The organism is Aureibaculum koreense (assembly GCF_034296135.1).
Classification (GTDB): domain Bacteria; phylum Bacteroidota; class Bacteroidia; order Flavobacteriales; family Flavobacteriaceae; genus Aureibaculum.
In genome coordinates this window covers 1-53,686 of record NZ_JAXKVV010000025.1, presented here as the reverse complement: position 1 = coordinate 53,686, position 53,686 = coordinate 1, and the positions used below count along the sequence as shown (strand labels likewise).

The window sequence follows — 53,686 nt, the reverse complement described above, 5'->3', positions numbered from 1 at the left end:
TGCTTTGAGCATTCATAAGAGCCTTTAGTTCTGATTCACTCTCTTTAATGTGTAAGTCTATTTGTTTTGCCATAAGGCAATTTACAAATAATTGAGTAAATTAACAAGAGAAATGGTATAAATCATCTACCATAAATGGTTTATTTACATTTGACTTTATAATTTCTACACGTTCGGAATCCATCGCTTTAAAAGAAGGAGACATCCATAATAAAAATGGAATCTCAACATTAGACTTGGGTATTGATTTTATGTAACTATGACCATATAAATCCAATTCGTCATATACATTTTCACCATGGTCAGAGGTATATATGGAAGAAGCAATCAAATCTGGATTCTCTATACTATGTTTACTAATCATATCAAAAATACTGTCCAATATAAAATCATTGTACAAAATAGAATTATCGTATTGGGCAATTATTCTTTCTTTAACACCGTCACCTTTATAAACATTAAATTTTTTTGGATATCTACTATAATATTTAATATGGTTACCCAGTAAATGCAAAATAATAAGTTTTTTTGAAGCTTTATCTTTTAAAGCTTTGGCAAATGGTTTTAATAATTTTTCGTCATAAGAACTTTTTATATCACTTTCGTAAGTAGAATTGCTTGTTAAATTTACAAATGTAGAATTTGTGGCCTTATTGTAACCTATTGCACTGATCAAACTTTCAGATACTCCAATGGGAGGTTGATTGGAAATCCAATACGTATCAAATCCAACAGCATGGAAAATATCTATTAAATCCACTCTCATATCATAATCCAACTCATTCTCCACATTTGAATTGGTTATCATTGAAAGTACTGCTGCTAAAGTATATGAGTATGCTGATACCGCATCATTAAAAATAATAATATCTTCTCTAGATTTTAGTTTGGGGTTGGTATCTCTGTGGTAATTATATAATGACATATGGTTTTTAGAGGCCGACTCACCAATTATTAAGACAAAGAGCTGCTTATCATTATTCATGGTCCGAACGGCATCAACTTCTTTCAAACTGTTGTTTTTTAAGGCTTTACGATAATCTTTCATTTCGGTTGAAAAAGCATGTGAAACTCTAACAAAGTTTGGTGTCAGTCTTACTAAAAACCTATCAATAGGGTAATAAAAATACATTCCAATTATAAAGCCTACCAATAACATCAATAAATATTTGTAATTTGAATTATAAACTCGTGAGGGCGATTTTAAAGCAAGTAAAAACAATATGAAATAAGGAAGTACCAGTATAATTGATCTTAAACGAATTACACTTAAAAATTCAGTAGCTTCATCATAATTAGTATTTGAAAATGCCACTAAACTGGCAATGGTAACGGGACCTTTTAACACTAGCCAGTGTGCAATCTCCAAAAGACCGATAACAAAAAATAAAACAACCGCTATTTTATAAAAAATCTTTTTTCCTGTTAATTGATAGGGAATTGTAAATAACGGAAGCCAAATTATACTTACAAATAATTCGTACCATTTATTAGATACCGAGAAATCAACAAAATATCCAACAAAAATCGGTATCAAAACCAATAATGTAAGATACCTTGGATAAACACTCTTAAATAACTTTATATGCTCTTTGAATTTAATCATAAATTATCCCTTCATAAACCACAAGCATTATTTTTAATATTCAATATATTATGCTTTACCGTTCCACCACGGTACTATAACATAAATATGCGTGCTTTATTTTGATTTAATGTTAACAAAAATTGGGATTTGATCGATTTTAAATGATTATGATTAAGTATATTATAATTTGCTCAAATAATTATTTATATTATTCTCAATTCTATTTATAATATTGACAGTATCAGATTTTACAAATGTTTCTCCGGTAATATTTTCATACAATTCTATGTATCTCTCGGAAATTTCTAAGACCTTAGCATCTGTCATTTCTGGAACATTTTGCCCCTCCAGACCTTGAAATCCGTTGGCTATTAACCATTGTCTTACAAATTCTTTTGATAATTGTTTTTGAGCTTCACCCCTAGCCTGTCTTTCTTCATAGCCATCTTTATAAAAATAACGCGAAGAATCGGGGGTATGTATTTCATCAATTAAAACAATTTTTCCATCACTGGTTTTGCCAAACTCGTATTTGGTATCCACTAGAATCAAACCACGTTTAGCAGCAATTTCAGTTCCCCTTTTAAAAAGGGCTTTTGTATAACTTTCCAGCACTACATAATCCGATTCGCTTACAATTCCTTTTGAAATGATGTCTTTTCTAGAAATATCTTCATCATGGTCGCCTTCTTCGGCTTTGGTTGCCGGGGTTATAATAGGTTCTGGAAACTTGTCATTTTCTTTCATGCCCTCAGGCATCGCAACCCCACAGAGCATTCTTTTACCTAATTTATATTCTCTCGCTGCATGTCCTGATAAATAGCCCCTGATTACCATTTCTACCTTAAATGGCGTACAAAGGTGACCAATAGCCACATTTGGGTCAGGTGTTGCTAAAAGCCAATTTGGGACAATATCGGCTGTAGCATCCATCATTTTCGTTGCTATCTGATTTAATATTTGACCTTTAAACGGAATTTGTTTTGGCAATACCACATCAAAAGCCGAAAGCCTATCTGTGGCTATCATTACCAAAAGTTTATCATCAATATTATAAACCTCACGTACTTTTCCGCGGTAAACGGATTTCTGTTTAGGAAAATTAAAATTTGTATGGTTAATAGTGTTCATAGACATGATATTTAAGATTTTACCGAATAATGTAAACTGCCGACTGAAGATTTATTTATTCCGTTTCTATACTTTTATAGGCGGTTATTATCTCTTTAACCAATCTGTGGCGTATCACATCTTTATCATCAAGATAGACAATACTTATACCATCTATATCTTTTAATGCTAAAATAGATTCCTTTAAGCCAGATACTTGTCGTTTAGGCAAATCAATCTGACCAGGATCTCCGGTTATAATAAATTTGGCGTTTTTTCCCATTCTGGTCAAAAACATTTTCATTTGGGCGTGTGTAGTGTTTTGAGCCTCATCTAATATTACAAAAGCATTATCTAAAGTTCTACCTCGCATAAAAGCCAAAGGAGCAATTTGGATAATACCGCTCAGTATATAAGTTTCTAATTTTTCATAAGGAATCATGTCGCGTAAAGCATCATAAAGTGGTTGCATGTACGGGTCCAATTTCTCCTTTAAATCGCCTGGTAAAAAACCTAAATTCTCACCTGACTCTACCGCAGGCCTAGTTAAAATAATACGCTTTACCTCTCTGTTTTTCAAAGCACTAACAGCAAGTGCAACTGCAGTATAGGTCTTTCCTGTCCCAGCTGGCCCAACAGCAAAAAGCATATCGTTTTTTTGCATATCGGCAACCATTTTTCGTTGGTTTTCCGTTTGGGCTTTAATCAATTTTCCCCCAACTCCATGTACTAAAACATCTCCATTTTTTTTACCACTTTTTTGAGGGGTACCGTTAGAAGTCAACAACTGTTCGATACTGTTTTCGTCTAGCTTATTGTATTTATTAAAATAGTTGATAAGCATTTCAAGACGTTTTTCAAATTCGTCAAGTAATTCTTTTTCACCATAAATTTTAATTTTATTACCTCTGGCAACTATCTTAATTTTTGGAAAGTATTTTTTTAGCTGTTCTATATTACTGTTATGGGTTCCAAAAAAATCTTTTGGACTTATTTCCGTTAATTCTATAATTCTTTCGTTCAAATTACAACTATTTTTATGATTATCTAAAACTGCTCAAAAATAATATGGTTATCCATAAGATATTGATTAGTTTTGCAATACAAATTTAACAATTAAAAAGGTTATTAATCACGCTATTTTTCAATAAGTAATCAACAAATGTCTTTAATAACGTTAACTACGGATTTTGGTACAAAAGACCACTTTGTTGGTGCTATAAAAGGTGCTATTTATAGTGAGCTTAACGACGCCAAAGTGGTTGATGTTTCACATCAAATTACCCCATTCAATATAACCGAAACGGCATATATTTTAAAAAATGCTTATAGGAACTTTCCGAAGGGAAGTATTCATATAATTGATGTTGATTCAGAACTAAGTGTTGAAAACAAACATATTGCCATTGCCTTAGATGGCCATTATTTTATTTGTGCTGACAATGGTGTTATTTCTATGATAGCCTCAGAAATTAAACCTGATAAAATGGTTGAAATAACCATTCACAACACCTTAACAAGCTCTTCCGCTTTTGTAAAAGTGGCTTGTCATATTGCTAGGGGCAGCACCCTAGAAGTAATAGGGAAACCTATTAATGAATTTAAGCAATTAAACGAAGTCTATCCTTATATAAATAAGGAGCAAAACCAAATTGTAGGTACAATAATTTACATCGACAATTATGGAAATGTAATTTGTAATATCACCCAAAAGTTATTTAATGATGTGGGTAAAGGCCGCCCATTTGAAGTAAGTGCAAGGCATTATAACTTTAAAAAAGTATTTAAAAAGTACAATGAAATTATAAATTTTGAAGTCCCTCAAGAAAAAAGACAATATGATGGTGAAAAATTGGCATTATTTAATGCTTCGGATTATTTGGAAATTGCCATATATAAAAGTAATTTAAAATCAGTTGGTGGTGCTTCTACACTATTGGGATTGGATTATAGGGATTCGATAACTGTAAGATTTTTATAAAATGTTGATAAGAATAGTAAAAATGAGTTTTAAAGCGGATAAAATTGAAGAATTCTTAAGTACTTTTAAGGTCCATAAAACAAAAATAAGAAATTCTGAAGGTTGTTGTCATTTGGAACTTTTGAGAGATAAAAATAATGTAAACATCTTTTTTACCTATAGTCATTGGAAGGACGAACAAGATTTAGAAAATTATAGAAATTCTGATCTATTTAATGAAGTTTGGGCCAAAACCAAGGTCTTATTTAACGATAGACCCGAAGCATGGAGTTTGGAGAGATATTAGACTTTAGAGGTGAGATATTAGATGAAAAAGTTTGAAGACCGCAGAAGGATGTGAAATAAATGAAAAAACAAGTAAATTTTATTATAAGTATTGTCCCCTTGAGGGGACTTTAGGGGTGTTTTAAAGGAATTTAAACTTAAAATAACCAAAACAAGGGAATAATCTATGTTATCAATTTTAAAAAAAGAACTCAACTCATTTTTTGCCTCGCCCATTGGGTACTTGGTAATTGCTGTGTTTTTAGTGATTAACGGTTTGTTCTTATGGGTATTTAATGGTGATTTCAATATTCTTAATGCAGGTTTTGCCGACTTAAATAGTTTCTTTTTTATAGCTCCATGGTTTTTTCTGTTTTTAATTCCCGCCATTACCATGCGGACTTTTTCTGATGAATTCAGATTAGGAACTATTGAAATTTTAAAAACCAAACCGATAAGTAAATGGCAAATTGTATTAGGCAAATTTTTTGGGGCTTTGACATTAATTATATTGGCCCTTATCCCAACACTTATTTATGCTTTCAGTGTTTTAAAACTAGGCAATCCATCAAATAATTTAGACATTGGCACTACTGTTGGGTCTTATATTGGGCTTTTGTTTATTGCGGGTGCTTATTCGGCTATTGGCATTTTTACTTCTACTTTTTCAAATAATCAAATTGTGGCATTTATAATTGCCGTGCTTATTTCCTTTTTTATCTTTTATGGATTTGAAGCCTTGGCAGATATGAACATTTCAGAATCTCTAAGAAGTTTTGGTATGTACGACCATTTTAAAAGCATTAGCCGAGGAGTTATAGATACTAAGGATATTGTTTATTTTCTATCCGTTACCATTTTCTTTTTGTTTCTAACTCGATTAAAATTAGATGCAGAATGAAAAATGATGTTCCTAAAATAATCATTTTAGTTGTTACTTTATTAGCTGCAAATTTTCTGGCAAATAAATTTTATAAACGCTTAGACCTTACACAAGATAAACGCTATACCTTATCAGAAACCACTGTAAATATTGTAGACAGTTTAGAAGAAAACGCCATTATTAAAGTTTATTTAGAAGGCGATTTCCCTTCTGAATTTAAACGATTACAAAACGAAACCAGACAACATTTAGAAGAACTTTATGCCATTAATAATAATATAAAATATAGATTTATAGATCCTTTGGATACGGCAGAAGAACTAATAAAACAAGGTTTACAACCTAGCCGATTATCCGTTCAAGAAGATGGTAAATTGTCTGAAGCTGTTATTTTTCCTTGGGCAACCATAACTTATAAAGGTAAAACCGAAAATATTAATTTATTGGTAGATGTTTCGGTGGACAATCAGGAGGAGCAACTTCAAAATTCCATTGAAAATCTGGAATTTGCCTTTACTGAAGCTATCCACAAGGTTGTTAAAGAAAAAAATCAGTCCATTGCTATATTAAAAGGCAATGGCGAATTGGACGACATTTATCTGGCTAGTTTTTTAAGTCAACTAAATCAATATTATAAATTGGGGCCATTTACTTTAGATTCGGTAGCAAAACAACCACAAAATACATTAGAACAGCTTACCGAATACGACTTGACAATAATTGCAAAACCAGAAGAAAAATTTACTGAAGAAGAAAAATTTGTGTTGGATCAATATATTACCAACGGAGGTAAAACATTGTGGTTGATAGACAATGTAACAGCGGAATTGGATAGCCTAACCAATACTGGCGAAAGTTTAGCTTATAATAAAGACTTGGGTCTGACCGATTTACTTTTCAATTACGGCGTTAGAATAAACTATGATTTAATTAGGGATGCATACAGCTCTACAATTAGATTGGCAGATGGTAATGTGGGTAACAACACCCAGTTTAAAGATTATATTTGGCATTACCATCCTTTTATAACTTCAAAAAACGATCATCCTATTACAAAAGGTGTAGACCCTGTTAATTTAAGGTTTGCCAATACCATCGATACCTTAAAGAACAACATTAAAAAAACCGTTCTTTTGCAGAGTTCCGAGGTTTCAAAGCCTGTTGGTACACCCGTAATTGTTTCGTTAGCGGATATTGAGAAAAAACCTGAGAAAAAAGATTACAATAACGGCTTTCAAATTCTAGGCGTTTTGTTGGAAGGTGAGTTTACTTCCGCGTATGCAAATCGGGTAAAACCATTTGATACCTCTATTTTTAAAGAAAAAAGCGAAACCAACAAAATGGTTATTATCGCCGATGGCGATATTATCGCCAATGAACTGGTAAAGGGGCAGCCTATTGAATTGGGTGTTGATAAATATACAGGTGTCCGTTACGGAAACGCTGAATTTTTAATGAATACCATTAATTACCTATTGGATGATTCAGGATTGTTAGAATTGCGAAACAAAAAAATTCAATTACAATTTTTAGATAAAGAAAAAGCCTATACCGAAAGAACGTTTTGGCAACTAATAAATGTTGTTTTACCGTTGGTAGTTTTAGCTATTTTCGGACTTATTTTTACTTTTCTTAGAAAAAGAAAGTATAGTTAAAATTTTGTTAAAGAAATTTACTAACGTTAGGATTTAGTATCTTTAACAACTATTAACTTAAATAAATCTAAATAACAATTATGAACTACAAAAAACTTTTAATCGTATTCTTATGTTTAGGTACGATGAGCATTACTGCTCAAATCAAAACACCAGCCCCTAGCCCATATTCTAAAGTGATGCAAACTGTTGGGTTGACAGATGTTGAAGTAGAATATTCAAGACCTTCTATGAAAGGAAGAAAAATTTTCGGAGGATTAGAATCTTGGGATGTAGTTTGGCGTACTGGTGCCAATGCCAGAACAAAAATTACCTTTGGCAATGATGTTACCATAGATGGTGATACCTTAAAAAAAGGCACTTATGCAATTTTTACTAAACCCAACCCTGAATCTTGGGAAGTATATTTCTACACAGAGCATGCAGGTAACGGGGCTCCAAGAAATTGGGACGACAGTAAAGTAGCTTTGAAAACTTCTGTTAAACCGTTTCCTATTCCAATGCCAATTGAAACTTTTACAATCTCTTTTGATGATCTAACCGATGATTCCGCAGTATTGGGAATGATGTGGGAAAAAACCTATATTGGTGTTAAATTCAACGTTCCAACTGATGCCATTGCAGCCAAGAGTATTGAAAACGTGATGAGCGGGCCAAGTGCAAATGATTATCATAGTGCGGCAAGCTATTACCGAAATTCGGGTAAAGATTTAAAACAAGCGTTGGTTTGGTCAACAAAAGCGACTGAAATGAACAAAAATGCATTTTGGATGATGCGGGAAAAATCATTGATCCATGCCGCATTAGGCGATAAAAAAGGTGCTATTGAAGCTGCTAAAAAATCATTGGAAGTTGCGGAAAGAGAAGGTAATGATAATTATATAAAAATGAACAAGGAGTCCATTGCGGAGTGGTCTAAATAAAATAATAAAATGTTAAAAACATTTTATTATTTTATTTTTTCCTCACCCAAAAACTACCAAAAAGTAGTTTTTGACCTCTCCAAAGGAGAGGTAATTCAAGATGAAAATTATATCTTATTACGGTAAGAATTAACAAAATTAATATCTAATTAAACAATTCAAAAAATGAAAAAATTAAAACTCTTATTCCTGTTTACTTTAGTGGCATCCATAAGTTTTGCCCAAAAAAGTCCTAGACAACAGGCCAGCGGCACTATTGATGGTGTAAAGATAGAAATTGATTATAGTGCACCAAGCGTAAAAGGCAGAACCATTTGGGGCGGTCTTGAAAAATACGATAAAGTATGGAGAGCTGGAGCTGATAAAAACACAACTATGTCATTCGATACCGATGTAATGATAGCTGGAGAAGAATTACCTGCTGGTAAATATGGCTTCTTTATCATTCCCAAAAAAGATGGGGATTGGACTATCATTTTTAATACTAAAAATGATGCATGGGGTGCTTATGACTACAAAGAAAGTGACGATGCTTTACGTGTAGATATTACTCCAGAATTTGGTAATGAAAATCAAGAACAATTATTTTATGGTATAATGGATGATGAAATAATTTTTGCTTGGGAAAAAGCAAAATTGTCAATTCCCGTTGAAGCTATGTAATTAAAACAAGTGGAAATTATAAACCCAAAACTTTATTAAGTTTTGGGTTTTTTTATTTAGTTTGCTTTTTTAAAATAATTTTCAGGCTGTAGAATATGTTTTACTTCATTTCCAAAAGCCCATCTTATAAATTCAGGAAAAATTTTGCCCCAAGTGGGCAAATCGTGTTTACCATTAATTACTTCAACATATGTAATATCTCCTGATTCGGTATATCCTTTTAAAACCAATTCCTTTATAACATCCTTTGTGTCGTCGATAGCATCAATAATACCATTATTGTTTCTATCGGCACTTTCATCTAAAGTTCCTACTTGCAACCAAAATTTCAAATGTGGACTGTAAATTCCATTTTTTATAACATCTAAAATAATTCTGCTTCTATCGGCTAAATCCTTTTTTACGTACGCTTTTTTACGCCACCAAAAAGAACCGCTAAAAACACCTACTTTACTAAAATGCTGTGGATGGTTGAAAACAATATCAAAAGCTGAAAGTCCGCCTAAAGACATGCCTGCATAGACCCAATCTTCACTATTGTATGATACCTTATACTCTGCCTTTAAAAATGGGATAAATTCCTCAATAATAAATCTGGAATAATTTACAGCTTTTTTGCCTCTACCTTTAAAATCACCTGATGATGCCGTTCCGTATTCATGTATTCTATTTTCATTGGTTTCTACACCTACATAAACAAACGATCTTACTTTTCTATTAAAATAGGAATCAGAAATAGTTTTCTCCAAATCCAAGGTCTTAAAATCTTGACCATCGTTCATCAACAAAACCGGAAAACGTTCTTGCGTATTTCTATAATTTCCAGGTGCCATTAAACGGAACTTAACCTTTCTACCTAGGTTTTTAGAAAAAATATCTCCCTTTAAACTTATAAAATCTATGTTAAAGCTCATTATTCTATTTAAAGTGTGCAATATTAACGATTAAATAAAAATTAAATGATACAGAACCATAAAATAAATTAATTTTGCCGCCGAATGTTGTTGTTATTTAACATTTTTATTTATATTTAACAGAGAAAGACTAAACAACCTATGGCTCAAGTACAGCATACACAATACTATTCAAATACATTAAATAGAAATATTAATCTTGAAGTTACAGGGCATTGGGGACATCCAATATTAATGTTTCCATCTTCGGGAGGAAAATTTACCCAAAATAGTGATTTTGGATTAAATGGGTCGGTTATGAAATATGTTGAAGAGGGTAGAATAAAGCTTTATAATGTAGAAACCATTGATATGTTAAGTTTTTATGCAGATGATCTGCCTTCTGAGGTGAAAATTCACAACTATGAACTATATATGCAGTTTCTCAAAAACGAATTGATTCCATATATACAAGACGAGTGCAATACCCATAGACTGGCCGTTGCGGGATGTAGTTTCGGCGGATACCATGCGGCCAATACCGCTTTTAGGTTTCCCGATGTAATTTCACATTTATTCTCTTTATCTGGTGTATTTAATATTAGAAACTTTACACCAAATTCTGACGATATGCGTATTTACTTTAACTGCCCCAATGAATTTATGGTAGATGAAGAATCATGGAAATACAACCACATGCACATAGTGCTAAGTACTTCCGATTGGGATAGCTGCAAACCTAAAAACGAGAATATGGCAGGTATATTAGAATCAAAAGGGATACCCTATTGGTATGACGAAAAAAAATGGATAGAACATGATTGGCCATTGTGGAAAATGGTTTTTCCCGAATATGTTGAAAAATATTTTTAAAATAACCAATTTTAATTAAAAACATATTTAAAAAATAAACTGAATTAACATTAAAAAGATTTCCGCATTAGCGGGAATGACTTAAAAATTAAAATAAATAAAATATTATGGTAAAAAAAGTTGGAATATTGTTCGGAATGGAAGATACTTTCCCATGGGCATTTATAGATAGAGTTAACGAATTGGGCAATGGTAAAGTTGTTGCCGAAGCGGTACAAATTGATAAAGTACAACAAGGTATAGACTATGGATATGACGTAATTGTCGATAGAATCTCTCAAGAAGTACCTTTTTATCGTGCATATTTAAAGAATGCCTCATTAATGGGCACATCGGTTATCAACAATCCTTTTTGGTGGAGTGCGGACGAAAAATTCTTTAATAACTGTTTAGCATTGCAAATTGGTGTTCCGGTGCCTAAAACTATTTTATTGCCTTCTAATGCAAGGCCAGATGATACTACCGAACAATCATTCAGAAATTTAAAAGCTCCGTTAGATTGGGATTATATTTTTAACTATATCGGTTTTCCTGCTTATATGAAACCTCATGCTGGTGGCGGTTGGAAAAGTGTATATCGTGTTGACAATCCAGATGATCTGTTTCAAAAACATGGAGAAACTGAACAATTGGTAATGATGCTTCAAGAAGAAATTATTTTTGACGATTATTACCGTGTGTATTGCTTAGGACAAAAATATGTGCATATTATGCCGTATGAGCCTAGAAACGAGCCTCATTTACGATATGTTACCGAACCAAAAACTACAGGTGAAGAACATAAAAAATTAATGAAAACCATTCATGATTATACCATTAAGCTAAATAAGGCTTTAGGGTATGATTTTAATACAGTTGAATTTGCCATTAGAAACGGTGTACCTTACGCAATCGATTTTTGTAATCCAGCACCAGATGCTGACATTAATTCTGTTGGTCAGACCAATTTTGATTGGATCGTTGAGCATTCGGCCAAATTAGCTGTTGAAAAAGCACTTGCTCATAAAGCAAAGCAAAACAACACATCTTGGGGTAGCTTTTTAAAAAATGCCGTAGCTCCAGAAAAGCCAAAAAGAAAAACCTCTAAATTAAAAACGGTAACTCAGGCTAAAAAAGATAAAAAAATGGCCGTTAAAAAAGATGCTAAAGCTGGCTCAACAAAAAAGACGGTGACTAAAAAGGCTGCACCTAAAAAAGCGACAAAAGCAAGTCCTAAAAAAGAAGGTAAGGATACATCAACTAAAGTAAAAAGGGTAGTTACGAAAAAAGCAGCACCAAAAATAAAAGTTGCGACAGACAAAAAAACCTCATCAAAAAAAGCAGTGATAAAACCAAAAGCGAAAGCTAATACAAAAACGGCTGTAAAAAAAACAGTTACGAAACCGAAAACAGTGGCAAAACCTCAAACAACACCCAAGAAAAAATAGTGAAAAGTTATAAATCGACTATTAATCTACAACATTAAACATGCATAAATTCACACTGGGCATAGAAGAGGAATTTCAAATTTTGGAAGGTGATACCTTAAAACTCCGTTCTCAAATGTCAAAAATTTTAGAAGGTGGAAAAGTTTTATTAAAGGAACGCATCAAAGAAGAAATGCACCAGTCCGTTGTAGAAATGGGAACCAATGTTTGTGAAAACATTCAAGAAGCCAGAGATGAAGTTTCTTATTTACGCAAACAAATTATTGATTTAGCGGCACAGGAGGGTTTAAAGGTCGCAGCTGCTGGTACACATCCTTTTTCACATTGGAGCGAACAGTTAATTACTGACAATCCACGTTATGATGAGTTGATTGCCGAAATGAAAGATGTAGCCCGTTCCAATCTTATTTTCGGTATGCACGTGCATGTTGCCATACCCAATAGAGATGATGGTTTGCACATTATGAATGTAGCCCGTTATTTTTTACCACATTTATATGCACTTTCTACCAATTCCCCTTTTTGGGAAAGTAGGGAAACAGGGTTTAAATCGTTCCGTTCTAAAATATTCGATAAATTTCCAAGAACGGGAATTCCACCTTATTTTGCGAGTGTTGCGGAATATGATAAGTTCGTTGATATTTTGGTTAAAACCAAATGTATAGACAATGGCAAGAAAATTTGGTGGGATATTCGTTTGCATCCCTTCTACCCTACCGTAGAATTTAGGGTTTGTGATATGGTAATGACCGTTGACGAAGTAGTATGTATTGCCGCAATTATGCAATGTATAATAGCTAAATTAAGCAAATTACATTCAAAAAATCAAAGTTTTAGGTCTTACAGGCGTATTTTAATCAATGAGAACAAATGGCGTGCCGCACGTTGGGGGATAGAAGCCAAACTTATTGATTTTGGTAAAGAAGAGGAAGTTCCTTTTAATAGTTTGATTGAAGAATTATTGGAGTTTATTGATGATGTTGTTGATGAATTGGGATGTAGAACTGAAGTGAATTTTGTTTATCAAATGTTAGAGCAAGGTTCAGGTGCCGATAGACAACTTAAAGTATTTGAAGAAACAGGAGATTTAAAAGAAGTAGTTAAATACATTGTAGAGGAAACGGCAAAAGGTTTATAAAAAAGTTCCCCTCTTTAGAGGGGTTAGGGGTGTGTATTTTTCAATTGCACCTCAAAATTTTGAGAAGTCAAAATCATTATACGTAGCTGTTGAAAATTATTTAGATAAAGAAAAAGAATGTACAATACATATAAAATTGCTGTCTTAGATATGAATGCGGGTCAACCTAACGAGGGTATGCGTTGTATCAACATGTTGGTTGGTCAGTTTTTGGCCAAAGACGGTATTAAAGGAAATTACGATATTTTTGAGGTAAGGGTTAAAGGAGAAATTCCCAAGCTTGAAGATTATGATATTTTTGTTTCCTCAGGTGGTCCTGGTTCACCAAAATTATCAGGAGAAAAATGGGAAAAAGATTATTTACTTTTAATTGATACCATTTTAAGCCATAATTTATTCAATCATCATAAAAAACATCTTTTTTTAATCTGTCATTCATTTCAACTGGCATGTTTGCATTGGGATATTGCCAGGGTAACAAAAAGAAGGTCAACCTCTTTTGGTATTTTACCGATTCACAAAACCGAAAATGGTTTTTCCGAACCGCTATTTGAAGGTTTAGATGATCCTTTTTATGCCGTAGACTCAAGGGATTATCAAGTAGTTATGCCCAAGGAATGGAAATTGAGCAGTTTAGAAGGTAAAATTTTGTGTAGGGAGAAAATTAGACCGCACGTACCATTGGAAAGGGCCGTAATGGCAATACGGTTTACAAAAGAAATTTTCGGCACCCAATTTCATCCAGAAGCTGATGCCGAAGGAATGACACGTTATTTTCAACAGGAGGAAAAACGTAAAATTGTAATCAAAAAATATGGTAAAAAGAAATATTTAAGAATGATAGACCGACTGAATGATGAAGATAAAATTTTAAGAACCAACAGTATAATTATTCCACGTTTTTTAGAAATGGCGGCCGAAAATATTAAACAATCAAAATTAACATCTGTATGATACCCAACTTTCGTAACGCTTTTAATAGTAATTATAAGGAAGAATATTACGAAAAACTACAGCTAGATGTTGCAGATACTTTTGGAGAGGAATGTGCATTTCGCATTTCTGAAACTCCAGTATTTATTGATCGGGAGCTTAAAAGTAAAATCTTTGATGCCTGTAATGCTATTATAGACCAATTATGGGATATAGATTTTGACAAAGTAAGACAAAAATTTATTCCAAAAAGTATACAGTCGCCAACACCAATGGGGAAACCCCATTTTTTAGCAATTGATTTTGGACTCTGTGATGACGGAAACGGTGGTATTATACCTCAATTAATTGAATTACAGGCTTTCCCTACCCTATTCTTTTATCAACCTTTTTTGGGAAAAGCATTTTTAAGACATTATCCTAACATCCCCAAAGAGGGATTTCATTATTTTTTTAGTAACCTCAATGATAAAAGTTATTTAGAGGAAGTAAGAAAAGTCATTCTAGGAGATAAAAAAACTGAAAATGTTATTTTAATGGAACTTTATCCCGAAAAACAAAAAACTAGAATTGATTTTTGGGCAACCAAAAAAGCATTGGGTATTGAAGTAGTTTGTATGACTCAAGTTATTAAAGAAGGCAAAAAATTATTTTATATAAACAATGGTGAAAAAACACCAATTCATCGGATTTATAATCGCGTAATATTGGACGAACTGTTGCAAACAAAAAATTTAAAAACCGATTTAAATCTTAATGATGATGTAGATGTAGAATGGGTCACGCATCCTGATTGGTTCTTCATGATCTCTAAATGTATTATGCCATTGCTAAAGCATAAATATATTCCTAAATCGTATTATTTGAACGATTATCCTTCTGATTTAGAGTTGAGCAATTATGTACTAAAACCGCTGTTCTCTTTTGCGGGAAAAGGAATTAATTTGCATCCCACCCAAGAAACCTTAAATGAGATTAGAGATAAAGAGAATTATATACTTCAGCAAAAGGTTAATTATTCCCCTTTAGTTAAGACCAGTACCGAAAAAAATTCGAAGGTGGAATTGAGAATGTTATACATTTGGGATGAAGATACAGAAAAACTAAAACCCGTTATCAACCTCACCCGAATGAGTAAAGGCGAGCTTATTAACGTTTCGCATCTTACAAAAGATAGTTGGATAGGATCTTCCATTAGTTTTTTTGAAAAATAAAAAAAGCCAAAACAGGATAGCTGTAATGGCTCTTAATTCACTATAATAGTAATCTTTACAATTAGGCACTCTTATTTTTACCTAACATCAATAATTCGTTGACTACAATTTCTGTAATGTATTTTTTATTTCCGTCTTTATCTTCATAACTCCTTGAAGTCAATTTACCTTCAATAGCCACTTCGCTGCCTTTAACTAAATATTTTTCAATAATCTCGGCAGTTTTGTTCCATGCTACTAGATTGTGCCATTGTGTATCCGTAACTTTTTCTCCTTTAACATTCTTATAATGCTCGTTTGTGGCAATAGTAAAACTGGCTTTTTTCTTGCCCGAATCAAATGTCATGATTTCAGGATTGTTTCCTAAGTTTCCAATCAACTGTACTTTGTTCTTTAGTGCGTTCATAATAATAATTTTTAATGTGTTAAACAGTTAAGATTTATCCTCGGACTCGTTCCAAGGCTTTTTAAATTTTGTCAAAATATTGTTTTTTTGATTTTGACACTGCAAACATATAACCACTTGCAAATAGAAGTCGGTTGATAAACAGTTACTTTCGTTTGTAGTCGAATGTAGTCGTTTGTAATTGTTTTTAAAATTATCAAAAGGGCATCTATATACAAAGTGGGACAAGGGATAAGAGATATTTGAAATGAATTCATTTAAGATTTTTATTAAGATTAATTTTTTTTACAACTATTGCTATAGATTTGCTGATTTAAGGTGAATTGTCTCAAAACCTAACATTTCTATTAGAAGATATTTTATATATTGAGCTAATAATTATTTCATTTCGAATACTTTTTAAAGTTAATTATCCCGATTTTAGTAAAATAATTTAAAATATAAACAATATGCCTTTTTTAACACATAGTACTAAAGAACTGAACGTAGAATTATTTTTTGAGGATTATGGTCACGGACAACCAGTTATATTAATCCATGGTTGGCCACTTAGCCATCGTGCTTGGGAACAACAAGTATGGGCTATAGTTGAAGCTGGATACCGTTGTATTGCTTATGATAGAAGAGGTTTTGGAAATTCTTCTTCTCCGTGGGAGTCGTATGATTATTCTACACTTGCAAGCGATTTAAACGCTATTATAAAACAATTAGAATTGAAAGATGTGATATTGGTTGGATTTTCCATGGGTGGCGGCGAAGTTGTTCGCTATTGTACTGATTATGGAACCAAAAACTTGGACAAATTAGCCTTAGTTAGTTCTATTATTCCACTCGTGGCTAAAAAAGATGATAATCCTGATGGTGTTCCTAAAAAGGATTTAGAAGATATTATGGATGCTCTGGAAAATGATCGTGTTGGTTTTCTAAAAGAATTTCATAAAAACTTTTACAATTACGAAAATAATAAAGATAAAATCAGTGAATCACAATTACATTATGACTGGACCATTGCAAGTTATGCATCGCCAAATGCAACTATTAAAGCTGCAAAAGCTTGGGCTGAAACGGATTTCAGGTCTGAATTAAAAAACATAAATATACCTACCTTGATAGTTCATGGTGATGCAGATAATATTGTTCCAAAAGCCACATCGGCCGATCAAGCTGCTGAAGCTATTAAAGACAGCACTTATAAAATCATAAAAAATGGTCCTCATGGATTAAATATTACTCATAAAGAAGAACTCAATAAAATTTTATTGGATTTCTTTTAAAAAAAATTTTCTAATAATTAACTTTTATAAATATCCTTCGTTTTCTTTAAATGGAGGATATTTTGTTATTTTAAACAAATAAAAAATTAAATTTGTGATTCGTTTTATGTAAATCTTTTAAAAACATTTTGTCACCATCTAAATCTTTATCGGTATAATGTCAAACATTTCCTCGCAAGATTTAGGGAACAACCCCATAGGGAAATTACTTATTAGACAAGCAGTCCCCGCATCTATAGGTATTTTGGTAATGTCTCTCAATATTTTGATCGATACCATTTTTGTTGGAAATTGGATTGGTCCAACCGCCATTGCCGCAATTAATGTTGTCCTTCCAGTATCATTTTTTATTGCAGCACTCGGAATGTCAATTGGTATTGGGGGGTCTTCAATTATTTCAAGGGCTTTAGGGGCAAATAATCATGGTAAAGCCTTAAAAACCTTTGGAAATCAAATCACATTAACTATTTTAATAACGGTTATTTTTGTGTTCTTTGGTTTATTGTATATCAATAACATTATTCCGGCATTTGGAGGTAAAGGAGCTATTTTTCAACCTGCTAAAACATATTATAGAATTGTACTTTATGGTGTTCCCATTTTGGCACTTTGCATGATGGGTAATAACGTTATTAGAGCAGAAGGCAAACCTAAATTCGCCATGTATGCCATGTTATTCCCTTCCGTTGGTAATTTACTTTTAGATATACTTTTTATTAAAGTTTTTGATTGGGGCATGGCAGGTGCTGCTTGGGCTACTACTGGTTCTTATGTCTTGTGTTTTTTGTTTATTCTCTGGTTTTTCTTCTCCAAAAATTCAGAATTGAAAATTGATTTCAGGCACTTTGGTTTAAACAAACCTATTGTAAAAGAAATTGCTTCACTCGGTTTTGTAACTTTAGCGAGACAGGCAATTGTCAGTATTACCTATTTACTAATGAACAATATTTTGTTCGATCTCGGTGGAGAAACATCTGTAACAGCATATGCTATCGTTGCAAGAATGTTGATGTTTGCTTTATTTCCCGTTTACGGTATTACCCAAGGTTTTTTGCCCATAGCAGGTTACAATTATGGTGCTGAAAAATACGACCGTGTTAGAACTACAATAAATACTGCAATAAAGTATGCCGTCTTATTAGCTACGATTGTTTTTATATTTTTAATGCTTTTTCCAGAAACCATAACAAGGTTATTTACACAAGATGCTGAAGTTTTAAAAGAAACACCCTCAGCAATGCGTTGGGTGTTTGCTGCTACCCCAATAGTTGCTGTACAATTGATTGGTGCCGCATATTTTCAAGCGGTTGGTAAAGCAACTCCCGCCTTATTGTTAACTTTATTACGACAAGGTTTTTTCTTTATTCCTTTAATTTTTATACTACCAAATTTTTACGGAACACTTGGTGTTTGGTTGGCTTTTCCTATTTCTGATGTTTTGGCAACTATTGTTACTGCATATTTTTTAAATAGAGAAGTGAAAAGGAACTTGAAAGCCATTTAAATAGAATGATAAAGAGGTGAAAATATCTTGTTAAAAACATCAATTTAATTACTTATTAAATATTTAATTTTATCCCAATCACGATACTTAAAGTAGTTAATTTCGTAAATTTGCAATCTTAAATAGTTAACAAAACTTAATGAACAAAGCCATATATATTGCCACTACCGAAGCTAAAAGTGGTAAGTCCATCATCTCTATTGGATTAATGCAAATGTTATTGGGCAAAACCGCCAAAGTGGGTTATTTTAGACCGATAATAGATGATTACCCAACAGGGAAAAAAGATAACCATATCAGTACCTTGCTCAGTTATTTTGATCTTCAAATGGATTATGAAGAAGCATTTGCGTTTACACGTAGCGAAGTTGTTCGAATAAACAACCAAAATAAGAATGACCAAATTATCAATAAAATCATTAAAAAATACAAATCAATCGAAGACCGTTTTGATTTTATCTTGGTAGAAGGTACGGATTTTTCAGGTGAAGGTGCAATTATTGAATGGGATATTAACGTACTTGTGGCTAAAAATCTGGGAATTCCAACTATTTTAATTACAAGCGGTGTTGGAAAAACTTTGGATGAATTGATAAGCAATCTTTATATGGCGTATGATTCTTTTAAAGATCATGGTGCTGAAGTACTTATGGTAACCGCTAATAAGGTACAGCCCGAAAATGTAACATTGGTCAAAAACGAACTGCTTAAAAACTTACCTGAAAACGTACTTACAGGAGTAATTCCTAAAAATAGTACGCTAGGAAACCCTACTGTTAAAGAAATTATTGAAGAGTTAGATGGTAAAGTTTTATTTGGGGAAGCACACATTAACAATCAAGCTGGAGCATTTAGTGTTGGTGCCATGCAGTTGAGAAATTATCTTACCCACTTAAAAGAAAACAGTTTGGTAATTACCCCTGGTGATAGGGCAGATATAATTTTAGGGGCATTACAAGCAAATATCTCGGCCAACTATCCACCTATTTCTGGCGTAATTTTAACAGGGGGGTTATTACCAGAAGAACCCATAATTAAATTAATAGAAGGATTGTCGGAAATTATTCCTATAATTTCGGTTAAAGGCGGCACTTATTCAATTACTAATAGAATTGGGGCAATTCAACCTAAGATGTATGCAGAAAACATCAATAAAATAACAGCATCAATTCAAGAATTTGAAAAACATATCCCTGTAGATGCCTTGGCGGAAAGGTTAATAACGTTTAAAGCTGAAGGTATTACACCCAGAATGTTTCAATATAATTTATTAAAGAAAGCCATTTCAAATAAAAGACATATTGTCTTACCGGAAGGTACCGATGAGCGTGTATTACTCGCAACCAAACAATTAATGGACACCAACGCTGTACAGCTAACCCTATTAGGGAATAAAGTTGAGATTGAAAATAAATTGGCTCAGCTTGATGTTGACTTTGAACTAGATAAAATTTCAATAGTGAACCCAACAGAATCAGTTCACTTTGAGGATTATGCACATACATTGTACGAATTAAGAAAACATAAAAACGTAAATTTGGCCATGGCATATGATTTAATGGCTGATGTTTCTTATTACGGAACGATGATGGTGCATAAAGGCCATGCGGACGGAATGGTATCGGGGGCGGTACATACCACACAACATACCATTAGGCCCGCTCTGCAATTCATTAAAACCAAACCTGGTGTTTCTGTGGTTTCATCTGTATTTTTTATGTGCTTGGAAGACAGGGTAACGGTGTACGGAGATTGTGCCATAAACCCCAACCCTACTGCGGAGCAATTGGCTGCTATTGCCATTTCATCATCAGAAACCAGTTTGGCATTTGGTATTGAACCCAAAATTGCCATGTTATCATATTCTTCAGGGAGTTCTGGTGTAGGTGCAGATGTAGATCGTGTTAGAAAGGCAACGGATTTAGTTAAAGAAATGCGTCCAGAACTTAAAGTTGAAGGGCCTATTCAATACGACGCTGCAGTTGATATGAATGTTGCCAAAACTAAATTACCAAATTCCGAAGTGGCAGGGCAAGCAAGTGTGTTTATCTTTCCTGATTTGAATACTGGAAACAATACTTATAAAGCAGTACAACGTGAAACCAAGGCATTAGCCATTGGACCAGTTTTACAAGGATTGAACAAACCAGTAAACGATTTGAGTAGAGGTTGCACGGTTGACGATATTTATAATACGGTAATTATAACTGCTATTCAAGCACAGAATCTTTAGTTTAAATTATCTAAAAAACATCAAGAGATTTTTTTCACTCTTAATTATTAAAAAAAATGAAAATACTAATTATCAATTCCGGTAGTTCTTCCATCAAATTTCAATTGATAGCAATGCCCACAGAAAATGTGATTTGTCAAGGTATTGTGGAACGCATTGGAGCAAAAGATGCAATATTTCAATATAAAACGGAAACATCAGATTTACATGAAATTGATGAAATTACCTCTCATAAAATCGGTTTGCATAAAATTGCCGATTATTTGTTAGATACAAAAATTGGTGTTATAGAGGATACGGATGAAATTGATGTTATAGGACATAGAGTAGTTCATGGTGGCAATACTTTCTCTGATACTACTCTAATCACTACAGAGGTGAAAAGTAAAATAAAAGACTTAAATCCTTTGGCACCGCTTCACAATCCACACAATTTGGAGGGAATAATTCTTACTGAACAAATTTTCACAAATGCAAAGCAGGTTGCGGTATTTGATACCGCTTTCCATCAAACCATTCCAATAAAGGCTAAAAAATATGCCATTCCCAATACATTTTATGAGAATAACAACATTCAGTTGTATGGTTTCCATGGAACAAGTCATAAATTCGTAACGGAAAAAGCCATAGAACATCTACAAAAAAACGAATCGAGAATAATTACAATCCATTTAGGAAATGGATGTAGTATTACCGCCGTAAAAAATGGTAAAAGTATGGACCATAGTTTAGGTTTTGCACCTTCTAACGGGCTAATAATGGGTTCTAGAAGCGGTGACATTGATCATTCTATAATTTTCTACCTAGTAAATAAATTAGGTTATAATCTAAATGAAGTTAACAAATTACTTACCAAAGAAAGTGGTATGCTCGGCTTAACCGGTTATAGCGATTTAAGAGAGATTGAAGCACAGGCTGAAAACGGAAATACAACATGTATGTTGGCTTTAGAAATGAATGTTTACCGTATTAAAAAGTATATTGGTGCTTATATTGCTGTAATGAACGGTTTAGATGCCATCGTTTTTACCGCTGGAATCGGAGAAAATTCAAGCACATTAAGGAAAATGATCTGTAACGATATGGATTATTTAGGGATAAATTTAGATGATGCTAGAAATAGTATCAGGTCTAAAAAATTGAGACAAATCAATACTGAAAAATCACAAGTAAAAATTTTAGTAGTACCCACTAATGAGGAGATTGAAATAGCTAAACAGGCTTTTAAGCTCTGCAGCTAATTAAATTGCTCAGTTTTCTTAATTTTAACACAAAAGGAGAATAAGTCACCTTTTCTACAACAAAGGACTAAAAAGCCTGGCAAAACCTTCAAGAACTTTATTGTAAAATGGACGGGCTGAATGTTCTTCTAAAGTTAAAAGACTGCTTTTTTCACAATCTTTTAAAAAAGTTTCTGAAATTTCTTGAGCCACTTTTTCATCATAAATCAAAGCATTGGTTTCAAAATTTTGTTCAAAACTTCTATGGTCAAAATTACCAGAGCCTACGGATGCAATTTCAGTGTCTGTAATAATAATTTTACTATGTAAAAAATTGCTGCTTCTATAAATTTCCACACCAACTTTTAATAACTCATTAAAGTAGGACTGCATACTGTATTTTGCCAAATTGGAATCGGATTTTTTTGGAACCAATAATTTTATTTTAATTCCGCCCAAAGCCGCCATTTTAATTCCTTCCAACAACGGTCTGCTTGGCATAAAATAAGGATTGGCAATGTAAATACAATCATCAGCAACGTTTACTAATCCTAAATATTGGTGTAAAATAGTTGGATAATCCGAATCTGGTCCACTGGCAACAATTTGTACTATAGAGTTTCCCTTTTTTTCAATTTTGGTATGATATTTTTCTTCCAATAAACTTTCGTTGTTAGAAGCAAAATAAAAGTCTTTGATAAAAATGTTGTGCAAACTTTCAACGGCTGGTCCTTCAATACAAAGATGTTCATCATCCCAAACACCTAATTCGGACTGAGAACTAACATACTTATCGCTAATATTTACCCCACCCGTAAAACCTATATCACCGTCAATAACTATAATTTTTCTATGATTTCTAAAATTAATAGTAAAAATTATAGAACCAAATTTAAGAGGCATTACAGGAAATATTTCTACACCTAACGCCTTAAATTTTTTAATTGATTTTTTTTTCAGCTCAAAACTTCCTATAGCGTCGTAAATCATTCTAATCTCAACACCTTCCTCAATTTTCTTCTTAAAAATTTGATATATTTTTTCTAAAATTTCACCATCTTCAAATATGTAAAATTGAATATGGATAAATTTTTTGGCATTTTCCAATTTTTCAAAAATAGTTTTGTAAGCATCTGCCCCGTTGCTTAAAACGGTAACCTTATTACCTTCAATAGCCGGAAAATTAGAACTCTTTTCAAGTAGTGAGGCAAGCTTTGTCTTTTTAGAAGATTTGAATAAAACTTTATTTTTAGAAGTATTGTGCTTAAGGTGTTTTTGATCGTATAATCTTCTCTCAGCAGTCCGTTTTAATGTAAAAATCTTAAATTCCCTTCTATTTACACCAAATAACAAATAGGATATTACACCTGCATAGGGTACAAATATTACAACTAATATCCAACCCAAAGATCTAGATGGATTAGATCCATATAAAATTATGCTACCTATGGCAATAAAAGCGGTAACAATGTAAATTATAAAAAAGGCTGTTAACATTGGTTGTTAGTTGTTCAAAATTTAAATATACTATAGTTTTTGGTTAATTATCCTTTTCAAACTCATCAATATTATATTTATTGGAAAATTGACTTTTAGGTACCTTCTTAAAAAATTCTGCCAGTTCACCGTCACTTGCCGGACCATAACCCGCCAATACCGTACCTTTGGAGCTACCATTGTCAGTTTCAATTACATACAGAATTGACATATCCGAAGGGTTGCTCATTCCTTCAAATCTATGTTCCGCAACAATAAAAACATCGTCAGGCTGAAATTTTCTTTTTGTTTTTAAGTCAATTAAATTTCCGTTTCGCACTTGATAATCAGCTGTATATCCTTTTTCCTGATATTGATCTATATAATCTCTTTCGTTTTTTTCCATGGTAAATCAGATTAAAATTAAAAGAGAATCTCCTATTTTTTAAATTGAAGATTCTCGGGTGAATTGATTTTTTTTTATGAACTAATAACTTAATTAAATTCAAGTTCAAAATAATTTTTTTACTTCAAATCTTCTAAAGACTTAATGGTTGAAAGGTTTCTTTCAATTTTATTTTTTTGCTTTAAAAGCAACATCTTTGTTGTTGGCGGCAAACTCGTTTCAGCTAAAACGTCTTCATATTCTTCTACTGAGGCCTTTTCGCCTTTAATAGCTTCTTCCAACATAGAATCGTCATTGTCCGATGAAAATAGTGATTTTACGTCCATCCAAGCCCTGTGTGCTGTTCCGGTCGCAGAGCCACTAGTATCGAATTTCTGTCCATAAGATGCAATTTCCGATTTCAGTTCGCTTTTAAAGTTACCACGTTCTTGTGCTCTATTTTTAAAATACGACTTTAAGGCCTCGTTCTTTGCATTATCAGCTGCTTTCTTAAATCCTTTTTCGGCATCGTAATTTTTTTCAAGAATATCATTTAATTTGTCTCCAACTATTTCTCTGTATTTTGTCATAATCTTTAGTTTTAAATGAGCTGTAAATTATTTTACGACGTTTTACGGCATACCGTCAAAATTATTCAATTATAATTTTTTTCTTGTTATTTCTAAGTTCGAAGGCTCTGAAATATTGCCTTCTTTTTCCGCCGTAATAAAGATTTCTTTTACACTAAAGGGAGTAATTGTTTCCAACTCCACTTTTTTCGCATTTTTATTGCTTAAGAGCCCTAAATTTTTTACGCCATTATCTTCTGTAACTCCCCATACTACGTAATAATCTCTTGGCGGATCTAGCCTATCTGGGCTTGCCAAATTTTCGGCCGTAACCTTAATAGTATAATTATTATTGCTGTCCTGTTTCTTCGTTGCAGAAATTTCTGCAGCTGGCACCAAATCGGATATTGGAAACTTCACTGTGGTAGCACAAGATGCAAATAATAAGGAAAGAACTACAATTTTAATTGTTTTTAGATTCATCATTTTAATTGTTTAAGTTATTTGATTTAGGTGTAATGATAAGTATTATAAACCTTTAATATTGATTCATACGCAATTAAAACTAACGCTATCAATTAATCGAAACTATTCAACGGTAGATAACTCTTTATCTCCGAATTTTAAGTTAGGAATATCCAATGTTCTTATTGGAAAAGGAATATTGATATTATTTTTATCAAATTCTTTCTTCAGCAACATGATTGCTTCTGTTTTAGATTTGGCAACTTCCAAACCTGATGTAGAATTGATCCAGTATCTTAACTCAAAATTTATAGAGCTGTCACCAAATTCCCTATACAAAAAGATTACGTCATCTTCAGACTCTACAGAATCAAAATGATTGGCAATTGCTTTTACAGCAAGGTTTTTAACAAATTCAAGATCAGATTCATATCCAACACCACATTCAAGAATTACACGGGATTGTTCGGTTCTAGAATAGTTTTTAATTGGATTTTCCACCACTTGCTTATTAGGAATGTAAACCAAGTTGTTATCCACTTGTTTTAAAGTAACGGCTCTTAAATCTATATCTACTATTTCGCCCTCATAATCGTTGCTCTTTATCCAGTCGCCGAGTTTTACAAATTTTATATAAGACAATATAATACCCGAATAGGTGTTTGCCATGGCTCCTTGTAATGCCAGACCAACAGCCAAACCTGCAACGCCGGCACCTGCCAATAAGGTATTCAAAGTTTTACTTAAATCTAAAATACCAAGAATTAAAAATAGCCCAATTAAAATGGTCAATACCGCCATTAGTTTGGCAATAACGTTTTTCATGGATTTTTGCATCTTTCCCTTATCCAAAAATTTAAGGGTTAGCCTGTTTATGTATTTTGATATAAAAATTACAACTATAAAAACTATAATCGCAATTATCAGATTTGGTAAGTTAATAATTATGGCATCTAGCCAAGAGGTTAATTTTTCAGTCATTTTAGACCATGCTTCTAAAAATTGATTTTTCATTTATTTTCTGTTTTTTATTTTTTGTTTTAGTTAATCTGTCGTTATTATAATACTAAAACAGTTTAATCCTGTGCTTTTTTGCTAAAATTATTGACTTAATTAGGTTAGCTTTTTATTGAAAAAAAAAGCTGCTCAAATTTTTAAAATCCAAGCAGCCTAAACCAACTAACCAAACTTTTTTTTATCTTTTAAATAATTTTTTTAACAAAAAGAATATTCCAAATTTTTTAATACCACCCAATATTGGCGACATAATACCACTCGGGGTTAAACTATCTTGAACTTCATTGCCAGACTGTTTTATTTCTTCCCAAGCAATTTTACGCTCAAGATTAAGCCTTTTAAGTTCATAGTCTATTTCGTCAAATGAATTATATATTCTCATTGTTTTCTTATTTTAATCGAAAAACGATTTTGAAAATTTTCTAATTAATGTTTTATCAATGCTCTTTCTCAATGAGAAAGCTATAAGTGCAAATAGTACAAGTATTAGCCCTACAATTAATATTCCTAGTGGAATACTTTCTAATAATTTACCTAAAGCAATTGCACCTGCTATGGCGAAAAAAATCAATCCTAAAAAAATAAACCCTCCAATTATGGCTATTTTAACTAATGCACTGAGCGATAGCGATAACTGCTGAAATATTTTAAGCTTAAAATACTCTTCACTACGCCTAATATAATTTTCGCCAGATTTTACCGCATTGGTAGTTGATTCATTTATGGATTCAAAAATATTCATTATGCTTTCTGATATTTTTTATTCTGTTTTTTTAAATCGGCTAATTTTTTTTCTAATGTATTAATTACATCTTCGGCTTTGTAGCTGGCATTAGTAACAATAGATTCCACTTGGTCATCTAACGTTGCTTTTTTTTCTTTTGCCGTTTGCATAACAGTATCTTTAATCTCAGATGCTTTTTCAACTATGGTATCTTTATAATCTACTGCACCATCAGCAATTTTCTGTCTGGTTTTACTTCCTTTATCGGGTGCATAAAGTATACCAATAGCTGCCCCTGCAATTGCTCCTGTCAATATTCCTAATAATGTATTTGATGTATTGCTCATTATTTTATGTTTTTAAGGTTAATAAATTTAAAGTTGTAGTAAATAGCTCTTATTTACTAACAACACAAAAGTCTTAAATATAACTTGAAGAGATTAACTCATTAAATGAAAAGATTGACGTAAAAGAGATTAGGGTACAGAATCGCAGTACCTGAACAAACCTATCAGTATTTGAATTTGTTCTTTTGAGTTTTGATTTTTATTCGGGATATTCTATCCGTAAGTGATAAATATTGTTCAGTTTCTTTTTAATTACCTTTTTTATTATTTGTATTTCCTTGAAGGTAATATCAGCATTCATAAATTGTCCATTTGCCATTTGACTCGCTACGATTTTTTCAATAAGCTCATCGATTAATTGAGCTGTGGGTTCTTTGAGGCTTTTTGATGCGGCTTCTGCAGCATCGCACATCATTAAAATTGCAGTTTCTTTTGAAAAAGGTATTGGACCACCATAAGAAAAATCTTCAATATTCAAATCTTCTGGATTCTCTTTTTCTTGTTGTTTATAGAAATAATACACCAGCGATGTTCCATGATGGGTTCGGATAAAATCTATGATCCTATCGGGCAACCTGTGCTTTTTTGCTATTTCAATGCCATCTATAACATGATTAATTATTATTTCCGCACTATCTTTAGGAGTTAGTTCGTTGTGCGGGTTTACACTTGTGGTTTGGTTTTCGGTAAAATATTTGGGATTCAGCATTTTACCAATATCATGGTACAAAGCACCTGTTCTGACCAACATAGCATTTGCACCAATTTCATTTGCCGAGGCTTCCGCCAAGTTGGCAACCTGCATAGAATGTTGAAAGGTCCCTGGAGCTTTTTCTGCCAATTCTCTCAATAATTTGGAATTTGTATTCGACATTTCCAATAAAGAGACATCTGAAACCAAGCCAAAAGTTTTTTCATAAACCAAAATTAGAAATAAGGACAAGAACGACAATACACCGTTTAAAGCGAACAGTATGAAGTATTGCCAATTTATCTTTAACATATTGCCTTCTTGTATAATGGAAAAAGCAAAATAGGCTACCATATATACCAATGTAATCTGACTGATGGATATAAATAAATTAGCCCTTCTGTGCAACTCGGAAACCGTTAAAATGGTAATTATACCCGCAATTATCTGTAAAAAAATAAACTCAAAACTATTAGGAACTATAAAACCTAGCAATAAAACAGTTAACACATGGGTAAACAGTCCCAAACGTGCATCAAAAAATGCTTTGATAATTATGGGTAAAATTGGCAAGGGCACAACGTACAAGTAATCTACCCTATACTTTACAACCAAGGTCACTATTAATACCATTAAAAAAATATTAAAGAATATAAAGGTAACTTTTGTATTATTCTCAAAAATAAAGGGTCTGTACTTTTGTAGGAACAGTAATAACATTAATAGATTTAGAGCTACCAACAATACATAGCCGAACACTATCCAGTTATAATTGGATTGGTTCCAAACTTGCGATAAATATTCTTTCTCCAAAGAATTTAGTATACGTAATTTTTTACCTTCAACAACATCGCCCTTAGAAATAATCCTCTCATTTTCAGTAACTAAACCTTCAGTATATGATATTTTATTTAATTGATCCTGTAAAATTTTATCCGTTAATTCTTCGTCATAAAAAATGTTGGGTTCAAGTATTTTTAATACAACAGGGGTTAAATAGGCCTCTAAAGATTCATATCTGGACCTATTAAAATGATTTTTTATTAAGGTATCAACCTCATTTGAAGTTAGAAAATGATCAAAGACGATATCCGAAATAGTATTTCCCTTTCTTAAAGCTACAAGTTGCTTGTCTTCTACTCTATTAACGTCATTTTGATTGATATAACCTTCTTTGTAAATATCATCAATTAGACCGTTTAAAAAATTAACAATACGTTTTGCATTGTAATTATCAAGAATAGAATCCTGAGCATTTTTAGAAATATTTTTTTCTAATTCACTTTTTACTTTTGTTATAACATCCTCTTTATAAGAAAAATAAAGTTTTTTATTTGAAGTAATGGTTCTTTTCTCTTCTTCAATCTTTTGCTCAGATTTATGTATGGCAAAGTCAAAAGGAGCATATAAGTTATCGTATTGCCATGGTTTGCCATTATGGAATTCATATTTAAAATGACCACCTTTGGGAAACATATAAACAATAGCCAATGTGGTTACGGCGAAGAGTGCTATTTTATATACTAAGGCATGATTTTGATATAGTTTATTTAAAAAATCTCTGAAGTTGAATTTTTTCATTTGTTTGACTGATACAAAGTACCTTATATATTTAATAATAACTGTAAAAATAACTAAATTCGCAGAATCAATACCTTCTTGCGAAGTTTAGTATGAAAAAACTTTAACCAATTAAAAGGTAAACAATTAATAAACATATACTTAAACCTATATAAAATTATGAAAGAAGTTGTAATTGTTTCTGCGGTAAGAACTCCAATTGGGAGTTTTTTAGGAAGTTTATCAAGTATTTCTGCAACAAAATTGGGTGCTGCTGCCATTAAAGGTGCTCTTGAAAAGATAAATTTAAAAGCAGATAAAGTGGATGAAGTTTTAATGGGTTCAGTATTGCAGGCCAATTTAGGTCAAGCCCCAGCAAAACAAGCGGCTCTATACGCCGGAATACCTGATACTGTACCTTGTACAACTGTAAACAAAGTTTGTGCTTCGGGCATGAAAGCCATTATGCAAGCAGCTCAAGCTATTCAATTGGGTGACGCTGAAATAGTAGTAGCTGGTGGTATGGAAAACATGTCTATGGTACCGCATTATCTTAACGGAAGGGTTGGAAAAAAAATGGGATTGATCGGTATGGAAGATGGACTTTTAAAAGATGGTCTGACCAATGTCTATGATGGTAAACACATGGGAACATGTGGTGATCTATGTGCAGTAGAGCATAAATTTTCTAGAGAAGACCAAGATAATTTTGCCATAACTTCTTACAAGAGATCGGCTAAAGCATGGGAACAAGGTAAATTTAAAGATGAAATTATTGCCGTTGAAGTACCACAGCGTAAAGGAGATCCATTGGTTATTGATGAAGATGAAGAATACAAGAACGTAATGATGGAAAAAATACCAAATCTTAGACCCGTTTTCAGTAAAGAAGGTACGGTTACGGCTGCAAACGCTTCTACATTAAATGATGGTGCAGCTGCTTTGATTTTAATGAGCAAAGAAAAAGCTGGCGAATTAAATTTAACACCTTTGGCAACCATAAAGGGGTATGCAGATGCTTCTGTTGAGCCAGAATGGTTTACCATTGCCCCTGCAAAAGCCTTACCCAAAGCAATTTCCAAAGCAAATACTACGCTTGACAGTATAGATTATTTTGAATTTAACGAGGCTTTTTCCGTAGTTGGTTTGGCAAACACAAAAATATTGGGTTTAGATGCTGATAAAGTCAATGTAAATGGCGGAGCGGTTTCTCTAGGCCATCCTTTAGGCTGTTCTGGAGCTAGGATTGTAGTAACCCTTATAAACGTATTAAAACAAAACAATGGCAAATTAGGAGCTGCCGCTATCTGCAATGGAGGTGGTGGTGCAAGTGCCATTGTAATTGAAAACAACTAAGCGTTTTTTAATGAAGTACGGTATTTGTAACTTAAGTACTATTCCACTTCGTGTGATTTCAGATCACACTAGCGAGATGATTTCTCAACTTCTTTTTGGAGATCATTATAAAGTACTACAAGAAAACAAAGAATGGTTAAGAATTCGTTTGGAATTCGATAACTGTGAAGGTTGGATTGAAAATAAACAGCATACCGAAATTTCTAAGGATTATTTTGATGATTTAAATAATTCGGATACTGTTATTACAACTGAATTGGTCGATTTTATTGAGGATGAAAAACACGAACTAACTTCCGTACTCTTAGGTTCTAGACTACCTTTTTATGGCGAAAAGTCTTTTAATCTAAACGATGAAAAATATACATTTGAGGGACGTGTATCATTTAAAAAGCAATCAAAACAATCTATAGTAAATTCGGTATTTTTATATACAAACGCACCTTTTTTATGGGGAGGAAAAACACCTTTTGGCATAGATAGTTCTGGGTTTACACAAATGGTTTATAAGTTGAACGGTTATTCTTTACTCAGAAAAGCCTCAGAACAAGCCACACAGGGCGAAGTATTAAGTTTTATAGAAGAGTCTGAACCTGGAGATCTCGCTTTTTTCGATGATAATGAAGGTGAAATAATTCATGTGGGTATCATTTTAGCCAATCATCACATTATCCACTGTAGCGGCAAGGTAAGGATTGACATGCTTGACCATAGTGGAATTTATAATAAAGACCTTAGAAAACACACCCATAAATTAAGGGTGATTAAGAAGATTTTTTAGTAGGGTTTCAACTACTTGATATCCCACAAAAGCCCCCTCAAGGGACAATTAGTCCAAACCAAATTACTCTTAGGGTTATAAATTTGTTATATAATTTCGGCCAATGTAATAAATCCCAAAAAAAAATGCCCTCTGTTTGCAAAGGGCATTTTTAAAATTGTAAATCTTTCCTAATTATTTAGAAGCATCCCAAAGGGCTTTCATTTCCTTGTATTTATCATCCATTTCTAGGTTTTCGTACATACTCATCAGAGTTCTAACTACATCAAGATTGTCTTTCTTAATACTATGTGCTTTTTCAAAGTATGGCAATGCTTGTTTGTACAAGTCCATTTGCTTTGCCTTAATTTCATCGTATTTTTTAAAGTTACTCAGGTTTTTGTTCATTTCTTCAACAAGCTCTTTGTCTTTTTCCAATACTAAAGCTCCCATGTTCAAATGAGCATCAGCATAATTAGGGTCCAGCTCAATAGCTTTTTCATAATTAGCTTTAGCCTCTTCCAATCTACCTTGTTCTTGATTGATAACGCCTATATTAAAATGCAAACTTGGGTTTGTTGGGTCCTGCTGAATAGCTTCTTTCATTAAAGCGGCAAACTCATCTTTATTACCTAAATTTAATTGAATATTCGCTTCTGTAAAAATCAAATCCGCATCATCTGGATTTGCTTTTCTTGCCTCTTTTACGGCATCAATTGCATTTTCCGTCTCTCCTTTTTCCACTAAAATAAGTGCAATATTTTTGATAACATCCGCTCTTTTAGATTCTGATGTTTCTGACTTTGCATCTTTATACTTACCAGTTTTAACCATCAAATCCATTTGAGATTTAGAACTAAAATTTTCTGTCTCATTGGTTTCTGTATTTATAGCTGAGTACGTAGTTGCAATTCCTGTATAACCTAAATCTTTTAAAGCATTGAAATACTCTAAAGAAGTATCAAAATCTTTATCTAAATAAGCAGCTGTAGCGGCATATTCTAAAAACACGGTATCTTTTTTACTCAAATTATATGTTTGATATAACGTTTTCTTTGCAGAAGCATAATCTTTATCTTGATACTCTTTAATACCCTTATTAGAGACATCCGCAACTAAAGCATTTAACATTGGTTGGGCTTCTTCGGTATATTTTTGCTTACCGATTTCTTTTTCAAAACTGATTAAATCCTGAAATGATTTTGCTGCCACATCATAGGCATCGGCTGCCATAGCAGGTTGTTTTTTGCCGATGTTATAATACGTTTGGGCCTTTAAAAAATAAAATTTGGCTTTTAATTTTTCATCGGCATTAGCTATTAATCCTTCTGCTTTATCAACAGAGGCTTTTGCAGCTGACCATTCTTCTTTTTTTATTGCTTTTTCAGCGTCTTTTAATTCATCTTTTTGTGCGAACGATGACAATCCTATAAAAATTGCCAGCACTAATAATACTAGTTTTTTCATTTTTGCTTAAAATTTAGTGTTCATTTTTGTTTGTTATTCTTCTTGATCACTTATTTGATCGGTTTGGTTATTTTCAATATCCGTGCCAAGTTCTTGTATTTCGTCTTCATCATCCTCTTCTCGTACTACCTTTGCTACGGCTGCAATAGAATCATCACCTTTAATGTTAATCAATTTTACACCTTGGGTTGCCCTTCCCATAACACGTAAATCGGACACTGCCATTCTAATTGTGATTCCAGATTTGTTAATAATCATAAGGTCATCTTCGTCCGTAACATTTTTTATGGCTACTAATTTACCTGTTTTTTCCGTAACATTAATGGTTTTTACACCTTTTCCGCCCCTATTGGTTATTCTGTAATCCTCTAGGCTTGAACGCTTACCGTATCCTTTTTCAGAAACTACCAGCACATCGCTTTCCATATCGTTAAGCGAAATCATACCAATTACTTCGTCTTTATCGTCTTTTAAACGAATTCCTCTAACACCAGAAGCATTTCGGCCCATTGGTCTCGTTTTACTTTCTTCAAAACGAATAGCCTTACCAGATTTCACGGCAATCATAATCTGACTGTTACCGTCCGTTAGTTTAGCCTCTAGCAGTTCGTCACCATCTTTAATGGTTATGGCATTAATTCCATTTGATCTGGGTCTAGAATATTGCTCTAAAGATGTTTTTTTAGTCTGACCATTTTTGGTCACCATTATAATATAGTTATTATTTACATACTCTTCATCTTTTAGATCTTGTGTGCAAATAAATGCTTTTACAGTATCATCTGGTTCAATATTAACCAGATTTTGAATAGCCCTACCTTTAGAAGTTTTACTACCCTCTGGAATTTCATAAACCCGCATCCAGAATACTTTACCTTTCTGTGTAAAGAATAGCATATATTGATGATTGGTAGCCACAAACAGATGTTCTAAGAAATCTTCATTACGCGTTGCCACACCTTTTTGTCCTCGTCCGCCCCTGTTCTGAACCTTATATTCATCTAAGTTGGTACGTTTAACATAACCAGCATTTGAAATTGTTACAACCACTTGAGAGTCAGGTATCATATCTTCAATACTTACATCACCGCCAGCATATTCAATTATCGAGCGACGCTCATCACCATATTTATCTCTAATTTCAATTAATTCATCCTTAATGATGGTCATTCTACGCGACTCATTGGCTAAAATATCCTTTAAATCTTCTATCAACTTCATAATCTCCTCATATTCACCTCTTAACTTATCTTGCTCTAATCCAGTAAGCTGACGCAATCTCATTTCAACAATTGCTTTAGCTTGTATCTCGGAGAGTTCAAATCTCTTTATTAAATTCTCCCTGGCCTCTTCTGCATTTTTGGAAGCTCTTATAATTTTGATAACTTCATCAATATTATCAGATGCAATTATCAATCCCTCAAGAATATGGGCTCTGGCTTCTGCTTTGTCTAGTTCGTATTTTGTTCTTCGGGTTACTACATCGTGTCTGTGGTTTACGAAATGCTTAATCAAATCCTTTAGATTCAACATTTCAGGTCGTCCGTTGACCAATGCAATATTATTTACACTAAAAGAAGTTTGGAGAGCTGTATATTTATATAATTTATTAAGAACAATGTTTGGAATAGCATCTCTTTTCAGTACATAGACCAAACGACGTCCTTTTCTACTGGTTTCATCACGCACGGAAGCAATCCCGTCAATTTTTTTATCATTGACCAATTCGGCCGTTTTTTTCATTAATTCAGCACCATTAACCTGATAAGGTAATTCCGTTACTATGATACATTCCCTACCATTTACCTCTTCAAAAACAGTTTTGGCACGCATTACAATTCTACCGCGACCAGTATGGAAGGCATCTTTTACACCATCGTAACCATAAATTGTTCCTCCCGTAGGAAAATCTGGTGCTTTAATATGTTGCATCAAACCATCAATGTCAATTTCATTATCATCAATATAAGCAACCGTTCCATTAATTACTTCAGTTAAGTTGTGCGGAGCCATATTTGTGGCCATTCCCACGGCAATACCCGAAGCACCATTTACCAATAAACTGGGGATTCTAGTTGGCAAAACCGTTGGTTCTTGCAACGTATCATCAAAATTTAAACGATGATCTACAGTATCCTTATCAATATCAGACAACATTTCTTCTGATATTTTGTGCATTCTAACCTCTGTATAACGCATAGCGGCAGGACTATCACCATCGGCGGAACCGAAGTTACCCTGTCCATCTACCATCTGATAACGCATGCTCCAATCTTGTGCCATACGTACCATGGCATCATATACCGAAGTATCACCATGCGGGTGGTATTTACCTAATACTTCACCAACAACCCTAGCGGATTTTTTATGAGCTCCCATTGCTTTAATTCCCAATTCGTGCATACCGTACAACACCCTTCTGTGCACTGGTTTTAAACCATCTCGTACATCTGGCAATGCCCTAGACACAATCACTGACATTGAATAATCAATGTAAGATGACTTCATTTCATCTTCAATATTAATAGGAATTAATTTTTCACCTTCTTCCATAAAGTTTCTCTATTTTTTGTTTTAAAATTAAGAGAGCAATATACAACAAATCTGTTTTTTTAAAGTTATATAAAAATGTATTTATTATCATTTTTTATTAACAATTAGCACCAGTAAACATCCTGTTTTTCATAAATTTACTGAATAGCCAAAAGTTCGGTATAACTTTTGTAATAGTTATTAAAAAAAATCGAGTAATTTTACCATATAAATTTTAGAAAATGGACGATAATTTTTCACCTAAAGTTAAAGATGTAATAGCGTACAGCAAAGAAGAAGCGTTACGGCTAGGGCATGATTTTATTGGTACGGAACATTTAATGCTGGGCTTATTACGTAAAGCTAATGGTGATGCTATTGATATTTTAAATGCATTGGACATTGATTTGGTAATGCTACGCAAAAAAATTGAAAGCTTGAGTCCTGCCAATACTGACAATACGTCGGGTAATGACAAAAAGAGTCTGCATTTGACAAAACAAGCGGAAAAAGCATTAAAAACTACCTTTTTAGAAGCTAAGTTATTTAAGAGCAATGCGGTCAGTACCGCACATTTGTTATTGTGCGTATTGCGTAATGAAAATGACCCCACAACCAAATTGTTGAACAAATTTGATATTGATTATAACGAAGTAAAAACATTGTTTACACAATTATTTACGGATGATATAGATATTACGGATACTCCAACAGCCGAAAGCGATAAGGGGGACGATTTTGAGGAGCCAAAACAAAACCCATTTGGCAGCTCTGGTGCTAAGCCCACTAAATCTAATGCAAAATCTAAAACCCCAGTGTTGGATAATTTTGGTAGAGATCTTACTGCTATGGCAGAAGAAGGTAAACTAGATCCAGTTGTTGGGCGTAAAAAGGAAATTGAGCGTATATCGCAAATACTGAGCCGTCGAAAAAAGAACAATCCAATTTTAATTGGTGAACCTGGTGTTGGTAAATCGGCCATAGCAGAAGGTTTGGCATTGCGGATTATTCAACGAAAAGTATCTCGTATTCTATTTAACAAACGTATTGTTTCGTTAGACTTGGCAAGTTTAGTTGCGGGAACAAAATACCGCGGTCAATTTGAAGAACGTATGAAAGCCCTAATGAACGAATTGGAGAAGAATGACGACATTATTTTGTTTATTGATGAAATCCATACCATTGTTGGTGCGGGTGGTGCTACAGGCTCATTAGACGCCTCAAATATGTTCAAACCGGCATTGGCCAGGGGTGAAATACAATGTATTGGTGCTACTACTTTGGATGAATTTAGACAAAATATTGAAAAGGATGGTGCATTAGAACGTAGATTTCAAAAAGTAATGGTAGAACCAACTTCAGTTGAAGAAACCATTCAGATTTTGAACAATATTAAAGACAAATACGAAAATCATCACAATGTTGTTTTTACTGACGATGCAATTGAAGCTTGTGTAAAATTAACCAATAGGTATATGACGGACAGGTTTTTGCCAGACAAAGCTATAGATGCATTGGATGAAGCAGGATCTAGAATTCATATCACCAACATTGTAGTTCCAAAACAAGTACTTGAACTGGAAAAACAACTGGAAGATGTTAGAGAGCTGAAAAACAACGTAGTAAAAAGTCAAAAATATGAGGAAGCAGCTCGTTTACGAGATGATGAAAAAAGAATAGAAAAAGAATTGGAAATTGCCCAAAAAGAATGGGAAGACCAATCTAAATTGCATAAAGAAACCGTAACTGAAGATAACGTTGCCGAAGTTGTTTCTATGATGACCGGTATTCCAGTAAACAGAATTGCGGAAGCAGAAAGTGCAAGATTGGCAGATTTGCCCAATTTAATTAAAGGTAAAGTAATTGGACAAGATGAGGCGGTAAGCAAAGTTGTAAAAGCTATTCAGCGTAATCGTGTGGGATTAAAAGATCCCAACAAACCTATTGGGTCGTTTATATTTTTAGGTCAAACTGGTGTAGGTAAAACACAATTAGCGAAAGTATTAGCAAGGGAATTGTTTGACTCACCCGACGCCTTAGTGCGTATCGATATGAGTGAATATATGGAAAAATTTGCCATTTCACGCTTAATTGGAGCACCTCCAGGATATGTTGGTTATGAAGAAGGTGGACAATTGACCGAAAAAATACGCCGTAAACCTTACGCTGTAGTATTGTTGGATGAGATTGAAAAAGCCCATCCTGATGTGTTCAATATGCTACTACAAGTTTTAGACGATGGTTATATTACGGATAGTTTAGGTAGAAAAATTGACTTTAGACATACCATAATTATAATGACTTCTAATATTGGTGCAAGACAATTAAAAGACTTTGGTGCAGGGGTAGGTTTTGGTACCGCTTCTAAAAAAGAACAAGCGGATGCCAATGCAAAAGGTGTGATAGAAAATGCGTTAAAGAAAAGTTTTGCACCTGAATTCTTAAACAGGATTGATGATGTAATCGTCTTTAATCCATTGGAAAAAGAGGATATCCATGCCATTATTGACATTGAACTGGAAAAACTATTAGAGCGTATTGATGGTTTAGGTTACAAACTGACCTTAAGCGATAAAGCCAAAGATTATATAGCCGATAAAGGTTTTGACAAACAATACGGTGCTAGACCATTAAAACGTGCTATACAAAAGTATATTGAAGATGCCTTGGCAGAAGAAATTGTCAATTCTAAGCTAAAAGAAAATGATACCATTTTTATGGATTTAAATGAGGACAAACAAGAGCTTACGATTAAAATTAAAAAGGCGAAAAAGTCAATTGAAGAAAGTAAAGAAGAGTAAAGCGTTTCAATAAAAAATAGTTAAAAAAGTTGCCATTATATGGCAACTTTTTTTGTTTGTTCTTTTTATAAACTTCTAATAGCATAATTATATTTTAAAAAATAATTACATTTACAACCATAAGCAATATAAACGCAATAGAACTGCTTTTATACAATTGTTGTGGTGCATTAAAAAATGACGGAAACCGAAGAAAAATATTTGCCGACTGAAATCTTACAAAGAGCAATTGTAAGTGGAAAGGAATATGGCTGGAAAAGGACTGACTTTACAAGAGTAGTTGAGAAAGCCATTGATGTCGGACTTGGAATAATAGGTGGACAAGTTCAATTCAAATTACCAGACGGAACTTGTGAACTTTATTGGCACAAATACGACACGACAGACAGGAAATCAGGGGAAAATTGGAAGGAATATTGTCAACGGACAAAAGAAGAATGTTTAAGTCAATTTGGAAATATTCCAACTGACCTTGAATTGATTGAAGAAGGAATTAAAAGCTTCGATTTTTTAAAAGAGAAAAGTAAAACTAACCTACAAATTGGAGACTACTTGATTTTCATTTTGTATTTCAATGCTTCAGAAACATTTTTGAAATGACGGAATTTAAAGAAAATAATCTAACAACAGAAGATGCTTTTTGGGTAATGTGGTACTTCCTGCAAGAGCACTATGAACTTTCAAATAACACATTTGACATTAGCGACATTTTAAGTGCTACTGAACCTATGGATTGGGACGGAAGTGGTAGAAAGCGTCCAGCCGATAATGGAATGATTGATTTTTGGAATGAAGCCTTGGAGAAATACAGAAAACAAGGAAAACCAGAATGGAAAAAATTAAAAAAATAAAAACGACACCACAACAATGTATAAAAATAATAGCCAGTTTAGTAGTAAATTCAAGGGTTGTAGACCGCTTCAACTTTTGTGTAACTTGACAGGAATGAAGCCCACAATCGGCTACTATTTTTATACGAACCGTTGGAATTCATTATTCATAACTTATTTATTGTTTTTTATAGGTATTCATCAATTCGATCCCCTCGGGTCAGCTATTGCTAACTAAAGTGAATTTTAATTGTTAACTTTTTTTACCCAAACAACTCCTCACTATCCACACTTAAATTCTGAATAAAAGCAATGCTCTTAACAATTGGATTATGCAACACTTTATCTTCTGTTATAAAGGGAACATCCTTTTTAAACATACTTAAAAAAGATACTAAAAACTCAGAAGTTTTTAAGGGTCTTCTAAATTCAATAGCTTGTGAGGCATTTAGTAATTCAATAGCTAAAATAGTTTCTAAATTATCAACAATACGTTTGGTTTTAGTAGCTGAATTGGCTCCCATACTGACATGGTCTTCTTGACCATTACTGGAAACAATGGAATCAACAGAAGCTGGTGTTGCCAATTGTTTATTTTGACTCACTATACTTGCCGCGGTGTATTGAGGAATCATCAATCCAGAATTCAATCCAGGATTGGAAACTAAAAAAGCAGGTAATCCACGTAAACCTGAAACGAGCTGAAAAGTCCGCCGTTCAGAAATATTCCCCAATTCTGAAAGAGCAATCCCAAGAAAATCCAATCCCAATGCTAAAGGTTGTCCATGAAAATTACCGCCTGAAATAATTTCATCAGAATCAGCAAAAATATTGGGGTTATCGGTAACGGAATTTATCTCTGTCTCTATGGTTTTTTTTACAAAATTAATTGTGTCTTTACTAGCACCATGTACTTGCGGCATACATCTAAAAGAATAAGGATCTTGAACATGCTTTTTCTTTTGATTGATAATTTCACTATCCTCTAAAAATTCTTTTATTTTTTTTGCAGTTTGTATTTGTCCATTATGTGGTCTGATTAAATGGATTAATGTATTAAATGGTTCAATTCTACCATCAAAAGCATCTAAAGAAATCGCCCCGATCAAATCCGCTAAATAAGATAATTTAAAGCTTTTCAGTAAGATTGAAACGCCATAAGCACTCATAAACTGTGTACCGTTTAATAATGCCAACCCTTCTTTAGATTGTAATTCTATTTTATTCCAATTGAATTTTTGTAAAATGGTTTCACCTGAGTATAATTCATCTTTATATGTTACTTCGCCTTTACCAATAAGTGGTAATGCCAAATGGGCCAATGGAGCCAAATCGCCCGAAGCACCTAATGAACCCTGAGTATAAATAACTGGCAGAATATCATTATTGTAAAAGTCAATCAACCTATTTACCGTGTCCAATTGTACACCAGAATGACCATAACTTAGCGACTGAATCTTTAAAAACAACATTAATTTCACAATCTCTGTGGGTACTTTCTCTCCAGTTCCACAGGCATGTGACATTACCAAATTTTCTTGAAGTATGGTCAGGTTTTTTTTTGAGATTTTTACATTATGTAACGCCCCAAAACCCGTATTAATACCATAGATAGGATTCTTGTTTTTAGCTAATTTTTCATTCAAGTACAATCTACATCTATTAATTTTCTCAGTAGAATCCTCTGATAAAATTAACTTTTTGTGTGTACTGATAATATCATTAATAGTTGATAAACCTAAATACTGACTGTCTATAATATGGGTTTCTGTCATTCTATAAATTAATTACTCAAATGTAAAGAAATATTTTATAAGAATATTGTTTGCACTAATAATCAAAGGTCCATCTTCAATTAACACTTTTTTTCGGCATTACTGTATGAAATATAGTATTTTTGCGACCTAATAGAAAAAATAAACAAATGCAAAAAATATTTACTGCAATTACATTTTTAATAATATTGATTTCTTGTAAAGAGCAAGAGACTGTGCATAAAGATTATGCAAAATTATCTGGTACAATTACCAATCCTCAAGATTCTGTACTTACGGTTAATAGTAGAAGTTTTAACAAATCTATAAAAGTCAATAAAGATGGAACTTTTTCAGATACCTTAAAAGTTGACGAAGAATTCTATATGTTACTTCATGGAGATGCTAGAACGGTAGTTAACCTTGAAAACGGGCATAACCTAGAGTTTAATTTTGATGCCGATGATTTAATTAATACTGCTGAATTTTCTGGACTTGGAGCGGGTACCAATAATTATATGGCGGCAAAAATGAAGTTGGAAGACGAGTTCAAATTAGGAAACCCCGGTAGCTTTTTTGAATTGGAGAAACCTGAATTTGATAAAAAATTAAGTGCGGTAACCACTAAAATGAAATCTTTATTAGAAAATGCTAAAGATTTGGATTCTACTTTTACCGCTAAAGAAATTGAAGGCAATCAACGTTTTACGGAATATTTAGCCTCAAATTACGATGCACAACATGCTATTTTAGCTCCCATTGCAAAAGGTAAGCCCTCACCTACTTTTAAATATCCTGATACTACAGGTAAGTTGGTAGCGTTAGAAGATTTTGAAGGCAAGTATGTTTATGTTGATGTTTGGGCAACTTGGTGCGGGCCATGTATTCAACAAATTCCTGCTTTAAAAGAATTACATAAAGATTATGAAGGTAAAAATTTGGAGATTGTAAGTTTATCCATCGATAAAATGGCAGATAAAGAGAAATGGAAAAATATGGTTGCAGATAAAAGCTTAACTGGAACCCAGATTATGGCAGATAATGAATGGCAATCAGATTTTGTACAAAGTTATGGTATTACAGGTATCCCAAGATTTATATTAATAGGGCCTGATGGAAATATTGTGGATAACAATGCACCTAGACCAACTGACCCAGAATTAAGAAAGTTGTTTTCCGAATTGGAAATATAAATTAGCCACTCCCAACCCTCCCCACTTGGGAGGGCTAGTATTTTCCCTTTCATTTTAGCATACTTTTATTAAATTTTGAATTTATTACCTTTAGCCCATGAATTCAAAAATCATAGCGAATGGTATTTTAAGAGCCATTGCCATAATTTTAGGGGTTACTCTCCTACTCTATTTTTTATATAAAATACAGTCTGTAATTGTTTATATAATTATTGCGGCTGTGCTGTCATTAATTGCAAGACCTGTAGTAATTTTTTTACGTAAAAGACTAAAATTCCCGAATACCTTAGCGGTTGTAGTTACAATGATATTATTTTTAGGAATGACATTTGGGTTGATTTCTATGTTTATTCCATTAATAAATCAGCAAGGTGAAAACCTCTCTTTATTAGATCTGGATAACTTGGAAACCAATATTGAACAACTTTTAGCACAGGTAAATGCCTATTTTTCGGAAATTGGAATTAATATATTTGAACAGTTAAAAAGTGCTGATATTTTTAAAAATTTTAAAGCCGTACCATACTTGTTAAATACGGTAGTCAGTACCGTAGGCAACTTAAGTATCGGTTTGTTTTCGGTATTGTTCATTTCATTTTTTTTAATGAAAGACAGTCGATTACTAAATAGAGGCCTTTTAACCTTAGTACCAAAGAGTAAAGAAAACCGTTTTCAAAAATCATTTGTTACTATTAAAGATTTATTATCTCGTTACTTCTTAGGGCTATTATTGCAAATAGTTATTCTTTTTGTTTTATATACGATTATATTATTGATTTTTGGAATCCAAAATGCTATTGTTATTGCTTTTTTGTGTGCTCTTTTAAACCTAATTCCTTATATAGGACCGTTAATTGCGGGAGTGTTAATGGCCGCTTTAACCATGACCTGTGATGTAACCTTAGATTTTAGAACAGAAATTTTACCAACAACTATTTATGTAATGATAGGTTATCTTATAGCACAATTGGTAGATAACTTTTTTAGCCAACCGAAAATTTTCTCTGAAGCTACTAAAGCACATCCTTTAGAAATATTTTTAGTAATCATTATTAGTGGTTTGTTATTTGGTGTTGTAGGGATGATTGTTGCCGTGCCAGCTTATACAGCTATTAAGGTAATTTTAAAAGAGTTTTTATCAGATAATAAAATTGTAAAATCGTTGACAAAGGATATTTAAAAATCTTCCTCTAGCTCTCTGAATGAAGGAGACTTGAAATGTGTAGATTTATTTATAATCCATAACTTTTAAAGTTTTGTGAATAATTGTCAGTTCGAGTGTTTTTTGTGCAATGAAATGAAACAAAAAATGTATCGAGAACCTATTTCAAATTCTATTTCAATTGAACAAACACATCCTAAATACCGAACCTCAAGATTTTATAAATCAAAATTTAAATGCAGATATTGCCAAACTTATCTTTAAGGGCAGTCCATTTAAAAATATTACCGTGCAAGAATTGGTGGAACAAATTGAAGCTAAAAAGAAGGCTATGCACAAACTGCCCACATGGTTTGCCACGGAAAATATATATTATCCCAACAAACTAAACATTGAGCAAACGTCATCAGAAACTACGGCAAATTATAAAGCAAACCTTATAAGTGGCGAAACTATTATTGACTTAACAGGGGGATTTGGTGTTGATGCTCTTGCTTTCGCTAATGCATTCAAACAAGTTACACATTGTGAAATTGACAGTAAACTATCTTCAATAGCCAAACACAATTTTAAGGCACTCAACATTCAAAATATTAATACCATAAACGATGATGGAGTTGGGTTTTTAAAAAGAAAAAAGCAACAATTCGATTGTATCAATATAGATCCATCACGTAGAAATGATGTTAAAGGAAAAGTATTTTTATTAGAAGATTGTGAGCCTAATGTTCCTGAAAATTTAAGTACTCTATTTAATTTTAGTGATAATATCATGGTGAAAGTATCTCCCATGTTGGACATCACATCTGCAATATCTGAACTCAATTTTGTAAAAGAAATTCACGTTGTCGCCATTCAAAACGAAGTTAAAGAATTACTTTTTATATTAGAAAAAGGTTTCAAAAGTAACATTAAAATCAAAACCGTAAACATTAAAAAAGAGACAATTGAAAGCTTTGATTCCAGTTGGTTAAAAAATAATATACCCGCTCAATTATCTGAACCTCTCACCTATTTATACGAGCCAAATTCGGCAATTTTAAAAGCAGGATTATTTAATGAAGTGTCACATCAATTAAAAGTATTTAAATTAAATACTAACAGTCATTTATATACATCAAATAACTTAATTTTATTTCCCGGAAGGAGATTTAAAATAATTAATAAAGTTTCATATAATCTGAAAGAAATTAAAAAGGCTTTAGTTTCTAAACAAGCCAATATTACCACTAGAAACTTCCCAGAAACGGTGGCACAAATCCGTAAAAAAACCAAGCTTAAAGAAGGCGGAGACCACTATTTGTTTTTTACAAAAGATGTTAATGATAATCACATTGTGCTAATTTGCGAAAAGGTATAAAATAGACTAACTTTACTCAATAAATATTTAATTATGCAATCATTGGTTTATGATGCCATAAAAACTGTTTCTAATAATCAGCTTAAAATTGAAGATAAGTTGGTTGTTGAAGCTGCGTTGCAAATTAATATAAATGGTAAAGCATATACTACCGTGATGCGGACACCAGGTAATGATAGTGAACTCATAAGAGGTTTACTTTATGCCGAAGATATTTATAAGGGAGAGCATTTATCCTTAGAAACCCTGGAGAAATTTGAGAATGGTTTTTCTGTGATAAATGCCCAAATTCCTAAAGAAAAATTAGGAAAAGGCTATTTGAACAAACGTACCTTACTTTCGGTATCTTCTTGCGGTGTATGCGGTAAACAAAAACTGGAAGATGTTATCGTTTCGGGTGATAGTATTACAATAAAAAATCATTTAAAGCTATCGTTTATCAAAGGGTTGTTTCAACAAATGAAATTACAACAAGCATTATTTCAATCTACCGGTGGCTCACATGCCACAGCAGCTTTTGATAAAAATGGATTTTTATTAAGTATAATGGAGGATATTGGCAGGCATAACGCTTTAGACAAAGTTGTTGGCGAATTGCTGAATAAAAATAAATTGAAAGAAATAGCCTGTATATTGGTTAGCGGTAGGGTATCTTATGAAATTGTTTCCAAAGCATTTATTGCTAAAATTCCGATGATTGTTGCGGTTTCGGCGTGTTCATCGTTGGCGGTGGATTTTGCCAAAGAATTTGGAATTTGCCTTATCGGATTTAGCCGAGATGATAAATCTACTATATATGCAAATCCACAGCATTTAGAACTCTGAATTATGTCCAAGAAAAAAACAACGGCACAACCGCCTGAAAAATTAACCGGGATTAAATTAACCGACATTCCAAAAACGGCATCAGGTTTTAAAGCTATTCAATCAACCGTAAAGCATATTTCTAAAGAAGCAGGATTAGCAAAAGGAATTGGTTTATTGGCAAAAATGAACCAAAAAGATGGGTTTGATTGCCCAGGTTGTGCTTGGCCAGACCCAGACGAAAAAAGGGCTTTTCTGGCCGAATATTGCGAAAATGGGGCAAAAGCCATTGCTGAAGAAGCCACGAAAAATAGGGTATCTCCAATATTTTTTGCAACACATAGCGTAAAGGAACTTGCAAAACTTTCTGATTATGAAATTGGTAAAAAAGGGCGTATTACCCATCCAGTTATATTACGTGAAGGTTCCGATAATTATGAAGAAATAAGTTGGCAAGAAGCCTTTCAGCTCATTGGAAAAGAATTAAATAATCTAACATCTCCTGACGAAGCTATTTTTTATACTTCTGGAAGAACCAGCAATGAAGCTGCTTATTTGTATCAACTTTTTGTAAGACAGTTCGGCACGAATAATTTGCCCGATTGCTCCAATATGTGCCATGAATCTAGCGGAGCAGCCTTGTCGGAAACCTTGGGTATTGGAAAAGGTTCTGTAACGTTAGATGATTTTAATCATGCAGAATTGGTTATTGTTATAGGTCAAAATCCTGGCACCAATCACCCACGGATGCTTTCTGCCCTAAAAGACACCAAAAAACATGGAGGTAAAATAATAACCATAAACCCTTTGCCAGAAGTTGGTCTAATGGAATTCAAAGACCCTCAAAATCCTTTAAAATGGTTTAGTGGCGATAAATTGACTGATATTTTCCTACAAATAAAAATTAATGAAGATGTAGCCCTATTGAAGGCTATTATGCTTTTATTGCTAGAAAAAGCAAAGGCAAATCCTGCAACATTGGATTTTGAATTTATTAAGGAAAAAACTGCTGGATATGAAGCTTTTATTGAAGATTTAAAAAATTACAACGTTGATGATTTAATTGCCAAAACCGGAATTTCTAAGGAATTGGTTGTTGAAGCAGTTGATTTAATAGCTAAGAGCAATAAAATAATTATTTGCTGGGCAATGGGTCTAACACAACATAAAAATGCCGTTGATAATATTAGGGAGATTGTTAATTTATTATTGCTTAAAGGAAGTATTGGCAAACAAGGTGCAGGTACATGTCCTGTGCGTGGGCATTCCAATGTACAAGGCGATAGAACTATGGGCATTTGGGAAAAACCGCCAGAATCTTTTTTAGAGAGCTTGGAAAAAGAATTTGATTTTAAAGCACCTAGAAAGCATGGTTATGATGTAGTTGATGCCATAGAGGCCATGCAAAATAATAAAGCTAAAGTTTTTATCGGTATGGGCGGTAATTTTATCTCAGCGACTCCGGATACCGAATTTACAGCAGAAGCATTACGGAAATGTGATCTGACTGTCCAAATTTCTACAAAATTGAACAGAAGTCATTTAATTCACGGTAAAACTGCTTTGATTCTACCATGTTTGGGTCGATCTGAAAAAGATATTCAGAAGAGTGGTGAACAGTTTGTAAGTGTTGAAAATTCAATGGGTGTTGTACACCAATCACATGGAAGTTTAAATCCATTATCAAACAAATTAATGAGCGAAACCGCCATTGTGGCACATTTAGCGGAGGCTACCTTACAAAATTCCGAAATACCATGGCATTCTTTTGCCGATGATTACGATTTAATTCGCAATAAAATAGAAGCCACCATATCTGGTTTTGAAAACTATAACAAACGTGTAAGAAAACCTGGTGGATTTTATTTGCCCAATAATGCCAGAGAAGGTGATTTTTCATCAACTAAAACAGGAAAAGCCAATTTTACCCTCAATAAATTATCTGATATTCCGTTGGAAAAAAATCAATTTATTATGATGACAATCAGAACCCATGATCAATTTAACACTACTATTTATGGTTTAGATGATCGATATAGAGGGGTTTTAAACGAAAGACGGGTTATTTTTATGAATGAGAAGGACATGGAGGAATTGGGAATAAAAAAATTAGACAAGGTGAATTTAACTAGTCATTTTAAAGGAGAGGAACGTTTGGCGGAGAAATTTTTGGCAATACCATATTCCATTCCACGAAAATGTACGGCTACCTATTTTCCTGAGGCAAATGTACTTGTAGCATTACAAAACAAAGCGGACATCAGTAATACACCTGCTTCAAAAACAGTAGTAATCAGTATTAAAAAGAGAAAATAAAGCTATTAAATGTAAGGCCGTAATACTATTCCTATCCGTTAAAAACACCCATGGCTTCATATTTATCCATACGCTCTTTAATCAGTTTTTTAATAGTAAGTTTGCTTAATTCGTTGTAAGTTTTAACTATTTGTTTTTCAACAATGGCGAAAGCTTCTTCCCTATTGCTATGTGCACCTCCAAAAGGCTCTTTAATAATTCCATCAATTAGACCTTGCTTTTTCATGTCTTTTGCAGTTAGTTTTAAAGCCTCGGCCGCTTCCTCTTTGTGATCCCAGCTCCGCCATAAAATTGATGAACACGATTCTGGGGATATTACCGTGTACCAGGTGTTTTCCATCATGTAAACCCTGTCTCCCACTCCAATTCCAACCGCACCACCAGAAGCACCCTCACCAATAACAATAGAAATTATAGGTGTTTTTAATTTGGTCATTTCAAAAATATTTCTAGCAATAGCTTCCCCTTGTCCTCGTTCTTCAGCTTCCAAACCAGGGTAAGCACCTGGTGTGTCAATTAAAGTTACCACGGGAATACCAAATTTTTCAGCCATTTTCATTAATCGTAAAGCTTTACGGTAACCTTCGGGATTTGCCATACCAAAATTTCTATACTGACGCGTTTTGGTATTATAACCTTTCTGCTGACCGATAAACATATAAGATTGATCACCTATTTTGCCCAAACCACCTATCATCGCTTTATCATCTTTTACATTTCTATCACCGTGCAGTTCCATAAAAGTCCCTTTGGTTAGGGCTTTAATAAAATCCAATGTATAAGGTCTTGATGGGTGTCTAGACAACTGAACACGTTGCCAAGCGGTTAGGTTTTTATAAATATCGGTACGTGCTTTTACCAGTTTTTTTTCAATTTGCTCACAAGTCTCGGTAACATCAACATCGCTTTCTTTACCAATAATCAAACACTTTGACAATTGCTCTTCTAATTCTTGTATAGGTTTTTCAAAATCTAAATATTCCATAAAACATTTTTAGTTGATAATACAAATATATAGAAACTATTTAATCATCTATAATACTATTAAAAATTCTTTAAACGATCTTAATTGTAATTACATTTTATAAAAAATCAAAAGAAAGAAATCCCTATCTTTGATCTCGTTAAACTTAAAATAGATGGAGCGTTCAATTATACTTAACAATACTGAAATACAGCATAAAATTAGAAGAATGGCTTTTCAGATTTACGAAACAAATGCCAATCAAAAAGAGGTGGTTATTGCGGGAATTGCCAACAATGGATTTGTTTTAGCAAAAAAACTAAAAGAGATTCTTGAAGAAATTTCACCTATAAAAGCTACAGTTTGCGAAGTAATTATCAACAAAAAAAAACCGTTAAACCCTGTTGAAACATCATTACAAAAAAACGAGTACAAAAATAAATCTTTAGTGTTGGTAGATGATGTTTTAAATTCGGGCACCACTCTAATGTACGCAGTAAAGCATTTTTTGGAAGTACCTTTAAAACAATTTAAAACAGCGGTGTTGGTCAATAGAAATCATAAAAAATATCCCATAAAGGCTGATTTTAAAGGCTTATCATTATCCACATCCTTACAAGAGCATATTGCCTTGGAAATTAAAGGAAATAAAATGGTTGCTTATTTAGATTAGGTTTACTATTTAACCCTCAACACTATTTCGTCCGCAATATCTTCCATACTTTTCTTATCAATTAAAATTGTATCTGTGGCTTGCTCATAAAATTGATTACGCTCGAATAAGTGCTTGGCAATAAACTCTTTCAAATTTTCGTTCGGAATTTCTGAAATGAGCGGTCTTACCTTTTTATTTTCTTCTTTAGATAAAAGGTTATAAGTATTTTGTAAAGAAGATTTTAAATAAAATGAATTTGCATATTTATTTATTATACCCATGTTATTTCCATAACAGGGTGTTCCTCCTCCCAAAGCCAATATAAACTCAGCATCTTTTTTTAATAATTCTATCAAAAATTGTGTTTCTTTTTTTCTAAAATAGACCTCTCCTTTGATTTTAAATATCTCCGGAATGCTTAAATTTTCCTTTTCAGAGATATAATTGTCCAAATCAATAAAAGGGATTTGTAATTTTTTTGCTAATATTTTTCCGATAGTGGTCTTGCCACTCGCCATATATCCTAGTAAAACTAACTTCATAAAAACGTATTTCTCTTATATTATGAGGGTTACAAATATCGTGGAAATTTTTTTAAAAAATACCTTGCCAAATAAATATTAGATATTATATTTGCAACCGCAATCAGAAAGACCTGGTAGCTCAGTTGGTAGAGCATCTCCCTTTTAAGGAGAGGGTCCTGGGTTCGAGCCCCAGCCCGGTCACTTTTTAGGATATCAATAAATATCAAAACCTTGCTAATTTTATGATTAGCAAGGTTTTATGATTTTAGGGCATTCATTTAATTTGTATTAATATGTGTTTGTCTGGTTCACAATTCGTCAACATTTTTCAAAATCGTCAACAAATCGTCAACATATTGAAAAATTGGCTTCATTTTTGAACTTAATCCTTGTATAGTTGATTTGACTTTCGTCTCAATCATTGTTTAACAATTAAAGACGACAACTATGCGTACTTATTCAACATTTTCTATCCTATTTTGGATATATAGCAATCGTGCTAAAAACAATCTTACAAATATTTATGTACGAATAACGGTAAATGGAAAACGGGTCAACATTAGCTTGAAACAAAAAGTTAATGTGAATATATGGGATGCCAAACGACAAAAAGTCAACGGTAATGGAAAAACCGCTCGGGAAATTAACCTCTATTTAGATGAAGTAAAATCAGGTCTGGTTCAATCTTATCGAGATTTAAAATCTGAAAACAGGGTACTCAGCCCAGAGCTTATCAAAGCAAGGTATTTAAACGAAGATAAAAAAATTTATTCTCTAAAGGATATTATTGATTATCACAATACAACCATGGCTTATAAATTGTGTGTAAAAACCATGTGCCATTATAGAACAAGCCAAAAATATGTATTCGCATACATTAAAAAAAAATATAAATCTTCGGATATTTATCTACAGCAGTTAGATTATGAGTTTGTACTAGGTTTTGAAAATTTCTTAAGAAGATATAGACCTAATCATTATCAGAAAAAAATAGGTAACAATACGGTAATGAAACATATACAGAGACTTAGAAGAATTGTTACTTTAGCATTTCATATGGAATGGATTGACCGAGACCCTTTTGTTAAATTTAAACCTAAACTAGAAAAAAGAGAGCGTGAATTTCTCACAGATGCGGAACTTAAAAGTATTGAAAATTTATCAATTTCGGTTGAGCGACTTTCGGTGGTAAGAGATTTATTTCTATTTAGTTGCTATACTGGAATATCTTACGGCGATATTATGCATTTAAATAAAAATAATATTAAATTGGGTATGGATGGTAATAACTGGATAATGAGCAAAAGAAATAAAACGGGTGTCCCATTTAAAATTCCTCTATTAGCAACTGTTGAAACTTTAATCGAAAAATATAAAAACCATCCAAGAACACATTTCTCGAATAAATTAATGCCTAAACTTTCAAATCAAAGGTTAAATAGTTACCTGAAAGAAATAGCTGACCTTTGCAGAATTAAAAAGAACCTTACGTTTCACATGGCACGTCATACTTTTGCCACTACCGTTACTTTGAGTAATGGAGTTCCCATTGAAACTGTATCAAAACTTTTGGGGCATACTAAAATAGCCACGACACAAATATATGCTAAAGTTATTGAAAGTAAGGTTAGCCAGGATATGGAATTGTTGAAGAAAAAATTATTATAAATAATTAAGTTACAATTATTTTTTTCTTTTCGTTAGCTACTTGTTCAATGTTTTTATTTTACTATAGGGGGTACAAGATTGTTTGATTATCCAAAGCATTAGAAATAATAGCAAAATACAAACTTCACCCCTATCCTACTGCTAAAGAAAGATTGTTCCCAACGATTTCTAATCAAAAACTAAATTCTTATTTAAAGGAAATATCCGATATATCCTGAATAAAGAAAAACTTATCGTTTAACATCAAAAGGAATCCACTTGCCACAACATTAACCTTGAGTAATGACGTTACCAAGAAACCTTTCCAAAATTATTAGGGCTTTCTAAAATTACCACTACTCATGCTTATGCACACTTATTAGAAAGCAAAATAAATACTGATGTGAACCTATTGTAGGTAAAATTTCAAAAAACAAGTAAAGTGGAGAAAAGTTCTAATGTCAAATAACTGTATATTTGAACTATGTACAAACTTGAAAAACTTAGAGAGAACTTTCCGATTAAAATGGGAAGGCCATTTGTATTCAGATTTAGACCGCCTAACGAAAACACGATAAGTGAATTAGAGAATGGGTATATCTGGTTCTCAGATAGAAATTCTCTAAACGACGAATTGGACTCGAACCCAGAATTTGTAAAAATTTCAACCAACCTAGATGAACAAAAGCTATTATATAGCACAATTTCAAATAGTATTTTGGATGAAAGAACCAAAAGATACTTTGATGAAAACATGAGTTCAAAAATTTTGCAAGAGTTTGCTCAAACCAAAGTTGAACCGTTTGTCAATAGTTTTGGCATAGCCTGTTTTACGATGTATCCAATGAATGAACAGCTTTGGGAAATCTATGCTAAAAATAATAGAGGGCTTTGCCTGCAATTTGATACTAGTAAAGACACTACATTTTTTCACAATGTTCTTCCTATTTACTATGTATCTCAAATCATTGAGCTAGAATACAATCCAATTTCTGAACCAGACCACATCATTGACCTATTCTATAAAAAAACAGAAAAATGGAGTTATGAAAAAGAATTAAGACTTCTGAAAGGCAGTATGGGAAGAGTGCCATTTAATAGAGGTACTCTAGAAAGTATTATTGTTGGCGACCAAGCAGAAAAGGACTTTGTCGAGCAAATAATCGAAATTGTAAAAAAGCATTATCCAAAAACAAACATTTTTCAAACCGTTGCACCTGTAAAAATCGTAGACTTTAGGTGTAAACTGCTATATGGTAAAATCTAATCCGACGCTCTTAAGATTGCGAAAAACATTTATTTGGTAATAAATGACTATCTCTAATTACCACCACTCTAATTTATGCCAGGATCTTGTCTTGGAGCATAAAATCAGTGAGGATAAACAGAACTTATTAATATGTTTTGAAACGAAAAAGGAACAATCTCAAACCCAAACCGAAAAAACATTTTTTTAACCCAAAATAGGATTCCCTTTAAATATGCTTCTCACAGAATAACGGAAGCATATTTAAAGGGAATTTTACTCTTAAATTATCTCTATAAAAATAGAGTAATATAATTATAGTAATTATATTGGAAGCTTGGTGACAAAATATTTCCTTTTAAATTATTATGCAGAAGATAAGCTTATCTATTTTCATAATGTCCATGATGAGAATTGACTCTTTGAAAAAATAGATTTTCTAAAGTGATAACAACAGTCAAAGAGAATTACTTAAAGCGATAAAGAAGATATTGGCATTTATAATGGGAGTTGACCTGTTTTTAAAGAAAAATATTATGAACAAGCAGCTTTTATGTCACATCAAACAAGAGAGCAGATCTTTCTCGCCGTAAAACATTTCTTAATGGGAACAAGGTTTACAGGACATTTGATAAGCGACCATGAGACACTTACAGGAAAGGTAAATATCGCATTTGGAAATACATTTCCTCATGAAACTAAAAAACAGACAAAGCTATTAAATAATTTAAACCAAGCTTATGTCAAACCTAGATACGTTCTAAATTATAAAATATAGATTTCCATGATAAAACCAAGTAAAAAATGAAAAAAATTTTAAACAAGAAATCAATAAAATTAAGCAACAATTTTTCGATAAGGTTTTTGTCTTTTAATAACGGCACAAATCCTCAAAACAA

47 protein-coding genes and 1 tRNA gene are annotated in these 53,686 nt (G+C 32.9%); 29 read left to right on the top strand and 19 right to left on the bottom strand.

Features of this window, described 5'->3' with window-relative positions; translation table 11 throughout:
• Window positions 1-100: 100 nt before the first annotated feature.
• The 3 genes from UMM65_RS15495 to UMM65_RS15485 all read right to left on the bottom strand — a co-directional run bounded on the left by UMM65_RS15495 (window position 101) and on the right by UMM65_RS15485 (window position 3,722).
• On the bottom strand, window positions 101-1,606 hold the full coding sequence (locus UMM65_RS15495) for a phosphoethanolamine transferase (RefSeq protein WP_321977851.1): 1,506 nt from the start codon (window positions 1,604-1,606) through the stop codon (window positions 101-103).
• 162 nt (window positions 1,607-1,768) lie between these two features.
• On the bottom strand, window positions 1,769-2,719 hold the full coding sequence (locus tag UMM65_RS15490) for a phosphoribosylaminoimidazolesuccinocarboxamide synthase (RefSeq protein ID WP_321977850.1): 951 nt from the start codon (window positions 2,717-2,719) through the stop codon (window positions 1,769-1,771).
• A gap of 55 nt (window positions 2,720-2,774) precedes the next feature.
• Complete coding sequence (locus tag UMM65_RS15485) at window positions 2,775-3,722, bottom strand: PhoH family protein (protein ID WP_321977849.1); 948 nt, start codon at window positions 3,720-3,722, stop codon at window positions 2,775-2,777.
• A gap of 138 nt (window positions 3,723-3,860) precedes the next feature.
• Between UMM65_RS15485 and UMM65_RS15480 the strand changes: the two genes are divergently transcribed.
• From UMM65_RS15480 to UMM65_RS15455, 6 genes are all read left to right on the top strand, one after another.
• Window positions 3,861-4,679 (top strand): SAM hydrolase/SAM-dependent halogenase family protein, encoded by an 819-nt coding sequence (locus UMM65_RS15480; protein ID WP_321977848.1) that lies wholly within the window; start codon window positions 3,861-3,863, stop codon window positions 4,677-4,679.
• Window position 4,680: 1 nt separating this feature from the next.
• A complete protein-coding gene (locus UMM65_RS15475) occupies window positions 4,681-4,965 on the top strand; it encodes a putative quinol monooxygenase (RefSeq protein ID WP_321977847.1) in 285 nt (94 codons plus the stop codon).
• Window positions 4,966-5,130: 165 nt separating this feature from the next.
• Window positions 5,131-5,844: a gliding motility-associated ABC transporter permease subunit GldF gene (gene gldF / locus UMM65_RS15470; RefSeq protein WP_321977846.1), complete on the top strand. Its 714-nt coding sequence runs from the start codon at window positions 5,131-5,133 to the stop codon at window positions 5,842-5,844.
• Entirely contained in the window at window positions 5,841-7,481 is a 1,641-nt protein-coding gene (gene gldG / locus UMM65_RS15465) for a gliding motility-associated ABC transporter substrate-binding protein GldG (protein WP_321977845.1), read from the top strand. The genes gldF and gldG overlap by 4 nt, the downstream gene beginning before the upstream one ends.
• Window positions 7,482-7,561: 80 nt before the next feature.
• Window positions 7,562-8,404 (top strand): DUF2911 domain-containing protein, encoded by an 843-nt coding sequence (locus tag UMM65_RS15460; RefSeq protein WP_321977844.1) that lies wholly within the window; start codon window positions 7,562-7,564, stop codon window positions 8,402-8,404.
• 165 nt (window positions 8,405-8,569) lie between these two features.
• Window positions 8,570-9,067: a DUF2911 domain-containing protein gene (locus UMM65_RS15455; protein WP_321977842.1), complete on the top strand. Its 498-nt coding sequence runs from the start codon at window positions 8,570-8,572 to the stop codon at window positions 9,065-9,067.
• A gap of 56 nt (window positions 9,068-9,123) precedes the next feature.
• Here the strand turns inward: UMM65_RS15455 and UMM65_RS15450 are convergent, their stop codons facing one another.
• Complete coding sequence (locus UMM65_RS15450; protein ID WP_321977841.1) at window positions 9,124-9,981, bottom strand: alpha/beta hydrolase; 858 nt, start codon at window positions 9,979-9,981, stop codon at window positions 9,124-9,126.
• A 141-nt stretch (window positions 9,982-10,122) separates the two neighbouring features.
• On the opposite strand from UMM65_RS15450, the gene UMM65_RS15445 reads away from it, so the two are divergent.
• The 5 genes from UMM65_RS15445 (at window position 10,123) to UMM65_RS15425 (ending at window position 15,545) form a co-directional block, all read left to right on the top strand.
• The gene (locus tag UMM65_RS15445; protein WP_321977840.1) at window positions 10,123-10,833 is read left to right on the top strand and encodes an alpha/beta hydrolase-fold protein; all 711 of its coding nucleotides are present in this window, start codon (window positions 10,123-10,125) and stop codon (window positions 10,831-10,833) included.
• 107 nt (window positions 10,834-10,940) lie between these two features.
• Window positions 10,941-12,260: a hypothetical protein gene (locus UMM65_RS15440; RefSeq protein ID WP_321977839.1), complete on the top strand. Its 1,320-nt coding sequence runs from the start codon at window positions 10,941-10,943 to the stop codon at window positions 12,258-12,260.
• 40 nt (window positions 12,261-12,300) lie between these two features.
• Window positions 12,301-13,398, top strand: coding sequence for a carboxylate-amine ligase (locus UMM65_RS15435; RefSeq protein WP_321977838.1), 1,098 nt, complete (start codon window positions 12,301-12,303; stop codon window positions 13,396-13,398).
• A gap of 117 nt (window positions 13,399-13,515) precedes the next feature.
• A complete protein-coding gene (locus UMM65_RS15430; protein WP_321977837.1) occupies window positions 13,516-14,352 on the top strand; it encodes a type 1 glutamine amidotransferase in 837 nt (278 codons plus the stop codon).
• Window positions 14,349-15,545, top strand: a complete 1,197-nt coding sequence (locus tag UMM65_RS15425; RefSeq protein ID WP_321977836.1) for a hypothetical protein — start codon at window positions 14,349-14,351, stop codon at window positions 15,543-15,545. Before UMM65_RS15430 ends, UMM65_RS15425 begins: the two co-directional genes overlap by 4 nt.
• A 61-nt stretch (window positions 15,546-15,606) precedes the next feature.
• Here the strand turns inward: UMM65_RS15425 and UMM65_RS15420 are convergent, their stop codons facing one another.
• On the bottom strand, window positions 15,607-15,951 hold the full coding sequence (locus UMM65_RS15420) for a single-stranded DNA-binding protein (RefSeq protein WP_321977835.1): 345 nt from the start codon (window positions 15,949-15,951) through the stop codon (window positions 15,607-15,609).
• A 449-nt stretch (window positions 15,952-16,400) separates the two neighbouring features.
• Here UMM65_RS15420 and UMM65_RS15415 point away from each other — a divergent pair, with 449 nt between their 5' ends.
• The 4 genes from UMM65_RS15415 (at window position 16,401) to UMM65_RS15400 (ending at window position 22,203) form a co-directional block, all read left to right on the top strand.
• Window positions 16,401-17,225, top strand: a complete 825-nt coding sequence (locus UMM65_RS15415) for an alpha/beta fold hydrolase (RefSeq protein ID WP_321977833.1) — start codon at window positions 16,401-16,403, stop codon at window positions 17,223-17,225.
• Between the two features lie 157 nt (window positions 17,226-17,382).
• The gene (locus UMM65_RS15410) at window positions 17,383-18,729 is read left to right on the top strand and encodes an MATE family efflux transporter (RefSeq protein WP_321977831.1); all 1,347 of its coding nucleotides are present in this window, start codon (window positions 17,383-17,385) and stop codon (window positions 18,727-18,729) included.
• A gap of 139 nt (window positions 18,730-18,868) precedes the next feature.
• Window positions 18,869-20,962, top strand: coding sequence for a phosphate acetyltransferase (pta, locus tag UMM65_RS15405; RefSeq protein ID WP_321977829.1), 2,094 nt, complete (start codon window positions 18,869-18,871; stop codon window positions 20,960-20,962).
• A gap of 56 nt (window positions 20,963-21,018) precedes the next feature.
• Complete coding sequence (locus tag UMM65_RS15400; RefSeq protein ID WP_321977828.1) at window positions 21,019-22,203, top strand: acetate/propionate family kinase; 1,185 nt, start codon at window positions 21,019-21,021, stop codon at window positions 22,201-22,203.
• Between the two features lie 54 nt (window positions 22,204-22,257).
• On the opposite strand, the gene cls is transcribed toward UMM65_RS15400, so the two are convergent.
• The 9 genes from cls to UMM65_RS15355 all read right to left on the bottom strand — a co-directional run bounded on the left by cls (window position 22,258) and on the right by UMM65_RS15355 (window position 29,437).
• The gene (gene cls, locus UMM65_RS15395) at window positions 22,258-23,679 is read right to left on the bottom strand and encodes a cardiolipin synthase (RefSeq protein WP_321977827.1); all 1,422 of its coding nucleotides are present in this window, start codon (window positions 23,677-23,679) and stop codon (window positions 22,258-22,260) included.
• 43 nt (window positions 23,680-23,722) lie between these two features.
• A complete protein-coding gene (locus UMM65_RS15390; RefSeq protein WP_321977826.1) occupies window positions 23,723-24,064 on the bottom strand; it encodes a hypothetical protein in 342 nt (113 codons plus the stop codon).
• Between the two features lie 119 nt (window positions 24,065-24,183).
• Window positions 24,184-24,633: a ferritin-like domain-containing protein gene (locus tag UMM65_RS15385; RefSeq protein WP_321977825.1), complete on the bottom strand. Its 450-nt coding sequence runs from the start codon at window positions 24,631-24,633 to the stop codon at window positions 24,184-24,186.
• 69 nt (window positions 24,634-24,702) lie between these two features.
• The gene (locus tag UMM65_RS15380) at window positions 24,703-25,098 is read right to left on the bottom strand and encodes a hypothetical protein (RefSeq protein WP_321977824.1); all 396 of its coding nucleotides are present in this window, start codon (window positions 25,096-25,098) and stop codon (window positions 24,703-24,705) included.
• Between the two features lie 102 nt (window positions 25,099-25,200).
• A complete protein-coding gene (locus tag UMM65_RS15375; RefSeq protein WP_321977822.1) occupies window positions 25,201-26,091 on the bottom strand; it encodes a mechanosensitive ion channel family protein in 891 nt (296 codons plus the stop codon).
• A gap of 181 nt (window positions 26,092-26,272) precedes the next feature.
• Window positions 26,273-26,476, bottom strand: coding sequence for a DUF6327 family protein (locus tag UMM65_RS15370; RefSeq protein WP_321977819.1), 204 nt, complete (start codon window positions 26,474-26,476; stop codon window positions 26,273-26,275).
• A gap of 12 nt (window positions 26,477-26,488) precedes the next feature.
• A complete protein-coding gene (locus UMM65_RS15365) occupies window positions 26,489-26,836 on the bottom strand; it encodes a hypothetical protein (RefSeq protein WP_321977817.1) in 348 nt (115 codons plus the stop codon).
• Window positions 26,836-27,165, bottom strand: a complete 330-nt coding sequence (locus tag UMM65_RS15360; RefSeq protein WP_321977815.1) for a YtxH domain-containing protein — start codon at window positions 27,163-27,165, stop codon at window positions 26,836-26,838. Before UMM65_RS15360 ends, UMM65_RS15365 begins: the two co-directional genes overlap by 1 nt.
• A 199-nt stretch (window positions 27,166-27,364) precedes the next feature.
• Entirely contained in the window at window positions 27,365-29,437 is a 2,073-nt protein-coding gene (locus UMM65_RS15355) for an HD family phosphohydrolase (RefSeq protein WP_321977814.1), read from the bottom strand.
• Window positions 29,438-29,596: 159 nt separating this feature from the next.
• Here UMM65_RS15355 and UMM65_RS15350 point away from each other — a divergent pair, with 159 nt between their 5' ends.
• A complete protein-coding gene (locus UMM65_RS15350) occupies window positions 29,597-30,772 on the top strand; it encodes an acetyl-CoA C-acyltransferase (protein ID WP_321977813.1) in 1,176 nt (391 codons plus the stop codon).
• 10 nt (window positions 30,773-30,782) lie between these two features.
• Window positions 30,783-31,553 carry a C40 family peptidase gene (locus UMM65_RS15345; RefSeq protein ID WP_321977812.1) on the top strand — a complete coding sequence of 257 codons (771 nt, stop codon included), beginning with the start codon at window positions 30,783-30,785 and terminating at the stop codon, window positions 31,551-31,553.
• 174 nt (window positions 31,554-31,727) lie between these two features.
• Here the strand turns inward: UMM65_RS15345 and UMM65_RS15340 are convergent, their stop codons facing one another.
• Both UMM65_RS15340 and gyrA read right to left on the bottom strand, forming a co-directional pair.
• The gene (locus UMM65_RS15340) at window positions 31,728-32,999 is read right to left on the bottom strand and encodes a tetratricopeptide repeat protein (protein ID WP_321977810.1); all 1,272 of its coding nucleotides are present in this window, start codon (window positions 32,997-32,999) and stop codon (window positions 31,728-31,730) included.
• A gap of 33 nt (window positions 33,000-33,032) precedes the next feature.
• Window positions 33,033-35,552, bottom strand: coding sequence for a DNA gyrase subunit A (gyrA, locus tag UMM65_RS15335; protein ID WP_321977808.1), 2,520 nt, complete (start codon window positions 35,550-35,552; stop codon window positions 33,033-33,035).
• A gap of 221 nt (window positions 35,553-35,773) precedes the next feature.
• Here gyrA and UMM65_RS15330 point away from each other — a divergent pair, with 221 nt between their 5' ends.
• The 3 genes from UMM65_RS15330 to UMM65_RS15320 all read left to right on the top strand — a co-directional run bounded on the left by UMM65_RS15330 (window position 35,774) and on the right by UMM65_RS15320 (window position 39,183).
• The gene (locus tag UMM65_RS15330; protein WP_321977806.1) at window positions 35,774-38,332 is read left to right on the top strand and encodes an ATP-dependent Clp protease ATP-binding subunit; all 2,559 of its coding nucleotides are present in this window, start codon (window positions 35,774-35,776) and stop codon (window positions 38,330-38,332) included.
• A gap of 177 nt (window positions 38,333-38,509) precedes the next feature.
• On the top strand, window positions 38,510-38,932 hold the full coding sequence (locus tag UMM65_RS15325; RefSeq protein WP_321977805.1) for a hypothetical protein: 423 nt from the start codon (window positions 38,510-38,512) through the stop codon (window positions 38,930-38,932).
• Window positions 38,929-39,183, top strand: coding sequence for a hypothetical protein (locus UMM65_RS15320; RefSeq protein ID WP_321977803.1), 255 nt, complete (start codon window positions 38,929-38,931; stop codon window positions 39,181-39,183). The genes UMM65_RS15325 and UMM65_RS15320 overlap by 4 nt, the downstream gene beginning before the upstream one ends.
• A 242-nt stretch (window positions 39,184-39,425) precedes the next feature.
• Here the strand turns inward: UMM65_RS15320 and hutH are convergent, their stop codons facing one another.
• Window positions 39,426-40,937 (bottom strand): histidine ammonia-lyase, encoded by a 1,512-nt coding sequence (gene hutH, locus UMM65_RS15315; RefSeq protein WP_321977802.1) that lies wholly within the window; start codon window positions 40,935-40,937, stop codon window positions 39,426-39,428.
• A gap of 149 nt (window positions 40,938-41,086) precedes the next feature.
• Between hutH and UMM65_RS15310 the strand changes: the two genes are divergently transcribed.
• The 5 genes from UMM65_RS15310 (at window position 41,087) to UMM65_RS15290 (ending at window position 47,751) form a co-directional block, all read left to right on the top strand.
• The gene (locus UMM65_RS15310; RefSeq protein WP_321977801.1) at window positions 41,087-42,109 is read left to right on the top strand and encodes a redoxin family protein; all 1,023 of its coding nucleotides are present in this window, start codon (window positions 41,087-41,089) and stop codon (window positions 42,107-42,109) included.
• 97 nt (window positions 42,110-42,206) lie between these two features.
• Window positions 42,207-43,289, top strand: coding sequence for an AI-2E family transporter (locus UMM65_RS15305; protein ID WP_321977799.1), 1,083 nt, complete (start codon window positions 42,207-42,209; stop codon window positions 43,287-43,289).
• 163 nt (window positions 43,290-43,452) lie between these two features.
• The gene (locus UMM65_RS15300) at window positions 43,453-44,631 is read left to right on the top strand and encodes a THUMP-like domain-containing protein (protein ID WP_321977796.1); all 1,179 of its coding nucleotides are present in this window, start codon (window positions 43,453-43,455) and stop codon (window positions 44,629-44,631) included.
• 33 nt (window positions 44,632-44,664) lie between these two features.
• Complete coding sequence (fdhD, locus tag UMM65_RS15295; protein WP_321977795.1) at window positions 44,665-45,456, top strand: formate dehydrogenase accessory sulfurtransferase FdhD; 792 nt, start codon at window positions 44,665-44,667, stop codon at window positions 45,454-45,456.
• 3 nt (window positions 45,457-45,459) lie between these two features.
• The gene (locus UMM65_RS15290) at window positions 45,460-47,751 is read left to right on the top strand and encodes an FdhF/YdeP family oxidoreductase (RefSeq protein ID WP_321977794.1); all 2,292 of its coding nucleotides are present in this window, start codon (window positions 45,460-45,462) and stop codon (window positions 47,749-47,751) included.
• Window positions 47,752-47,782: 31 nt separating this feature from the next.
• Here the strand turns inward: UMM65_RS15290 and UMM65_RS15285 are convergent, their stop codons facing one another.
• Window positions 47,783-48,736, bottom strand: coding sequence for an acetyl-CoA carboxylase carboxyltransferase subunit alpha (locus UMM65_RS15285; RefSeq protein ID WP_321977793.1), 954 nt, complete (start codon window positions 48,734-48,736; stop codon window positions 47,783-47,785).
• A 154-nt stretch (window positions 48,737-48,890) separates the two neighbouring features.
• On the opposite strand from UMM65_RS15285, the gene UMM65_RS15280 reads away from it, so the two are divergent.
• Window positions 48,891-49,388, top strand: a complete 498-nt coding sequence (locus UMM65_RS15280) for a phosphoribosyltransferase family protein (protein WP_321977792.1) — start codon at window positions 48,891-48,893, stop codon at window positions 49,386-49,388.
• 5 nt (window positions 49,389-49,393) lie between these two features.
• On the opposite strand, the gene UMM65_RS15275 is transcribed toward UMM65_RS15280, so the two are convergent.
• Window positions 49,394-49,912, bottom strand: a complete 519-nt coding sequence (locus UMM65_RS15275) for a shikimate kinase (RefSeq protein ID WP_321977791.1) — start codon at window positions 49,910-49,912, stop codon at window positions 49,394-49,396.
• A gap of 110 nt (window positions 49,913-50,022) precedes the next feature.
• On the opposite strand from UMM65_RS15275, the gene UMM65_RS15270 reads away from it, so the two are divergent.
• The 3 genes from UMM65_RS15270 (at window position 50,023) to UMM65_RS15260 (ending at window position 52,808) form a co-directional block, all read left to right on the top strand.
• Window positions 50,023-50,095: transfer RNA gene (locus UMM65_RS15270), tRNA-Lys, on the top strand.
• A gap of 246 nt (window positions 50,096-50,341) precedes the next feature.
• Window positions 50,342-51,562: a site-specific integrase gene (locus UMM65_RS15265; protein WP_321977789.1), complete on the top strand. Its 1,221-nt coding sequence runs from the start codon at window positions 50,342-50,344 to the stop codon at window positions 51,560-51,562.
• A 463-nt stretch (window positions 51,563-52,025) separates the two neighbouring features.
• On the top strand, window positions 52,026-52,808 hold the full coding sequence (locus UMM65_RS15260) for a DUF2971 domain-containing protein (RefSeq protein WP_321977787.1): 783 nt from the start codon (window positions 52,026-52,028) through the stop codon (window positions 52,806-52,808).
• Window positions 52,809-53,686 lie beyond the last annotated feature (878 nt).

Coding starts and splice junctions, on each gene's coding strand:
- UMM65_RS15430 (WP_321977837.1), top strand. CDS start 13,516: ATGTACAATACATATAAAATTGCTGTCTTAGATATGAATGCGGGTCAA.
- UMM65_RS15320 (WP_321977803.1), top strand. CDS start 38,929: ATGACGGAATTTAAAGAAAATAATCTAACAACAGAAGATGCTTTTTGG.
- UMM65_RS15415 (WP_321977833.1), top strand. CDS start 16,401: ATGCCTTTTTTAACACATAGTACTAAAGAACTGAACGTAGAATTATTT.
- UMM65_RS15350 (WP_321977813.1), top strand. CDS start 29,597: ATGAAAGAAGTTGTAATTGTTTCTGCGGTAAGAACTCCAATTGGGAGT.
- UMM65_RS15265 (WP_321977789.1), top strand. CDS start 50,342: ATGCGTACTTATTCAACATTTTCTATCCTATTTTGGATATATAGCAAT.
- UMM65_RS15450 (WP_321977841.1), bottom strand. CDS start 9,981: ATGAGCTTTAACATAGATTTTATAAGTTTAAAGGGAGATATTTTTTCT.
- UMM65_RS15435 (WP_321977838.1), top strand. CDS start 12,301: ATGCATAAATTCACACTGGGCATAGAAGAGGAATTTCAAATTTTGGAA.
- UMM65_RS15275 (WP_321977791.1), bottom strand. CDS start 49,912: ATGAAGTTAGTTTTACTAGGATATATGGCGAGTGGCAAGACCACTATC.
- UMM65_RS15475 (WP_321977847.1), top strand. CDS start 4,681: ATGTTGATAAGAATAGTAAAAATGAGTTTTAAAGCGGATAAAATTGAA.
- UMM65_RS15410 (WP_321977831.1), top strand. CDS start 17,383: ATGTCAAACATTTCCTCGCAAGATTTAGGGAACAACCCCATAGGGAAA.
- UMM65_RS15480 (WP_321977848.1), top strand. CDS start 3,861: ATGTCTTTAATAACGTTAACTACGGATTTTGGTACAAAAGACCACTTT.
- gldG (WP_321977845.1), top strand. CDS start 5,841: ATGAAAAATGATGTTCCTAAAATAATCATTTTAGTTGTTACTTTATTA.
- hutH (WP_321977802.1), bottom strand. CDS start 40,937: ATGACAGAAACCCATATTATAGACAGTCAGTATTTAGGTTTATCAACT.
- gyrA (WP_321977808.1), bottom strand. CDS start 35,552: ATGGAAGAAGGTGAAAAATTAATTCCTATTAATATTGAAGATGAAATG.
- UMM65_RS15330 (WP_321977806.1), top strand. CDS start 35,774: ATGGACGATAATTTTTCACCTAAAGTTAAAGATGTAATAGCGTACAGC.
- UMM65_RS15375 (WP_321977822.1), bottom strand. CDS start 26,091: ATGAAAAATCAATTTTTAGAAGCATGGTCTAAAATGACTGAAAAATTA.
- UMM65_RS15400 (WP_321977828.1), top strand. CDS start 21,019: ATGAAAATACTAATTATCAATTCCGGTAGTTCTTCCATCAAATTTCAA.
- fdhD (WP_321977795.1), top strand. CDS start 44,665: ATGCAATCATTGGTTTATGATGCCATAAAAACTGTTTCTAATAATCAG.
- UMM65_RS15260 (WP_321977787.1), top strand. CDS start 52,026: ATGTACAAACTTGAAAAACTTAGAGAGAACTTTCCGATTAAAATGGGA.
- UMM65_RS15390 (WP_321977826.1), bottom strand. CDS start 24,064: ATGGAAAAAAACGAAAGAGATTATATAGATCAATATCAGGAAAAAGGA.
- UMM65_RS15460 (WP_321977844.1), top strand. CDS start 7,562: ATGAACTACAAAAAACTTTTAATCGTATTCTTATGTTTAGGTACGATG.
- UMM65_RS15325 (WP_321977805.1), top strand. CDS start 38,510: ATGACGGAAACCGAAGAAAAATATTTGCCGACTGAAATCTTACAAAGA.
- UMM65_RS15285 (WP_321977793.1), bottom strand. CDS start 48,736: ATGGAATATTTAGATTTTGAAAAACCTATACAAGAATTAGAAGAGCAA.
- UMM65_RS15345 (WP_321977812.1), top strand. CDS start 30,783: ATGAAGTACGGTATTTGTAACTTAAGTACTATTCCACTTCGTGTGATT.
- UMM65_RS15290 (WP_321977794.1), top strand. CDS start 45,460: ATGTCCAAGAAAAAAACAACGGCACAACCGCCTGAAAAATTAACCGGG.
- UMM65_RS15420 (WP_321977835.1), bottom strand. CDS start 15,951: ATGAACGCACTAAAGAACAAAGTACAGTTGATTGGAAACTTAGGAAAC.
- cls (WP_321977827.1), bottom strand. CDS start 23,679: ATGTTAACAGCCTTTTTTATAATTTACATTGTTACCGCTTTTATTGCC.
- UMM65_RS15380 (WP_321977824.1), bottom strand. CDS start 25,098: ATGATGAATCTAAAAACAATTAAAATTGTAGTTCTTTCCTTATTATTT.
- UMM65_RS15445 (WP_321977840.1), top strand. CDS start 10,123: ATGGCTCAAGTACAGCATACACAATACTATTCAAATACATTAAATAGA.
- UMM65_RS15310 (WP_321977801.1), top strand. CDS start 41,087: ATGCAAAAAATATTTACTGCAATTACATTTTTAATAATATTGATTTCT.
- UMM65_RS15440 (WP_321977839.1), top strand. CDS start 10,941: ATGGTAAAAAAAGTTGGAATATTGTTCGGAATGGAAGATACTTTCCCA.
- UMM65_RS15355 (WP_321977814.1), bottom strand. CDS start 29,437: ATGAAAAAATTCAACTTCAGAGATTTTTTAAATAAACTATATCAAAAT.
- UMM65_RS15370 (WP_321977819.1), bottom strand. CDS start 26,476: ATGAGAATATATAATTCATTTGACGAAATAGACTATGAACTTAAAAGG.
- UMM65_RS15455 (WP_321977842.1), top strand. CDS start 8,570: ATGAAAAAATTAAAACTCTTATTCCTGTTTACTTTAGTGGCATCCATA.
- UMM65_RS15365 (WP_321977817.1), bottom strand. CDS start 26,836: ATGAATATTTTTGAATCCATAAATGAATCAACTACCAATGCGGTAAAA.
- gldF (WP_321977846.1), top strand. CDS start 5,131: ATGTTATCAATTTTAAAAAAAGAACTCAACTCATTTTTTGCCTCGCCC.
- UMM65_RS15305 (WP_321977799.1), top strand. CDS start 42,207: ATGAATTCAAAAATCATAGCGAATGGTATTTTAAGAGCCATTGCCATA.
- UMM65_RS15490 (WP_321977850.1), bottom strand. CDS start 2,719: ATGAACACTATTAACCATACAAATTTTAATTTTCCTAAACAGAAATCC.
- UMM65_RS15425 (WP_321977836.1), top strand. CDS start 14,349: ATGATACCCAACTTTCGTAACGCTTTTAATAGTAATTATAAGGAAGAA.
- UMM65_RS15280 (WP_321977792.1), top strand. CDS start 48,891: ATGGAGCGTTCAATTATACTTAACAATACTGAAATACAGCATAAAATT.
- UMM65_RS15360 (WP_321977815.1), bottom strand. CDS start 27,165: ATGAGCAATACATCAAATACATTATTAGGAATATTGACAGGAGCAATT.
- UMM65_RS15495 (WP_321977851.1), bottom strand. CDS start 1,606: ATGATTAAATTCAAAGAGCATATAAAGTTATTTAAGAGTGTTTATCCA.
- UMM65_RS15340 (WP_321977810.1), bottom strand. CDS start 32,999: ATGAAAAAACTAGTATTATTAGTGCTGGCAATTTTTATAGGATTGTCA.
- pta (WP_321977829.1), top strand. CDS start 18,869: ATGAACAAAGCCATATATATTGCCACTACCGAAGCTAAAAGTGGTAAG.
- UMM65_RS15385 (WP_321977825.1), bottom strand. CDS start 24,633: ATGACAAAATACAGAGAAATAGTTGGAGACAAATTAAATGATATTCTT.